We start from the raw sequence: 56,979 nt of genomic DNA, 5'->3' as shown, positions 1-56,979 counted from the left end.
CATTGGAACCACCTGATCCCATCCCGAACTCAGCAGTGAAACGATGCATCGCCGATGGTAGTGTGGGGTTTCCCCATGTGAGAGTAGGTCATCGTCAAGATTAAATTCCGAAACCCCTATCTGCGTAAGCAGGTAGGGGTTTTGTTTTGTCCGCAGGAAAGTTCCTACAGCATCATCGGACCGCTCACAGTCTCGCTCAGGTGTCATGTCGATGAGCATTTTTTCATCGACATGGGGGCAGCTTGGCAAGGGCACGAAGGTGATGCAGGGGTAACTCTCACCACGGGTCTTCACCCGGAAATGATTGCCTGTGCAGCGGCGCCGGCCTATGGATTTAAAGAATCCAGATCGCCCACCCGGAGCGCCCTTATGGAGCGTGCTACGAAGACTTGCTTATCTGATCGAGGAAATCTCATGCCAAACCAACCAGAGCAACCGGTTCTGCTGTTCTCCTACGGCACCTTGCAGGATCAGGCAGTCCAGCTGTCCACTTTCGGGTGCAAGTTGAAAGGGCTCCCTGACAACCTGCCAGGCTATAAGCAGAACCTGGTCGAGATAACCGATCCGGCGGTGCTGGCCGCTAGTGGGAAAACCCATCACCCCATCGTGCAGGAGAGTGGCGACCTGTCGGACGAGATCGCCGGCACTGTTTTCGAGATTACGGCCCAAGAGCTGGTCTTGGCCGACAAATACGAGGTGGCGGACTACAAACGCGTCAGTGTGACCCTCAAGTCCGGCATCAGCGCCTGGGTCTATGTGCGAGCGTGATTGCTGGTAAGGGCTGCAGCCACTGTGCGAGGGGAAACAGATTTGTCTCGATTTCGCTGTAGGCTTCGGGTGGGATGATGACCGGAAGACTTCCATCCTTCGTATCATCATCTGAAATCAAGGCTGCGACTGGCTACTCGCTCTCATGACCCCCGCCTCACCATTAGCCACGAGCCAACGAAACAGCTCGGCCACCGACACCGTATGGCTGCGCTCTATCCAGCGTACCAGCGCCGGGCCGTAGTGTTCGGCGTAACGGGTGAGCACCAATTGGCGACAGTCCGGTGACAGGCGCAGAGTGATTTCCCGACAGTGCAGATGCCGATTGGCCGAGTCGTCCCGTATCACTCGTTGCTGCAGAGTCAGGCTATTGTTTTCAGAACCCATCGGCCGGTTCTCCTTTGCATTTAGGAGTTGTGTTCTCTGGCGAGCCTTGTTTGCCATCGGTCACGTAAGCAGCACGATGCTCGGCCACCACATTACGCAACGCGCGGTAATAGTCCGGCAGTTTTTGCAGGCTGTCGGTCAGTGGTAAGGCTTCTGCCCGACCATCGACAATGCCACCGACAGTGCTGATAGTGGACAGCGTGTCCACGGTATCGCTATTGCTGCCGAACGGATCAACCACAAAGCCGAGCACGCGGCCGGCGGCGTCGCGACTGTTGGAGGTCCCGAGCAATGGCAGCTCGATGATCGGACCGTTGCCGATGCCCCACACGCCGAAGGTCTGACCGAAGTCCGCATCGTGTCGCGGGATACCGGCCATGCCGGAGACGTCAATCAAGCCCACCACCCCGACCGTGGTATTGAGCACGAAACGCCCCAGGGTATTGGCCGAGCGCATCGGATTACCTTGCAGCAGGTCATTGATAAAGACCTTCGGCTCGCCAAAGTTCGCCACAAAGTTATGCACACCGGTCTGGAAAAAGTCCGGCAAGTAGCGATAGCCGCGAGCAACCGGCGCCAGAGCGTAGTCGTCGACCGTCTGATTGAAAGCGAAGACTCCGCGATTGAACGGTTCCGCCGGGTCGTACACCGAATAGGCAATATCGGCGCAGGCTACGTCGGTGGTGGACGGCGGCTGGCTACTGCAACCCATCAGCCCTGCGGTCAACACGGCAATTGAGGTGTTGCGGGCCAGCCAGGGAGCACACTTGAAAGGCAACATGGACGCAAGTCTCAGGAGGAATTCGTCGTGATGCTGAGCCCCGGGCCTTGCGCAAAGATGTCTGGATTATTGCGGCGCTGACGTTTTATTGCAGCGTTGAAATATATGACGAGCAGCCTCGAATGGTTTTAGATGGCGGTTCCATTCGCCCCTTAAGTGACCTTCGGTGAACAGCCTTTTAATTGTGGACGACGACCTTGAAGTCCTCGATCTCCTGAGAAAATTCTTCATGCAGCACGGCTACAGCGTCGAGGTCGCCACAGACGGCGCGTCGCTGTGGGCGACCATTGAGCATCAGGCGCCGGACCTGATCATTCTGGACGTGATGTTGCCCGGCGACAGCGGGCTGATCCTGTGTCAGCAACTGCGGATTCGACATGCAATACCGGTGATCATGCTGACCGCCATGGGCGAACTCAGTGACCGGGTGGTCGGCCTGGAGCTGGGCGCCGATGATTATCTGACCAAACCCTTCGACGCCCGTGAACTGCTGGCTCGAGTGCGCGCTGTGCTGCGCCGCGTGGACGAACGCCGCCCGGTATCGCAGGAACGGCCACGGCCGCTGATCGACTTCGCCGACTGGCACCTGGACGTCACCCGCCGTGAACTGCGCTCGCCGGACAACGTGATGATTCCGCTGTCTGCCGGTGAGTTCGACTTGCTGCTGGTCTTCGTCGAGCACCCGCAACGCATTCTCACCCGCGAGCAGTTGTTGGACCTGGCGCGCGGGCATTGCCATGAGGCGTTCGATCGCAGCATCGACGTTCAGGTCAGTCGCCTGCGACGCAAACTGGAGCCCGACACGAAGCGACCGGCGATGATTCGCACCGTGCGCAATGGCGGTTACCTGTTCACCCCCAGTGTGACGCGGCGATGAGCTGGCTGAAGCGGATTCGCGTCCGAGACTGGCCGCAAGATACGGTTGCGCGCTGGATCGCGTTGACGATCATCCTGGCCATGCTCATTTCACTGGCGCTCAACGGGCTGTTTATCCAATTGGCCGGCGTATGGGCGCGCCCGCCGCTGACCGAAATCGGCCTGCTGGAAAAAACCGCCGCCATCGCTCGCATCATCGAGGCCGCCCCGGCGCCACTGCGCAACCCATTGGCACAAGCTGCCAACGAGAACGGCTTCACCGTCACATGGCACCCTGACCGGCACGATCTCAACCTGCCGACAGTGGACGATCCGAAGTCTGACATCGGCTCGACCATCCTGCAGCCGATGCTCAGAGCCCCTGACCGGCGCATCGAAGCCTATGAGCCGGCCGACTGGACGGAGCACAAGACGGACGCGCATTACGCGCTGCTGATCGAGCTGTCCGACTCATCGTGGCTGATGTTCTCCGCGTCCTCGCGCAGTTGGGGGCTCGACGAAGCGCCACGCTACCTGATCGTCATCCTGCTGGTACTGATCTCCACCGCACTGGTCGCGCTGATCGCCACCCGACGCCTCGCCACACCTTTGCAGCGCTTCGCCGAAGGCGCCCGCCGCTTCGGCGTGGACTTTCGCGCACCGCCGATCGAACCGCTCGGTCCCCACGAAATCCGCCAAGCGATCCTCGCGTTCAACGCCATGCAGGCGCAGCTGCAACACTTCATCCGCGATCGCACGCAAATGCTCGCCGCCATCTCGCACGACCTGCGCGCTCCCCTGACGCGGATGCGCTTGCGTGGCGAATTCATCGAAGACGCCGAGCAACAGCAGCGCTTGTTTCGTGACGTGGATGAAATGCAGGCGATGATCAACTCGGCGCTGGAGTTCTTTCGTGATGATGCGCGGCTTGAACCGGCGACCCAGTTTGACCTGGCGGAACTGCTGCAAACGTTGCTTGATGATTATCGGGATCAGGGAGTCGACATTACGTTCAACGGGCCGCTGCGGTGGGTGTATTTCGGGCGTCCGTTGGGGCTAAAACGGGTGATTACCAACTTGCTCGACAACGCTATCAAGTACGGCAGTGAGCCGGGAATTGAGCTGAACCCGAGCGCTGGTCAGGTGCGGATCAAAGTACTGGATCGTGGGTCGGGTATTCCAGATGCCTGCCTTGAGCAAGTGTTTGTGCCGTTCTTCCGGATGGAGGGCTCGAGGAACAAAAGCACGGGGGGTGTTGGTTTGGGGTTATCGGCGGCGCGGGCGATTGTGCTGGAGCACGGAGGCGAGCTGACACTGCGTAATCGGTCGATGGGCGGGTTGGAAGCGTTGGTGGTGCTGCCGGTGCATTCAGCTGCGTGAAGTAATGGAACGCCCCTTGGCCTGTCTTCACAGGACAAGGGGCAAATCCCAAGGGATCGTGTGAACCTAAGCCTCCCAGCCCGCCCCACTGACCGCAGCCTGCGCCAGTGGGTGCAAGTCTGCCCCCTGATGCGCCGTCTGCCAGGCCAGCAACTCCTTGCGCATGCCGGGCGTCCAGTACATCTGCAGGTGATTACGCACGCCGAGCACGGCCTGTTGCTGGTCCGGTTCGCTGGCGAAGTACTGGGCGATCTGGTTAGCCATTTTGATCAGGTTGTCAGTGCTCATCGGCGTACCTCGGCTTTTGTTCCGGCGGTGCGTGCCTGGCGGCGTTCGTCGAGCAGACGTTGTTGTTCATCGCTGAATGCCTGATAGCGTTTTTGCCACTCGGAAGGGTGGTAGACGCGGCTGACTTCCACAGCGGTGACCTTGTACTCCGGACAGTTGGTGGCCCAGTCGGAGTTGTCGGTGGTGATGACGTTGGCCCCCGATTCAGGGAAGTGGAAGGTGGTATACACCACGCCAGGGGCTACCCGTTCGGTGATCCGCGCACGTAGTACGGTCTGTCCGGCGCGGCTGCCGATGCCGACCCAGTCACCTTCGTTGATACCACGGCTCTCGGCGTCGGTCGGGTGGATTTCCAGGCGGTCTTCGTGGTGCCAGGCGACGTTGTCTGTCCGCCGAGTCTGGGCGCCGACGTTGTACTGGCTGAGGATGCGCCCGGTGGTCAGCAGAAGGGGATAACGACTGTTGACCTTTTCCTCGGTGGGCACGTAGCCGGTGAGCATGAAGCGGCCTTTGCCGCGCACGAACTCCTCGATGTGCATGGTCGGCGTGCCGTCCGGTGCCGCGGCGTTGCACGGCCATTGCAGGCTGCCGTGGCGATCCAGCTCTGTGTAGCTGACGTTGGTGAACGTCGGCGTCAGGCTGGCGATTTCATCCATGATTTCCGACGGATGCTGGTAGTTCATCGGATAGCCCAGGGCATTGGCCAGGGCCACCGTGCCTTCCCAGTCGGCCTTGCCGCCCAGAGGCTCCATGACCTTGCGTACCCGGGAGATGCGTCGCTCGGCATTGGTGAAGGTGCCGTCTTTTTCCAGGAACGAGGCGCCTGGCAGGAACACGTGGGCGAACTTTGCGGTTTCGTTGAGGAAAATGTCCTGCACCACCACGCATTCCATGGCCGACAGCGCCGCGGTGACGTGCTGGGTATTCGGATCGCTCTGGGCGATGTCTTCGCCCTGGCAATACAGGCCCTTGAAGCTACCGGCCAACGCAGACTCAAACATGTTGGGGATACGCAGGCCCGGGTCGGGTTGCAGGGTGACATTCCAGGCTTGTTCGAATTGCGCCCGAACCACTTCGTTGGAGACGTGCCGGTAGCCGGGCAGCTCGTGGGGGAAGGAGCCCATGTCGCAGGAGCCTTGAACGTTGTTCTGCCCACGCAGCGGGTTCACACCCACGCCTTCGCGACCGATGTTGCCGGTGGCCATGGCCAGGTTGGCGATGCCCATGACGGCGGTGCTGCCCTGGCTGTGCTCGGTGACGCCCAGGCCGTAGTAGATCGCCGCATTGCCGCCGGTGGCATACAGACGGGCGGCGGCGCGGATGTCGGCAGGGTCTACGCCGCAGATGGCGCCAAGGATTTCCGGCGAGTTTTCCGCGCGGCTGACAAACTCGCTCCAGCGGGCGAAATCGCTGCCCTCGCAACGGGCGTCGATAAACGCCTGGTTGAGCAAGCCTTCGGTGACGATGACGTGGGCCAGGGCGTTGAGCATGGCGACGTTGGTGCCCGGGCGCAGGGCCAGGTGCAGTTCGGCGCGGGCATGCACCGAGTCCACCAGATCAATGCGTCGTGGATCGATGACGATCAGCCGCGCACCTTCACGCAGGCGGCGTTTGAGCTGGGAGGCGAACACAGGGTGGGCATCGCTGGGGTTGGCGCCCATCACCAGGATCACATCGGCCTGCATCACCGAGTCGAAACTCTGGGTACCGGCGGACTCGCCCAGGGTTTGTTTCAAGCCATAGCCGGTGGGCGAGTGGCAGACCCGCGCACAGGTGTCGACGTTGTTGTTGCCGAAAGCGGCGCGCACCAGTTTTTGCACCAGATACGTTTCTTCGTTGGTGCAGCGGCTGGAGGTGATGCCACCAATGGAGTCGCGGCCGTATTTTTGCTGCAGCCGGCGGAATTCGCTGGCGGCGTAGGTCACCGCTTCATCCCAGCTGACTTCCTGCCAAGGATCGTTGATGTGCTTGCGGATCATCGGCTTGGTGATGCGATCCGGGTGGGTGGCGTAACCCCAGGCAAAGCGCCCTTTGACACAGGAATGGCCGTGGTTGGCCTGGCCGTTTTTGTCCGGAACCATGCGCACCAGTTGGTCGCCTTTCATCTCGGCGCGGAACGAGCAGCCCACGCCGCAATAGGCACAGGTGGTGATCACGCTACGTTCCGGTTGACCCAGTTCGACCACGCTTTTTTCCATCAGGGTCGCGGTGGGGCAGGCTTGCACACAGGCGCCGCAGGACACGCATTCGGAGTCGAGGAAGTTATCGCCACCGGCGGCCGCGACCCGGGATTCGAAACCGCGCCCGGTAATGGTCAGGGCAAAGGTGCCCTGGGTTTCTTCGCAGGCACGCACGCAGCGGTTGCAGACGATGCACTTGCTCGGGTCGTAGTCAAAGTAGGGGTTGGAGGTGTCCTTCACGTCGGCCAGATGGTTGTCACCTTCATAGCCGTAACGCACTTCCCGCAGACCGACCTGACCGGCCACGGTTTGCAGCTCGCAGTTGCCATTGGCCGAGCAGGTCAGGCAGTCCAGCGGGTGATCGGAGATGTACAGCTCCATGACGTTGCGGCGCAAGGTTGCGAGCTTCGGCGTCTGGGTGTGCACGCTCATGCCTTCGCTGACCGGCGTGGTGCAGGACGCGGGGTAGCCGCGCATGCCATCGATCTCCACCAGGCACATGCGGCAGGAGCCGAAGGCTTCCAGGCTGTCGGTGGCACACAGTTTGGGAATGGTGGTGCCCAGCAGCGCGGCGGCGCGCATTACCGAGGTACCTTCGGGCACGCTGATGCTGCGGCCGTCGATGTTCACGGTGACCTGCACCTGACTTTCGCGGGCTGGGGTTCCGAGGTCGATATCTGTATTCGGGTCGAAAAGAGTGATCATTGGTCGGCCTCCGAGGACTGCAGACCGAAGTCGGCGGGGAAGTACTTGAGGGCGCTGACCACCGGATAGGAGGTCATGCCGCCCAAGGCGCACAGCGAACCGTATTGCAGGGTGTCGCACAGGTCCTTGAGGATGATCACCTGCTCATCACGACTGTTCTGGTCCGGCGCGGCCAGCAGACGGTCGATCACCTCCACGCCCCGGGTCGAGCCGATGCGGCATGGGGTGCATTTGCCACAGGATTCCTCGGCGCAGAACTGCATCGCAAAGCGCGCCATGCGGGCCATGTCCAGGGTGTCGTCAGCCACCACTACACCGCCGTGACCGAGCATCGCGCCGATGGCGGCGAAGGCTTCGTAATCCAACGGCGTGTCGAATTGCGACGGTGGCACCCAAGCGCCGAGCGGGCCGCCAACCTGGACGGCCTTCAGCGGCCGACCACTGGCGGTACCACCGCCGTAGTCTTCCACCAGTTCGCGCAGGGTCAGACCAAAGGCCCGTTCCACCAGGCCGCCGTGACGAATATTGCCCGCCAGTTGGAAGGGCATGGTACCCAGGGAGCGGCCCATGCCGTAATCGCGATAGAACTGCGCGCCCTTGGCCAGAATCAGCGGCACCGAGGCCAGAGTCAGCACGTTGTGCACCAGCGTCGGCAGGCCGAACAAACCCTGCAAGGCGGGGATCGGTGGCTTGGCGCGGACGATCCCGCGCTTGCCTTCGAGTGAGTCCAGCAGCGCGGTTTCTTCACCGCAGATGTAAGCACCGGCACCGACTCGCACTTCCATATCGAAGGCCTGGCCGCTGCCGCCGACATTGGCGCCGAGGTAACCGGCATCTCGGGCGATGTTCAGCGCTGCACGCAGCGTGGCCACGGCATCCGGATATTCCGAGCGCACGTAGATGTAGCCGTAACTGGCCCCGACGGTGATACCGGCAATGGCCATGCCTTCGATCAGCAGGAAGGGGTCACCTTCCATCAACATGCGGTCGGCGAAAGTGCCGGAGTCGCCTTCGTCAGCGTTGCACACAATGTATTTCTGCGCAGCCTGGGTGCCGCGCACCGTGCGCCATTTGATCCCGGCCGGAAAGGCCGCGCCGCCACGGCCACGCAACCCCGAATCGAACACCGCGGTCGCGGTCTGCTCGCCGCCCAGGGCGATGGCTTGGGTCAAGCCCTCGAAGCCGCCGTGGGCCCGGTAATCCTCCAGGGACAGCGGCCGGGTAATGCCGGCGCGGGCGAACAGCAGGCGTTGTTGAGTCTTGAGATAAGGCAACTCTTCCACCAGACCCAAGGCCAGTGGATGAGCAGTCGCCTCGCTTTGCAGCGCATCGAGCACGGACGAGACATCGGCAGTGGTCAGCGGGCCAAAGCAGATACGGCCTTGCGGGCTATCCACTTCCAGCAGCGGTTCCAGCCAGTACAGGCCGCGAGAACTGGTGCGTTGCAGGTCCAGCGGCAGATTGCGTACCCGGGCCTGAGTGGCAAGGGCCACGGCCACCTCATCGGCGCCCACGGCGCGGGCGAGGGAATCACAGGGCAAATAGAGGCGCGGCATCATGCATCCTCCTGGCAAGCATCAAGCAGAGCATCCAGACGCTCGGGGCTGAGCCGCGCATGCAGCTGACCATCCAGCTCCAGCGCGGGCGAACAGGCGCAGGCACCGAGGCAATACACCGGACGCAAACTGATGCTGCCGTCGGCGCTACTGCCGTGATCGTCCAGCTGCAGACGTTCGCGCAACTGCGCGGCCAACTGCTCGGCACCGCGGCTCTGGCAGGACTCGGCCCGACACAGACGCAGGATATGACGGGCCGGCGGCGCGGTACGGAAGTCATGGTAAAAGCTGATCACCCCACGAACCTCGGCCTGACTCAGGTTGAGCGCGTGGGCAATCTCGGGGATGGCGGCATCGGGGATGTAACCGATGCCCTCCTGAATCTCATGAAGGATGGGCAACAGTGCGCCGGGGGAGCGTTTGTGGCGCTCCAGCAGGCTGTTGACCATAGGCAGGTGCAACATCTCATCAGGCATTCAGCATTCCTCACGATCACGGACAAACCAGGCGGTTGTCGGTTGTCCGAAAGTGTCGGCTGCGGCAGTCACACCACGTCACGGTATCGTGGCATTTTCAGGCCGTTGGCCAGGCACCCTGAGCGGGCATCTTGTTGGGCCCGGTGCGGTCTTTGCCGCACCTCTTCAGGGCATATCAGGCAGCTTGCCATGCTGCCTTTGATTCATCTGCACCAAAGCGACGTGTTCGATTCTGTCTACGACTACCTATTAAGTCTAGAAGAGTGCGGCGCGAGGCGTTCGCTCACTGAGTATTTTTCAGGTAATCCTTGAGCGCGATGAGCGGGGTGTCAAAACACTTACTTGGCGGGAGGGATCATCACCCACAACACCACTGTGGTCAGTGTCGCCAACGCACTGCACGCTCCGGCGATCAAATGACGGACGACGGGGTATTCAGACTGCTTGAGCCTGGCGATAACCAGAAGCCAAGTTCCGACAAAGGCCCCTAAAACCGCCATTGGTCATCTTTGATGAGATAGGCGATGGAGGCACGATATCAAACTGATAGCTCTGCTGAAGGGCATTGTTGTCCGGCGTTGGGTTTGGGCTCCACTCACTGAATATCTTTCAAGTAGTCCTTGAGTGCGATCAGCGGTGCATCAAGTTGCTCCAAGGTCTGAGCACCGCGCAAATCAGCCAACAATCTATGTAGTTCACGCCCTAGCGGCGTATTTACGCCGCCTATAGCGTCCAGCGCTAAACCCACACAATGCGCCACTCTAAACTGAATCCCCTCAACATCCCCCCGACGCACCAACAACCCAAACACCTCCCGCTCATAATCACTCATGATCGGATCATCCCGCAGAATCGGACTTTCACCTTCCGTCTCATAAGCCAGCTTGAAGGCGAAAAGGGCAACGGTTTCCAGTGGCAATTCCATTGTGTGAATCCTTGATTCGTTAGCCGAGCGGTTTCGGATTGTGGCGTTGAAAAGCGAGATCAAAAGATCGCAGCCTTCGGCAGCCCCTACGGGGGCGGCGGGGCGAGGTCACTTTTCTACAGACGAAAAAAAAGGCCTTGCAAAGCAAGACCTTTCTTAATTTTGGTGCCCCGAGGGGGACTCGAAAAATAGGTTAAGCATTTGATTAATATATATAAAAGCACATGTACACTTTTTAATATACGGAAAAGTGTAAATTTGAGTGATTTACATCAATGGAGTTTGGTGGATGGAAGATTCCAGATTTCGCCTTTCTGATTTCCGACGAGATGCATGTTGTGTGAGTCATTGTTGTTAACAAAGCAATCGGGTTCGACGGAGCCTGGCCTGTCGCTACAAGAAGCTTTCGACCTGCTGCGGACATCCATGCATAGGGACCTGCACATGCCCTGCTCTACATGCATTAATTCTTTCACCTATGAATCTATTAGCCAGAGTTTTTCAAGCGCTCAAGTAGTGACTAGGAATACCATGACTGGATATCAGCAAATGCCTAACGGCACGGGTCGCCGCCACATGGAGTAGAGCTCGTTCGTTAAGATCCAGTAAGCGATGCTCGACAGGATCATCAGTCGCCTGAACGGCCATAGCGAGCGGTACAACACCCTCGTTGATGCCCACCATAAATACGCACTTAAACTCCAGGCCTTTGATGCGATGCATGGTGGCAAGTCGCACCCCACCTTGGCTTCGATCATCGGCCTGCTGACGAGAAAGCCAGCGAGTTTCAATACCCTGCTCGCCTAGTACCTTCTCATAGGCCTTAAGCAGGTTGTTCGTACGAGCTACGACACAGATATCCTGCAGGCAAAACCCTTCCTCTAGAAGGATGCGGATTTCAGCTGCTAGCCACTCGCTTTCGGCTTGTAGCGAAGGTGCATGGTAGATCTGCGGCTTCTCACCATGCACCAAAGATCGGTAATCCGTTACCCCATCCAGACCACCGTCGAGGTCATCCACTTCTGTCCCTTCAAGTAGAGCAGTGGCAAATCGGCGGATTTCTTCTGTCGTTCGGTAGTTGATGCGAAGCTTCTTACCACGTCCACGGATGTTGATTCCACAGCGCCCCAGACTGGCTCGACGCTTATAAATCCGCTGATGTCCATCCCCAACAATAAAAAGGTCGTTCTCCTGCTCTTTGGCAAGACGGCGGATGAGGCTCATAGCTTCAGGTCCAAAGTCCTGGCCCTCATCCACGACTACACACCGATACTGACGAGCCTCTGCTCCGCGCTCGATCAGATCAATCGCATCGTGAATAGCGTCTTCGACTGTAGCCAATTTGCGCTGAGCAAGCTGAACACGCACTACTTCAAATACGGGCCAGATCTCCGCTCGCTGCTTGCGATTGAGCGCTACTCCGCGGCCAACCCTACTAGCCAATAAATAGGCCTGCCGCTCCATCAACCGCTGAGGTAAGACAACTCGCTCCCATTCTTCCCGGTAAAAGCTGATGGGTAGACCTAACGACGCCGGTACCAGCTGAGTTGCTGCATCCCAGCACCGATCATAGTTACCGTCCTTTCCCCCCGGATAAACGATGCTTGAAGGATAGCCATGGCGCTTCACAAACTGACTCACCCAAGAATCCAGATTCCGGACTTCAATTCGCTCTAACACATCTGGTGAACAGATTTTTTTCAGGTTTTCCTTGATATCCATGGCTAGATTACTGGTGAATGTGGTGAATAGCAGGCGCTCATCTTTTTCCAAGACCTTCTGCGCCAACCATCGGGCACGGTGCATGGCAACTACAGTCTTACCAGTACCAGCGCCGCCCAGCACCCGTACGGGTCCATTCCACTTACGCTCTACCAGGTTGCGTTGGGAGGGATGCAAAAATACCCGCCAACGCTCAAGCGGCGCTTCCAGCATCTGAATCAGTTCCAGTTCGTCTTCCAGGACGTAAAACCGGCGCTGCGAAGCCGGCCGTTCAAGGGCCGCGACGAAGTCTTCGGTATCGACAGCAGGAGTATCCTTAGCCACAGCATAGTCGTCGAGCACCTGCTGTATGTCCATGCCTGCTGCCAGCATGTAGAGCGCTTCAAATGCCTCAATCGGCAAGCGTTTATCGAGAGCTTCCAAAGCCTCTTCACTACGAAGCTGCTTGACCAGACCCAGGCTTTCCTTGGGTACGCCAAGGCTCAGCAGTACTTCATCATCCAACTGGAACAGCGGCGCTACCGGAGGCACATCAGCCAGCTTTGATATTGGTTCTGGTGTCGCAGCCAGAGGAGCATATTCAGTACGGACTTCAAACAGCTGCAAAACCCCGGTCTGCGGATGAATGTTGCAGCGATACCGTCGTGCCCAGTCATAGGCATCATCGTGCTTGTCTACCCACAGCAGCACATACACCTTGCCTCTGTCCGGCTTGAGCACAATTCCGCGGAAATCCTGATCGATACGTACCGAGCGGAAATTACCATCCCGAGCATCATTGATTCTTTCGTAATTGATACCTGTGGAAGTCGGGTTTTGCCGGAACTTGGAAACGAACTCCATCACCTTCTTCTGTTTGCTGCGAGGAATTGCGGCAAAGGACTCAAGAAACCCATCCCCCAACGCAACCTTGACCTGGCTGATTGTCATAACTTGTCCTTATGCCTTTCCCTGCGCGGCACACAATGCATCATATGCCCACCCTTTTTTTTCTAGCGACCACAAATATCGCCAACGCGATAAATCCTCCAACCAGGAACCAATATTTCCTTGATGGAAATACCGATCCTCTTTTCTGGCCAGGCCACTTCGAGTTCTGCAATCACTTCTCCACGTTCGTTCTGGACTTCATGTCCAACAATAGGTGGTCGAAAGCCTTGCTTGCGCATGAGTTCAAGGTCGCCGTGCACTGCCGGATCACTTAGGTCAGTCACCTCGCCCCAATCATCAACTCCAAGCTTCTCGGCTTGTCGACGAAGGCTCGTAATGATCTGCATCTCGCCGTGGCTGACAAAAATTCCGGAATGCAGTGGCTTACGGCGATGGCAGTCTTTACAGAGAACCTGCAAATTTTCAGGGGAATTGTCTGACTTTACGCCATTCACATGGTGTACATGGCACAAGCCGGGGTAGCTTGCTAAGCCGATCCCGCACTCAGAACAGGTGTAGTTCGCTGCCTTGCGCACGAGTTTGGATGTTTCCTTCCAGTCGCTTGAGTAGCCAAAGCTCATATCTTCGGCCCAGGCTTTCGGCATGTATAAAAAGCATGAACTGTAGCGACTGAAGAAGTCTTTCAGTGAGAACTCACCGAATGCCTTCTGACGAGGCTGGTAATCTGCAGATCCAAGATAATTCAGCTTCTGCAGACAATATTTGCAGACTTTTAACTCTACTTCGACCTTGCTCAGCCCCCCCCAGACCGTAGAGTCCTCAATCTGAAACCGCCCAGTCAGCTTGTTGGTAGCCACATAACGCTGGAAGCGATTCTTCTGCTTCATATCTTCTAGAGTATGGCAGTGCGCGATATGGAAACGGTTTCCGTGTTCGGGGTTAGCTTGGGTGGCAAGTAGCTTTCCCGTATGGTCCTTGATGTACAGCAGCACCTGTCTACCGTGGTAGGACAGCAGATTGAACTCAGTCTCGATGGTCTCGATATCAATCTCAATCCCTTCTCCGAGTTGATCATCGATCGGCTTAAAGTCGGTCGAGTGATTCACCAGAGAAAAATCCACAGGGGTTGGATTGAGCACTCGTGCTAGACGTTTCAGCTCAGAAAAGTTGATCAAGATCCGCATTGCTACTCCTGGATGATCTTCCTGATCTGCAATTCGGCATTGGTCACCACACGGAAGCTCACCCGACGGGAGCGCTCTCCATCCTCCAGACCTTCAGCATTGAGAACAGGGTGCGCAGAAGAAAAACCAACGGCGGCGAAAACAGACTTGATCCAGTCACGCTGCTCAGTGACTGCGGACATACTGTAGAGATACTGCAGCACTGCTCGTGTGCGGCCCTGGGATAACTCCATATTATTAAAATAAGCAGCTTCAGGGGACACCGCACCACTCCAGACGCGACTGGTGTGCCCCTCAATTCTGACTTCGGTAATGTTCTTGTTGAAGCCATTCAGCACCTCCAAATAGCGCGGAAAGAATTCATCAAGGATTGTCTTGAAGTTAGTCTTCAAGGTGATCTGCCCAGTATCAAACAGCACGTCAGGCGACTTGAAGCGAAATTCAAGGGTGGTCTTGTCGATTTCCGCATCCCACTTTGGTAATTCCTCAGCAAACTCTGTATTCAACGCCTCGTAGAGCGCCACCTGGCTGTTCTGATAGGCCACTGCGACTTCTTTGATCTTGTCGCGCTCAATCTGCACGTAGCGCATATACGCCACCGAGATCAACAAGAACACCATCATCAGCCCCGCCATCAGGTCTGACATGGATATCCAGTGTTCGCTGTCCTGTTTACGCGCCTTCTGGTGAGTGCCGAAGATTTCGTTCATGGTTAGTGGCCTTGAGTGCCATTCATGCGGATTACATCATCCATCCGCCCAACCATTTGTTCGTAATCCTTCACAAAACGACTGGTGATTTGCACAAGTGAGCTGCCCATATCGGTCATGGCCTTCTCGATTTCACGAGCTGTTGCCATTTCCAATTGTTCAAGCTGCTTATTGATTGTAGTGCCCGTTTTACCCACGGCATCCCGCATGTGCGCATCAAGGCCTGACATGCTCTGCTCAATTTGTTGACGAGCAGCCTGGAGCATGCTTTCCGAGCTCAGCTTGATCTCGTCTTGAATGCGCGAAGCTGTCTGCGCAACCAACAGCACAACAGAACTGTTGGATTTCTCGAACTCACTAGCGGTCCTGCGGAACTGTTCGTGAACCTGCTGCGAGTGTTCTTCCATGCTCTTTGCAGTTTGGCTGATGTCCTTCTGCATACCCTGCACAGAGCCCTGCATGTGGCCAAGCATGTCGCGGGAGGTATTGGAGACTTCCATCGCCGTGTCTTTGAGGGTTTCGGACAGCTGCTCAGAAGTGTTTTTAACCGTATGAGAAAGCTCAGCGAAAGCACTTTGAGTAGTGCTTACTGAATTACGGAAGTCCTCTGCACCGACTTCCAGGGCCACCCGCATTTCATTGGACCCGTTTAGCAATTTCTGCCCTACATCCTCAAGCTTCTCCTGCACAGAAAGCGACGAAGCTTCAAGCTGGCCGGAGACCCCCGTAACCGCATGGCTTAGCTGATCAACCCCAGCCTCCATCGCCACCTTCATCTGGCCGGCGCCCCGTAGCAGCTGATCGCCGATTTCCTCGACTTTCGCCTGGATGGTGGGCACAGCATTCACCGCGGCATCGCGCATCTGGATAAAGACATCCAAGTGCCGTTGAAGCTCTTGAATCTGATGCTGGTTGATCAGCAGTACATCGCGCAGCTCAGCCATCGCCAGCGGGATTTCCTTGCACTCCTCCCAAATACCCGCAACAGCCTGTCGTGTAGATACCAGCGAGTCGACACTCTGCTGGTACTGCTCGGACATCTGCTCAACCTGACTTTTGTATTCGATCTGCCAATCCACCAGCTTTTTGACCGAAGCATCCAGCGCCTTAAAGTTTTCGCCGAACTGCTCCATCAGATTGTTATTGAAGTCCTGGATCACCTGCTGGAGCGCCTCGATGATCAGGCTGGTGGCAGATCTCGACATCATCTCGGCAAAATTCGCCATTTCCTGCCATAGCTTGCGGCTGAACTCGGCATTGAAGGCTTTAGCATCACGGGAAAAATCACCAACATCTGCCCGCAGAAACCTTACCTGCCCAACCAAAGAGCCTTCTTCGCTACCGGAAAGCCCCTGAGAAAGCTGCTGTAAAAGTGCTGTTTGTTGCTCCAACGCCGCATGGATATCGCTCGGAGTTACATCATGTTTAACTCCATTCGTCTGGCGCCTGGGTGCAAACTTCCAAGCGTCCATCGCGTTAAAAATCATAGCCGCCAACATCCCCACGATACTGGTGATAAAGGCCGTTTTAAGCCCATCAAGCAGCTTAGGGATGCTCTGGTCGATGTTTTGCGTATCGAAATGTAGAAGTCCGATAACCACGCCGATAAAGGTGCCGAGTATGCCCAATGACGTCATCAACGTCGGGGCATACTCAAGAAACTGCGAGTGACGCCCCTTGGCCCCCTGTAAGAGGGAAATGACCAATACCCCGATGGTGACCCAAAGAAACATCTCCGTCACAGAACTACTGGATAACGTGGTCAACCACCGCTCAAACTCTTGCGTAACCATGGAATGCCCTAGCGTGGAATCATCGACTCGTTTTTCGTTGCGACCGGCCCATATTGCAGCACAAGCTACAACCCATTCTCTTAGCCCTTGGATGCCTTTTTCAGCTCAGTAAAACTCCTAAGCGCCTCAATCGAGGTGGAGTCAGAGAAGCGTAGCTGTAAAGTCTTAGTAAGCGAGCGGGCATTACAGAGTAACCGTCCGGGCAACACCCCTTCCTGACACCGTCGCTTAAGGCGATGGTTGTCCACCTAAATTGATCTGACCCCAAAAAGCTGAACGTTTACATGTCTATGCCAGAGTCGCTCTGAGCCACGGCATCAATGCCAATGTCGTGCGCAAATGGTTCCAGCCTCCGATCGACACCAGCGTACAAATGCCTGCCACCGATCACTGTGTGCTTTGACCGTGCCGTAGTGTCCGCCGCCGAACAGATCTTTCAATGCTTGCGGTCCGGCATAATTCAGTTGCCGGCCATAGCCAAAATTTCGCCCGTCTCGTCTACCGACCAATGCCATGATCAAACTCCTCTCGAAGCCAACTCTTAAAACCTTCCCCACGTCATCCCGCCAAGAATGTTGAGTGTTATCAGGGATCAAGGCCCCTGCGACCTGTGAGGGTTGTCCACTAACGCGGGACTGGCGGCTCCTTACGACCGGGAGCTTGGGCATCTCATGATCTGGCCTCCTGGGCACCGTTACCGGTGGGCGGGTGGAGGCTGTGCTGGCTGACGAAACCAACGCCGCGAGATCCTGAGTCGGGTGAAGGCAGTGAAGCGATGACCGGGGCATGCCTGACTGTCAGTCAGGTGCAGTCCATTCCGTGGGCTGCGGCACCATCATCTGCATCGCTGCTGCTGGTGACTTCGGTGTTTGTCACGCCGATTGTCACGAGGGGGAATGCCGCAAAGCCTTGTACGAGGTGGACTGCAGCAGCGGTAGGAGCGCCCGTCTCTTTCCGGGAGAAAGAGACGGGCGCAGGTTGGCGCAAGGAAATGGCCAAGCGGATAGGTTGCTGCAGGGCAGCTATGAAAGGGGGAAGTTGCCGCAGTGGGCACACTGGTAAAAGTAGGCATCCATCACATCGTTGTGACCGTGCGAGCCGCCGGACGCTTATCGCACTTGGGGAGAACCACCACCGTGTGGCGTAGCCTTAAAGGTTCTGGCTACCTGGGTTGCTGTCGACGACAGCGCTTTGCCCGATCTTTTCTACGCTCGCTGATAGACAGGGTCAAGGCTCGATTTTTTGAGAATTCTGCTGCTGCGAATGGCATAAGCTGTCTATGGAAATCCTTGGTTTCTAGAAGACGGTTACGCTGATTTTTAGATCTTTCAAGTGAGGCCCTTCCAAGCAGGGCGGCTTTGCAGCCCTGCTTGGAAGGGCCCGCGTGGAAGGCAAAGCTGTGGAGATTTCACTGACGTGTTAGCGCTGGAATGCGCCACGCTCATCTTCCAAGGCGCTGATGCCGTCACCGACCGCGTTGACCCCGAGAAGCTCCGAAGACTTACGCGACAGAAACTGATTAACCCGCGTATCAAACTGATCCCGCAGGCTCGCCGTAATTCCAACCCTGAGCGCATCGAGATAATCGGCATACCACTGCATCATGATCCGCCGTTGCGTAAGGTACAGCGCCTGGTTGTACTCCCCAGCAATGCCACCCTCGACATGAGCCAGTTGACTTTCAACATGATCCTTCAGCCATCCATGTTCGCGCAGCAGCGTGCTCGCGGTGTGGCGAACGCCATGGCTCACCATCCGCCCTTTATAGCCAATCTTGGCAAACACCAGATTGATTGTGTTCTCGCTGATGACGGGCCGTTTCTCTCCACTACCCGGAAACAGGTAGCGGCTGCGTCCAGTGCATTGGTGCAGCTTGATCAGCATCGCGATCAGTTGATGGGGCAGGGGACTGACATAGTCCCGGCGCATCTTCATGCGTTCAGCCGGTATGGTCCACGTCCCTTCTTCAAAATCGATTTCATCCCACGTCGCATACCGAACCATGCCGGGTCGGCTCGCCGTCAGTATTGCCATCCACGAAGCAATCCTCGACGGCAACCGGCTGGTGGTCTTGCTCAGTGCCTGAAGAAATTCCGGCAGCTCGCTTTCACGCAAATGCGGATAGTGCTCAGGGGACGGCGGCGCCAACGCGATGGCATGAAGTTCTGAAGCCGGATTGTGTTCGCACAACCCCCGCGCAATCCCCTGACTGAAAATCTGCTTGAGCCAAGTCCGAGCCTTGTCTGCCACATTGAACGCCCCGCGCTTTTCGATGCTGGCCTGCAACTTCGCGCAGTCGGCGCGAGTAATGTGCTCCAACTGCATCTCGCCGAGTGCCGGTAGCAGATCCTTGTCGAGGTAGTCGCGAATCTTCTTTAGCGTCGCATGGCTGCGGCCGGAGTCGGCCTTGAACTGATACCAGTACTCCGTAGCTCGCCTGAAGGTGTTGAGGCCAGCCTCCCGTTGCTGCTGCTTGTCATCCCGGCGTTTGGCTCCAGGATTGGTTCCTTCCTTGAGCAGCTTGCGGCATTCGGCAGCCCGTTCGCGAGCTTCCTGCAAGGAGGTGCTCGGGTAGACGCCCAATGACATGCGCGCCGGGCGACCATGATACGAATAGCGGAAATGCCAGTACTTGTGGCCGTTCGGCTGGACTAGAAGGGCAAGACCCGAACTATCACTCAGCGTGTATTGCTTGTCGGCAGGCTTGGACGCTTTGACTTGCAAGGCAGTGAGGGGCATGGCTGTACACCTCCGGTTCTCGAACTGGAATCTGTACAGAAAATGTACCAAAAAGAGGCTGGCTTGCAAGGGACGGGGATGGAACCCCAGAGACCAAAAAGCCCGCAGTTAGCGGGCTCTAGGGATGTTGCGTAGACGCTGGTAGTCGTCTATGTACTGCAAATGGTGCCCCGAGGGAGACTCGAACTCCCACTTCTTGCGAAAACGGATTTTGAATCCGCCGCGTCTACCAATTCCGCCATCAGGGCTCAATGGCGGCGAAGTATAGAGATGAGATTACCGTCGGTCAATCAGGTACATAGAGAATTTTCACTATTTCGGCTAGACTTCCGGCCCCTGCTAGACGAACCCCATCATGCGCGTTGCTGACTTTACTTTCGAACTCCCTGATTCGCTGATCGCTCGCCACCCTTTGGCCGAGCGTCGCAACAGTCGCCTGTTGACCCTTGATGGGGTCAGCGGCGCCCTGGCACACCGTCAATTCACTGATTTGCTTGAGCATTTGCGTCCGGGCGATTTGATGGTGTTCAACAATACCCGGGTGATTCCGGCGCGGCTGTTTGGCCAGAAGGCTTCCGGCGGCAAGCTGGAAATTCTGGTGGAGCGGGTGCTCGACAGTCATCGCGTGCTGGCGCATGTGCGTTCCAGCAAGTCGCCGAAACCGGGTTCGAAGATCCTGATCGACGGCGGTGGCGAAGCCGAGATGCTGGCGCGTCACGATGCGTTGTTCGAACTGGGGTTTGCCGAAGAGGTATTGCCGCTGCTCGACCGCGTCGGGCACATGCCGTTGCCTCCTTATATAGATCGCCCTGATGAAGGCTCGGACCGCGAGCGTTACCAGACGGTGTACGCCGAGCGCCTGGGCGCGGTGGCGGCGCCGACGGCGGGGCTGCATTTCGATCAGCCGCTGATGGAGGCGATTGCCGCCAAGGGCATCGAAACTGCGTTCGTGACCTTGCACGTCGGCGCGGGCACGTTCCAGCCGGTGCGGGTCGAGAAGATCGAAGATCACCACATGCACAGTGAGTGGCTGGAAGTCGGTCAGGACGTGGTCGATGCAGTCGAAGCGTGCCGCGCTCGCGGTGGTCGCGTGGTGGCCGTGGGGACTACCAGCGTGCGTTCTCTGGAAAGTGCCGCGCGCGATGGCGTGCTCAAGCCGTTCAGTGGCGATACCGACATCTTTATCTACCCAGGCCGGCCGTTTCATGTGGTCGATGCCCTGGTCACCAATTTCCATTTGCCCGAATCCACGTTGTTGATGCTGGTTTCGGCGTTCGCCGGTTATCCCGAGACCATGGCCGCCTATAAAGCCGCCGTCGACAACGAATACCGCTTTTTCAGCTACGGTGATGCGATGTTTATCACCCGTAATCCCGCACCACGTGGCCCAGAGGAAACAGAATGAGTCGCACCAGTCGCATGTCTTTTGAGCTCCTTGCCACAGACGGCAAGGCTCGTCGCGGTCGTTTGACCTTTCCGCGCGGTACCGTCGAGACCCCGGCCTTCATGCCGGTGGGCACATACGGCACGGTCAAGGGCATGTTGCCGCGGGATATCGTCGCCACGGGCGCGGAAATCATTCTGGGTAACACCTTCCACTTGTGGCTGCGTCCTGGCACCGAAGTGATCAAGAAGCACGGCGACCTGCACGATTTCATGCAGTGGAAAGGCCCGATTCTGACCGACTCCGGCGGTTTTCAGGTGTTCAGCCTGGGCGCGATGCGCAAGATCAAGGAGGAGGGCGTGACCTTCGCTTCTCCGGTCGACGGCGCCAAAGTGTTCATGGGGCCGGAAGAGTCGATGCAGGTCCAGCGCGATCTGGGCTCGGACATCGTGATGATTTTCGACGAATGCACCCCGTACCCGGCCGATGAAGACGTCGCTCGGGTATCGATGGAGCTGTCGTTGCGTTGGGCCAAGCGTTCGAAAGAAGCCCATGGCGACAACACGGCGGCGCTGTTCGGCATCGTGCAGGGTGGCATGCATCAGGATCTGCGCATGCGCTCCCTGGAAGGCCTCGACAAGATCGGCTTCGATGGCCTGGCCATCGGCGGTCTGTCGGTGGGCGAGCCCAAGCACGAGATGATCAAGGTGCTGGATTACTTGCCGGGCCAGATGCCGGCTGACAAACCTCGTTACCTTATGGGCGTTGGCAAACCGGAAGATCTGGTTGAGGGTGTGCGCCGCGGTGTGGACATGTTCGATTGCGTGATGCCAACCCGTAATGCCCGCAATGGGCATCTGTTCATTGATACAGGCGTGCTGAAGATCCGTAACGCGTTCCATCGCCATGATGATTCGCCGCTGGATCCAACCTGCGATTGCTATACCTGCCAGAACTTCTCCCGCGCTTATCTGCATCACCTGGACAAATGCGGTGAAATGTTGGGTAGCATGTTGAATACCATCCACAATTTGCGCCATTACCAGGTGCTTATGGCTGGTTTGCGCGAGGCTATTCAACAGGGTACATTGGCCGCCTTTGTCGATGCCTTCTACGCCAAACGCGGGTTACCTGTTCCGCCTTTGGACTGAGTTTTCTGACCCCAAGATTCAACATTTGCAACTGGAGTGCTAAATGAGCTTTTTTATCTCTAACGCCATGGCTGACGCCGCTGCACCTGCTGCTGGCCCAATGGGCGGCGGCTTTGAGTGGATTTTCCTGGTCGGTTTCCTGGTCATCTTCTACCTGATGATCTGGCGTCCACAGGCCAAGCGCGCCAAAGAGCAGAAAAACCTGCTGGGCAGCCTGCAAAAAGGTGACGAAGTGGTGACCACCGGTGGTATCGCCGGCAAGATCACCAAAGTGTCCGATGACTTCGTTGTTCTGGAAGTCTCCGACACCGTCGAAATGAAATTCCAGAAAGGCGCCATCGCCGCCACGCTGCCAAAAGGCACGCTCAAAGCGATCTAAGTTTCAACTTCTACTCAATCGACGGGGCGCGCAAGGCGCCCCGCGTCATAAGCGGGCGGCGTGATGCTGAACAAATACCCTCTGTGGAAATACATTCTGATCCTGGCGGTGCTGGCGATCGGTCTGATTTATTCCGCTCCCAATCTTTATCCTGATGACCCGGCCATTCAGGTCAGCGGTGCCAGCACGGCGTTGCAGGTCACTCAGGCAGATCTGGATCGTGTGAGCACCGCGCTCAAGGAATCCGGGATCAACGTCAAGGCGGCCACCCTGGCTGCGGGCGGCAAGGGCGGTCTGATCCGTCTGACCAAGGCTGAAGATCAGCTGCCAGCCAAAGACGTCGTGCGCAAGGCATTGGGTGATGACTACGTCGTTGCACTGAACCTGGCACAAACCACCCCGCAATGGCTGCGCAACCTTGGCGCGCACCCGATGAAGCTGGGTCTGGACTTGTCCGGTGGTGTGCACTTCCTGCTCGAAGTGGACATGGACAAAGCCCTCGACGCACGCCTGAAAGTCTACGAAGGCGACGTCAAGAGTCTGTTGCGCAAAGAGCGTCTGCGCTATCGCAGCCTGCCGCAAGTGGGCGGTGCCATTCAGCTGGGCTTCACTGATGAAGCCGCTCGCGAACAGGCCCGTGCACTGATTCGCAAGAACTTCAACGATTTCGACATTGTTCCGGCCGACCTCAATGGCCAACCGGTGCTGCGTCTGGCGATGACCCCGGCCAAGCTGGCGGAAATCCGCGAATACTCCATCAAGCAGAACTTGACCACGGTACGTAACCGCGTCAACGAGCTGGGTGTTGCCGAACCTATCGTTCAGCGCCAAGGCGCCAACCGCATCGTGGTTGAGCTGCCGGGCGTGCAAGACACCGCAGAAGCCAAGCGTATCCTCGGCAAGACAGCCAACCTTGAGTTCCGTCTGGCGGCTGAGCCTGGCGCTTCGAAAGCCACTTCCGAGTCGTTCGAGTTCCGTGAAGGCAATCGTCCTGCGGCGCTGATCGAGCGTGGCCTGATCATCACCGGTGATCAGGTGACTGACGCCAAGGCTGGCTTCGGCGAGCAAGGCACACCAGAAGTGAACATCCGTCTGGATGGCCACGGTGGCGAGCTGATGAGTCGTGCCACTCGCAACAACGTCGGTCGCAGCATGGCGGTGATCTTCATCGAACAACGTCCTGTTACCACTTACACCAAGCAAGTGGTCAATGGCGTCGAGAAAGACGTACCGGTTCAGACGTTTAAAGAAGAGAAGAAGATCATCAGCCTGGCGACTATCCAGTCGCCACTGGGTGCCCAGTTCCGCATCACTGGCCTGAACGGCCAGGGCGAATCGTCCGAGTTGGCGCTGCTGCTGCGTGCCGGTGGTCTGGCGGCACCGATGTACTTCGCTGAAGAACGTACCATCGGCCCAAGCCTGGGTGCCGACAACATCACCAAAGGTATCGATGCATCGCTGTGGGGCATGCTGTTCGTCTCGCTGTTCATCATGGCCATCTACCGCTTCTTCGGCCTCATCGCCACCGTCGCGCTGACGGTGAACATGGTAATGCTGCTGGCCCTGATGTCGCTGCTGGGTGCAACGCTGACCCTGCCGGGTATCGCTGGTATCGTATTGACCATGGGTATGGCGGTCGACGCCAACGTACTGATCTTCTCGCGGATACGTGAAGAGATCGCGGCTGGCATGACTGTGCAGCGGGCAATCAACGAAGGCTTCGGCCGGGCATTCACCGCGATTCTCGACGCCAACCTGACAACCTTGTTGGTCGGTGGGATTCTCTTTGCCATGGGCACCGGCCCGGTCAAAGGCTTCGCAGTGACCATGTCCCTCGGGATCTTTACCTCGATGTTCACGGCCATCATGGTGACCCGCGCGATGGTCAACCTGATCTTCGGCGGTCGTGACTTCAAGAAGTTGTGGATTTAAGGGGCTGCCATGTTACGTACAATCAACTTCATGGGCGTTCGCAACATTGCGTTCGGCGTCACATTGTTCCTTACGGTTCTGGCTCTGTTCAGTGTCGCCACCAAGGGCATGAACTGGGGGCTGGACTTCACCGGCGGTACGCTCATCGAGCTGACCTACGAGCGTCCGGCCGACGTCACCAAAGTGCGTGAGCAGTTGGTTACATCGGGTTATAACGAGGCGATCGTACAGAGCTTCGGTGCGACTACCGATTTGCTGGTGCGTATGCCAGGTGAAGACCCGCAGCTGGGTCACCAGGTGGCCGAGGCCTTGCAGAAGGTCGGTGGCGACAACCCTGCGGTGGTCAAGCGCGTCGAATTCGTCGGCCCTCAGGTCGGTGAAGAGCTGCGCGACCAGGGCGGCCTCGGCATGCTGATGGCGCTGGGCGGCATTTTGATCTACCTGGCTTTCCGCTTTCAGTGGAAGTTTGCGGTGGGTGCGATCGTATCCCTGATCCACGACGTGATCGTGACCATCGGTATCCTGTCGTTCTTCCAGATCACCTTCGACCTGACGGTACTGGCGGCGGTGCTGGCGATCATCGGTTACTCGCTCAACGATACCATCGTGGTATTCGACCGGGTTCGTGAGAACTTCCGGGTACTGCGCAAGGCCAGCCTGATCGAGAACATCAACATCTCGACCACGCAAACCCTGCTGCGGACCATGGCCACTTCGATCTCCACTTTGCTGGCGATCGCGGCCCTGTTGTTCTTCGGTGGCGACAACCTGTTCGGCTTCTCCATTGCCCTGTTCATCGGTGTTCTGGCGGGTACTTACTCGTCGATCTACATCGCGAACGTGGTGCTGATCTGGCTGAACCTGAGCAGCGAGGACCTGATTCCTGCTGCGGCGGTCGAGACGGAAGTCGACGACCGACCATAACGGTAATCGTTTTTCCCGCTACGGCCGAGAAGGCGCGAGTATTGAACTCGCGCCTTTTTTTATGCTCCAAGGCTGGGAGAAGCGCGGGTTTGTCCCGCCTGTGATGGCCAGGAGGTTCATGTGAACAAGTCGTTGCTGGTTGGTGCGGTATTGGGTGCCGTCGGTGTCACTGCCGGGGGTGCTATTGCCACCTACAAGCTGGTTAAAAGCGGCCCTGAGTATGCGCAAGTGCTGGCCGTTGAACCGGTCAAGACACAAATTAAGACTCCACGTGAAGTGTGCAAGGACGTTACGGTTACCCGGCAAGCGCCGGTAAAAGATCAACACCAGATCGCCGGTACGGTGGTCGGCGCGCTGGCAGGTGGCCTGTTGGGCAACCAGGTCGGCGGCGGTACAGGCAAGAAAATCGCCACAGTGGCCGGTGCGGTCGGCGGCGGTTATGCGGGCAACAAGGTGCAGGAAGGCATGCAGGAGCGTGATACCTACACCACCACTCAAACCCGCTGTAACACCGTGAATGACATCAGTGACAAGGTTGTAGGCTACGACGTTCGTTATTCGCTGGATGGCAAAGAAGGCAAAGTGCGGATGGATCGCGATCCGGGCAACCAGATTCCGGTCGACAAGGAAGGCAAGTTGATCCTGGGGCAAAACGAACCGGCTCAACAATAAGCTGAGCGCCTCAAGCAAAAAGAAGCATCCCGAGAGGGATGCTTTTTTTGTGCCTGAATTTTATGTTCACCGCCAACGTGCTATGAAAGACTCTTCATTTTTCGCGGCCTTACGCCTGCCTGTCTGAGACTCCATGCCTGCCATCGATCATCCCCTGATAGACCAGTTCCTCGACGCCCTGTGGCTGGAAAAAGGCCTTTCCGATAACACCCGCGATGCCTATCGCAGTGACCTGGCCTTGTTCAACGGCTGGTTGCAGGAGAAAGGCCTGGAGCTGATCAACGCCGGTCGTGAGTTGATTCTTGATCACTTGGCCTGGCGTCTGGAGCAAAACTACAAGCCCCGTTCTACGGCGCGGTTTCTTTCCGGTGTGCGTGGCTTCTATCGCTATTTGCTGCGGGAAAAGCTGATCGCTGTCGATCCGACCTTGCGCGTCGATATGCCGCAACTGGGTAGGCCGTTGCCTAAATCTTTGTCGGAAGCCGATGTGGAAGCACTTCTGGCCGCGCCAGACCTGAGCGAAGCTATCGGTCAGCGTGATCGCGCCATGCTTGAGGTGCTTTATGCCTGTGGTTTGCGGGTCACGGAGCTGATCAGCTTGACGCTGGAGCAGGTCAACCTGCGCCAAGGCGTGCTGCGGGTGATGGGCAAGGGCAGCAAGGAGCGGCTGGTGCCGATGGGCGAGGAGGCGATCGTCTGGGTCGAACGCTACATGCGCGATGCCCGTGGCGAGCTGCTGGGCGGGCGTCCCAGCGATGTGCTGTTTCCCAGCCTGCGCGGCGAGCAGATGACCCGCCAGACTTTCTGGCATCGCATCAAGCACCAGGCCAAGGTCGCCGGTATCGGCAAGTCGCTGTCGCCTCATACCCTGCGCCATGCCTTTGCCACGCACTTGCTCAACCACGGTGCCGATCTTCGAGTGGTGCAAATGCTGCTCGGCCACAGCGATCTCTCGACCACTCAGATCTATACTCACGTCGCCCGCGCACGTTTGCAGGACTTGCACGCCAAGCATCACCCGCGCGGCTGAATATTGTGCGATCGCTCTGTGTAGGAGCGGGCTTGCCCGCGAAGACGGCGGTACATGTCGCCTGGTATACCGCTTTTCGCGAGCAAGCTCGCTCCTACAGGGTTCCGTGTCTCATTGATGTCTCGCGTCACCCCGCATTCGGCCACGCCGGCCTTATGTGGTAGGCTTTGCCGGTTTGCACGATGGGCGTTTATGACCCGGTGTTTCGGCACGGGCGTTCTGATCGTCCCATTTGTCCGCCTTCAGGAGTTCTCATGCGTCTGACCCAGATTTTCGCCGCCGCAGCCATTGCGTTGGTCAGCACCTTTGCCGTCGCCGATGACGCGGCCGACAAAGCCATTCGTAAAAGCCTGGAAAACCTCCAGCTTGACGTGCCGGTCGAAACCATCACCGCCAGCCCGTTGCCAGGTCTGTACGAAGTCAAACTCAAGGGCAGCCGCGTGTTGTACGCCAGTGCCGACGGCCAATATGTCGTTCAGGGCTATCTGTTTCAGCTCAAGGACGGCAAACCGGTCAACCTGACGGAGAAAACCGAGCGCCTGGGCATTTCGAAACTGATTAACGGCATTCCAGTGGCTGAAACCGTGGTCTACCCGGCCATTGGCGAAACCAAGTCGCACATCACGGTCTTCACCGACACCACCTGCCCGTACTGCCACAAGCTGCACGCCGAAGTGCCGGCGCTGAATAAACTGGGTATCGAAGTGCGTTATGTTGCGTTCCCGCGCCAGGGCCTGGGCTCGGCGGGTGACGAGCAATTGCAAGCCGTGTGGTGCTCGAAAGACAAGAAAGCCGCCATGGACAAAATGGTCGATGGCAAGGAAATCAAGGCCGCCAAGTGCGAGAACCCGGTGTCCAAACAGTTCGCCCTCGGCCAGTCCATTGGTGTGAACGGTACACCGGCCATCGTTTTGGCCGATGGACAGGTCATTCCGGGCTACCAGCCTGCGCCACAAGTCGCCAAACTGGCATTGAGCGCGAAATAGTTTCGCATCGTCATGGTCAGCCTTTGACGATCATGGTTCGGCGGCAATATTGTCGGGCCATTAATAGAGAACCGCGAACATGCGGTTGTTTTCACGGCCGGCCTTGAGTCGGCCGTTTCATGGGGAGTTCACAGTGAAACCGGTCAAAGTAGGCATCTGTGGGTTAGGGACCGTCGGTGGCGGTACCTTCAACGTACTTCAGCGCAACGCCGAGGAAATTGCTCGTCGTGCCGGGCGTGGAATCGAAGTGGCACAAATTGCCATGCGCACGCCAAAGCCTCAGTTCCAGACGACCGGTATTGCGATTACCAACGATGTGTTCGAAGTGGCCACGAACCCTGAGATCGACATCGTTATAGAGCTGATGGGCGGCTACACCGTTGCCCGCGAGCTGGTACTCAAGGCCATCGAGAATGGCAAGCATGTGGTCACCGCGAACAAGGCACTGATCGCCGTTCACGGTAATGAAATTTTCGCCAAGGCTCGCGAGAAGGGCGTGATCGTTGCGTTCGAAGCGGCCGTGGCCGGTGGCATCCCGGTGATCAAGGCGATCCGTGAAGGTTTGTCTGCCAACCGCATCAACTGGGTGGCCGGGATCATCAATGGCACCGGCAACTTCATTCTCACCGAAATGCGTGAGAAGGGTCGCACCTTCGAAGACGTACTCGCCGAGGCACAAGCTCTGGGTTACGCCGAAGCGGATCCGACCTTCGATGTCGAAGGCATCGACGCAGCCCACAAGCTGACGATCCTGGCGTCCATCGCGTTCGGCATTCCGCTGCAATTCGATAAGGCTTACACCGAAGGCATCACCAAGCTGACCACCGCTGACGTGAACTACGCCGAAGCGCTGGGCTATCGCATCAAGCACCTGGGCGTGGCGCGCATCACCGCGGCCGGTATCGAGCTGCGTGTGCACCCGACGCTGATCCCGGCCGATCGCTTGATTGCCAACGTCAATGGCGTGATGAACGCGGTGATGGTCAATGGCGACGCTGCCGGTTCGACCCTGTTCTACGGCGCTGGTGCCGGCATGGAACCGACCGCTTCGTCGGTGATCGCGGATCTGGTGGACGTGGTGCGTGCCATGACCTCCGACCCGGAGAACCGCGTGCCGCACCTGGCCTTCCAGCCGGATTCGCTGTCGGCCCATCCGATCCTGCCGATCGAAGCCTGCGAAAGTGCTTATTACCTGCGTATACAGGCCAAGGACCATCCGGGCGTGTTGGCTCAGGTGGCGAGCATCCTGTCGGAGCGCGGCATCAACATCGAATCGATCATGCAGAAAGAAGTCGAGGAACACGACGGCCTGGTGCCGATGATCCTGCTGACCCACCGCGTGCTGGAGCAGCGCATCAACGACGCGATCACCGCCCTGGAGGCCTTGGAAGGCGTGGTGGGCCCGGTCGTAAGGATCCGCGTCGAGCACCTGAACTAAGCCGTTATCGTTCACCGGGCTCGCACGCGGGCCCGGCATTGCGAACACTGTCTATTGGAGCCAGTCATGCGTTATATCAGTACCCGCGGCCAGGCACCGGCCCTGAATTTCGAAGATGTCCTGCTGGCCGGTCTCGCCACCGACGGCGGTCTGTACGTCCCGGAAAACCTGCCTCGTTTCACCCAGGAAGAGATCGCTTCGTGGGCCGGCCTGCCGTATCACGAGCTGGCCTTCCGGGTGATGCGCCCATTCGTCACCGGCAGTATTCCGGATGCCGATTTCAAAAAGATTCTTGAAGAAACGTACGGCGTGTTTTCCCACAACGCCGTGGCACCACTGCGTCAGCTGAATGGCAACGAATGGGTGTTGGAGCTGTTCCACGGCCCGACCCTGGCGTTCAAAGACTTCGCCCTGCAACTGCTGGGTCGTCTGCTCGACTACGTGCTGGAAAAGCGCGGCGAGCGCGTGGTGATTGTTGGCGCCACCTCCGGCGACACCGGTTCGGCGGCGATCGAAGGTTGCAAGCACTGCGAAAACGTCGACATCTTCATTTTGCACCCGCACAACCGTGTGTCCGAAGTGCAGCGTCGCCAGATGACCACCATCTTCGGCGAGAACATCCATAACATCGCCATCGAAGGCAACTTCGATGACTGCCAGGAAATGGTCAAGGCGAGCTTCGCCGACCAGAGCTTCCTCAAAGGCACGCGCCTGGTGGCGGTGAACTCGATCAACTGGGCGCGGATCATGGCCCAGATCGTTTACTACTTCCACGCAGCCCTGCAGTTGGGCGGCCCGGCGCGTTCGGTGTCGTTCTCGGTACCGACCGGCAACTTCGGCGATATCTTCGCCGGTTACCTGGCGCGCAATATGGGCCTGCCGATCAACCAGTTGATCGTTGCCACCAACCGCAACGACATCCTGCACCGCTTCATGAGCGGCAATCAGTACGTCAAGGAAACTCTGCACGCCACGCTGTCGCCTTCCATGGACATCATGGTCTCGTCGAACTTCGAACGCCTGCTGTTCGACCTGCACGGTCGTAACGGCGCAGCGATTGCCGGTTTGATGGACACCTTCAAGCAGGGCGGCGGTTTCAGCGTCGAACAGGAACGCTGGACCGAAGCACGCAAGCTGTTCGATTCGCTGGCCGTGGACGACGCGCAAACCTGCGAGACCATTGCCGAAGTCTTTGAGCAAACTGGCGAGCTGCTGGACCCGCACACTGCCATCGGCGTGAAGGCTGCGCGTGAATGCCGTCGCAGCCTGGATATCCCGATGGTGATCCTCGGCACGGCCCATCCGGTCAAATTCCCGGACGCAGTGGAAAAAGCCGGTGTAGGAAAAGCACTCGAACTGCCTGCACATCTTTCTGATTTGTTTGAGCGAGATGAACGTTGCACCGTATTGCCGAACGACCTGAAAGCCGTGCAGGCCTTTGTCAGTCAGCATGGCAACCGCGGCAAGCCGCTGTAACCGGCAAAAGCTGTCACATTTTGAAGCCCGTCTCCTGACGGGCTTTCTCATTTCTGCATGCCACACTTGTCGGGTTTCGTAAAAGAAGAGCCGCCCATGAAGGACGGGCGAGACGATCACCAAGGAAGTGGCAATGCTGTTTTTTAGAGGGTTTAAACCAGCCGTGTGCTGGATGTTTTTGCTGGGCGCCCTGGGCTTTGGGCAATGGGTGAAGGCCGCACAATTGACGACACACGAATCCCGCGAGTCAGCCACCATCGCACGCATTGAGCTGGACGCTCAGGAGCGGCAATGGATTGCTGAACATCCAATGGTTATCGTCGCGTCGGCGCAGTACCCGCTGTACCTGTTCAAGGATGAGCACGGTCACTGGAGCGGTTTGAACAACGATGTGCTCAACCGCATCAGCGCCATGACCGGGTTGCGGTTCGTCCATGAAGAGTCGTTTTCCACCGACCAACTGCTGGAACGACTGGAACGTGGCGCGGCGGACTTGAGCACGACGCTGGCAATGAATGACGAGCGCAAGGTGTTTCTGGATTTCAGTCATGCGTTCGGCGGGGCAGGCTGGGTGCTCGTGGGACTGGCCGGCACGCCTGCGTTACAGTCCCTGGAACAACTTTCGAAAAGAGTCCTGGTATTGCCGGCCCGGCACGCCCTGGAGGGGGCGATTCGGCGTGACTACCCGGCGATCGAGCTGCGCTCGGTCAAAACCCAGGTTGAGGCCCGGGCACTGGTGGAAAGTGGCGAGGCCTACGCCACCATTGAAAACGAAATCGGAGCGCAGTTCTATCCCTCGGGCCGGCTCAAGGTGGGACATGCTGTGGAAGGCAAATGGGAGGCTGATCACTTGGCGGTTCGTAAAGGGCAGCCGCAGTTATTGAGCATCCTCAACAAGGCGCTCGAAGCATTTCCGCCCGCCGAATTACGCGCCATGCGGCTGAAATGGCTGAACGGAATTGCGTCGGTACACGCGCCCTCGGCCTGGCAGCGGATAACCCAGTGGGGTTGCTGGAGCCTGTTCATCGTTAGCCTGTTCGGCTTGCTCTCATTGCTTTGGAACCGTCGCCTTGCTGCATTGATCGAACAACGTCGGGACGCCGAGAAAGACCTCAATGATCAGCTCGCCTTCCAGCACGCATTGATAGACGCCATGCCCGATCCGATGTTCGTGCGTGATCTGGAAGGGCGTTTGATCATGTGCAACAAAAGTTATGAGGAGCGCTTGTCGACCCGTTTCGACCAGGTTCAGGGGCGACAACTGATCGAACTCGATGTCTTGCCCAAAGAGACCGCCGAGCAGCTGCACGCCGAGTTCATGACTCAGCTAGGTACTCGCAAGACCCGCTTCAGCGAACGTCAGTTGATGTTCAAGGACGGCGTCAGGGACATCTACCAGTGGACGGTGCCGTTTTACAGTGCGGACGGTCAATTGCGAGGACTGCTGGGCGGATGGAGCGATATCGGCAAGCGTACACGCCAGGTGTGAATTGCAATGCGATCTGTAGCAAAGAGCGCGTCGTGGCTGAAACTGCGTGAATCAGCTGTTTTTTTGCTGTCATCTTTACCGTGCATGCTCTATCTACCAGAGGCGCCGGTGCGCCTGCCGTTGGAATCCAGAACTTTCTTCTCGGGCCTGGGATCATTTACTGTGGACACGCCCCAGGCACTTTGTTTTCGGACTATTGAGTGGTGATCGAGATGGAAAGTATCAGTCTATTGCTCGGTGAGGCTCTGAGCCCGTATCAGGTCACGTTGACCCCATCGGGTGCCCATGGCGAATGCCTGGTGACACTGAAGAGTGCGAGCGGCGCTATCGTGGTCGAACGGCTGTTCAATCAGGCCCAGTTAACCGATAAACGTTTGTTGACGGATGTTGTCGACGGGCTGCACCGCGACGTCCTGATCGCGGAAGGACGTCTGGAGCCCTGTGTCATTGCGGCGTTGCGCAATGCCGCTCAGGACAAGATCCTGGCCAGCCGAAATTGAACTGTTTTTTGTGGGAACCTTCCTGCGCCAAGGTCAGTCAGACCATGTAACAGCAGGATCAAGCATTGTGCTCCGGTGCTTGTAGCTTGTTGTCACTGGCCGTTTTGTAGGCCACGTTTAACCCCGAGTTGTCTCCCCACTTCTCGGGGTTTCTTTTTGCCTGCGATTTGTCATTGCTGATGAAAGCAGGCGCTTCAGCTTAAATAGCTCCGTCTTCACGCAGCCGTGCGATCTGTGTCAGGTCGTAGCCAAGATCGTGGAGTACCTGCGCATTGTGTTCACCCAACTGCGGCCCGACCCATTCGGAGCTGCCGGGCGTCTCAGAGAGTTTTGGCACGATGCCAGGCATTCTGAAATCCTTGCCGTCGGGCAGCTTGGCTTGCAGGAACATTTCCCGGGCGAGGTATTGCGGATCGCTGAACATATCTTCGGCGCTGAAGATCCGGCTGGCAGGAACGTCGGCCTGGTTCAGTTGCGCGATCACCGTGTCCAGCGGCAGTGAGTTGACCCAGCGATCGATCACCCCGTAAATCTCGTCGCGACGGCTGTCGCGTCCGTCGTTGCTGGCCAGCACGGGGTCGTTAGCCAGGTCTTCACGACCGATGATCAGCATGAAACGCTTGAAGATCGCATCGCCGTTGGCGCCGATCTGCACGTGTTTGCCGTCGGCGCTGGTGTGAATGGAGGAGGGCGTGATGCCCGGCATGATGTTGCCGGTGCGTTCGCGGATGAAGCCGAACACGTCGAACTCCGGGACCATGCTTTCCATCATGGCGAAGATCGCTTCATACAGCGCCACGTCCACCACTTGTCCCAAACCGCCGTTGACCTCGCGATGACGCAAGGCCATCAGCGCGCCGATCACGCCCCAGAGCGCGGCAATCGAATCTCCAATAGAAATCCCGGTGCGCACCGGCGGCCGGTCCTCGAACCCGGTGATGTAGCGCAAGCCGCCCATGGATTCACCGACCGCACCGAAACCTGGCTGATCTTTCATTGGCCCGGTCTGGCCAAAGCCCGAGAGCCGCACCATCACCAGTTTCGGGTTCAGTGCATGCAAGACTTCCCAGCCCAGACCGAGTTTTTCCAGCACGCCGGGGCGAAAATTCTCGATCAGGATGTCTGCTTCGCTGAGCAGCTGTTTCAGAATCGCCAGGCCGTCCGGGTGTTTCAGGTTCAGGGTCAAAGACTTTTTGTTGCGCGCCTGAACGAACCACCACAGCGAGGTGCCTTCATACAACTTGCGCCATTTGCGCAACGGATCACCGCCGTCCGGGGACTCGATCTTGATCACTTCGGCGCCGAACTCGCCGCAAATGCGCGAGGCAAACGGCCCGGCAATCAACGTACCCAATTCGATGACTTTCAGACCCGAGAGCGGCTTATTGGAGAACGGCATACTGAATCCTGTAGGACAAAGGCTGAGCGAATACAGCGTTTTAACATAGGCCGGCCTCAGTCGCCCAAAGTTGATCGCCTTCAATTCGTTGATTGCCTGTTGCATCGGTTAGACTTGCCGCCTTTCCTCGTATCAAGAAGCCCGTTCATGGCCCAGCCGTCCACAACCTACAAGTTTGAACTGAACCTCACCGACCTCGACCGCAGCGTCTACGAGAGCGTGAAGCAGACCATCGCCCGTCACCCTTCGGAAACCGAAGAGCGCATGACCGTGCGGCTGTTGGCCTACGCCTTCTGGTACAACGAGCAGTTGTCCTTCGGTCGCGGTCTGTCAGACGTGGATGAGCCAGCGCTGTGGGAAAAGAGCCTGGATGACCGTGTCCTGCACTGGATCGAAGTCGGCCAGCCAGACGCCGATCGCCTGACCTGGTGCTCGCGCCGCACCGAGCGCACCAGCCTGCTGGCTTACGGCAGCCTGCGTGTCTGGGAAGGCAAAGTGATCCCGGCGATCAAAACCCTGAAAAACGTCAACATCGCCGCTGTGCCCCAGGAAGTGCTGGAAACCCTGGCCAAGGACATGCCGCGCGTTATCAAGTGGGACGTGATGATCAGCGAAGGAACGATTTTCGTCACCGACGACCGTGGTCAGCACGAAGTCCAGTTGCAATGGCTGGCCGGCGAACGCGGCTGATTATTCGCCGCTGAACCGCGTTACCCGGTTTTATCCTACGTATTCAAGAGAAGCACCTGTCACCCCATGCGCATCGAACCTCGCCTGTTGCCCGATACCCTGCCATTCCTCGGTGATATTCCACCGCTGCTGACCCGCCTTTACGCAGCTCGGGGCGTGCAATCCGAGGTTGAACTGGACAAGAGCCTGGCGCGGCTGATTCCGTATCAGCAGCTCAAAGGCATCGATGCGGCGGTGGATTTGCTGGTGACGGCCCTGGAACAACGTCAGCGGATTCTGATCGTCGGCGACTTCGACGCCGATGGTGCGACGGCCAGTACCGTGGGCATGCTGGGGTTGCGCCTGTTGGGCGCGGCGCATGTCGACTATCTGGTGCCGAACCGGTTCGAGTACGGCTACGGCCTGACGCCGGAGATCGTCGAAGTGGCGCTGACCCGCCAGCCGCAACTGCTGATCACCGTGGACAACGGCATCTCCAGCGTCGAAGGCGTGGCCGCGGCGAAAAAAGCCGGGCTCAAGGTGCTGGTCACCGATCACCACTTGCCTGGCGATGAGCTGCCGTTGGCCGATGCCATCGTCAATCCAAACCAGCCGGGTTGCGAGTTTCCGAGCAAAGCCCTGGCCGGCGTCGGGGTGATCTTCTATGTGCTGATGGCCCTGCGCGCGCGCTTGCGCAGCCTGGGTTGGTACGAAAGCAAGCCGCAGCCGAACATTGGCGAATTGCTCGACCTGGTGGCACTGGGCAGCGTCGCTGACGTGGTGCCGCTGGATGCCAACAACCGGATTCTGGTGCATCAGGGGCTCGAGCGGATTCGCGCCGGGCGTGCGCGGCCGGGGATCAAGGCGATCCTTGAAGTGGCCAAGCGTGATCATTCGCGCATCACCTCCACTGACCTGGGCTTCATCCTCGGCCCACGCCTGAACGCGGCGGGGCGTCTGGATGACATGAGCCTGGGCATCGAATGCCTGCTCACCGAAGACACGGGCGCTGCCCGTGAAATGGCCGCTCAGCTGGATGGCATGAATCAGGACCGCAAATCCATCGAGCAGGGCATGCAGCGTGAGGCGCTGGCCCAGCTCAAGGATTTGCCGGTGGAATCGATGCCGTTCGGCCTGTGCCTGTTCGATCCCGAGTGGCACCAGGGTGTCATCGGAATCCTCGCCTCGCGTATGAAAGAGCGCTATTTTCGTCCGACCATTGCCTTTGCCGATGCCGGCGATGGCCTGCTCAAGGGCTCGGGGCGTTCGGTTCAGGGTTTTCACATTCGCGATGCCTTGAGCGTGGTCGCGGCGCAGCATCCGAATCTGATCAGCAAATACGGTGGCCACGCCATGGCGGCCGGCCTGACGTTGCCGGAAGCGAATTTTCCGTTGTTTGCCGAGGCCTTTGACGCTGAAGTGCGTAGGCAATTGCGTGAAGAAGACCTGACCGGGCGCCTGCTGTCGGACGGCACGTTGGCGGTCGAAGAGTTTCACCTTGAACTGGCTCGCGCCCTGCGCCACGCCGGGCCATGGGGGCAGCACTTTCCAGAGCCGCTGTTTCATGGGGTGTTCCAGTTGGTTGAGCAGCGCGTCGTGGGTGAGCGGCATCTCAAAGTAGTGCTGAGAAGTGAATGCGGTTCAGTGAAGCTGGACGGTATTGCCTTCGGTATCGACCGTGATATCTGGCCGAATCCGACCATCAAGTGGGTCGAATTGGCCTACAAACTCGACCTCAACGAGTTTCGTGGGAACGAGACGGTCCAGTTGATGATTGCCCACATCGAACCGCGTTGAATCCTTCGCGGGCAAGCCTCGCTCCTACAGATCGCATCTACCTGTAGGAGCGAGGCTTGCCCGCGAAAGCAATTTTCCCCGCACCAAATCCCTCGGATTCCTTCCTGATCCCACGATGTCGACTAGGCTCTAAGCACTGCTTGATTATCCTTGTGACGTCTTGTCGAATTTTTTGCCCGCGGGGGCGGGTGTTGCACCTTTTTCCTGTCACTCGTCGACTATTCAAACAGAACCCTGGAGCCTGCCCACTGATTCGAGAGGTGCCCCATGAGTCTGCTGCTTGAACCCTATACCCTTCGTCAATTGACCCTGCTTAACCGCATCGCGGTATCACCGATGTGCCAGTACTCCAGCGTCGATGGGCTGGCCAATGACTGGCATCTAGTCCACCTCGGCAGCCGCGCTATCGGCGGTGCGGGCTTGGTATTCACCGAAGCCACGGCGGTCACCGCCGACGGGCGTATCACTGCCCAGGACCTCGGACTGTGGAATGATGAACAGATCGAACCTTTGCAACGTATCACCCGCTTTATCGCTGCGCAGGGCGCCGTTGCCGGCATTCAGTTGGCCCACGCCGGGCGCAAGGCCAGCACGCATCGGCCATGGCTCGGCAAGCATGGCAGCGTCAAACCGGAAGACGGCGGCTGGATCCCGGTCGGCCCTTCGCCCATCGCTTTCGACCCTCAGCACACAGCACCGAAACAGCTCGATGAGGGCGAGATCGCCGACGTCATTCAGGCCTTCGTCGATTCGGCCAGACGGGCGCTGACCGCCGGGTTCAAAGTGGTCGAAGTGCATGCCGCCCACGGTTACCTGTTGCACCAGTTTCTTTCACCCCTGAGCAATCAGCGGCGCGATCTGTATGGTGGTTCGTTCGAAAATCGAATTCGGCTGGTGCTGCAAGTCACCGAAGCGGTGCGTGCGGTGTGGCCTGAAGAATTACCGGTGTTTGTGCGGGTGTCGGCCACCGATTGGGTGGAAGACGGCTGGAACCCCGATGAAACTGTGGAGCTGGCACGACGGCTCAAAGACTTGGGCGTGGACCTGATTGACGTCTCGTCGGGCGGCACGGCGGTAAACGCCGAGATTCCTACAGGCCCCGGTTATCAGACTCGTTTCGCCGAGCGCGTACGCAAGGAGTCAGGCATTGCCACCGGCACCGTTGGAATGATCACCGAACCTGCCCAGGCCGAGCACATCCTGCGTACTTGTCAGGCCGACATCATCTTCCTCGCCCGGGAGTTGTTGCGTGATCCGTACTGGCCGCTGCATGCCGATGATGATCTGGGCGGGAACAAGGCTATCTGGCCGGCGCAATATCATCGGGCTACCCATCGTGACCAGCCGATTCATGAATCGGATTTGCGTGATTGAATGCCTCTGTAAAACCAAAAAAGCCCGGTCGTGTTGACCGGGGCTTTTTGCGTTTTTGTGCTGAGATGTTTGTTGTCTGTCAGGCCGTCTTCGCGGGCAAGCCTCGCTCCTACGGGGTTTGTGTCGCTCGCGTGATTGGGGCGCGATACACATCCCGTAGGAGCGAGGCTTGCCCGCGAAGGGGCCCGCCCAAACAACCACCTACCCTCAGGTGTACTTACGCTTCTCCGGCGCCGGCGGGAAATACTGGTACAACCAGGTTTCACTCAACGTCCGGTCATTGGTGCGAATGAACAACCGCAGCTCCACCGGTGCCACGCTGTCATTGGTCGGGTACCAATCGAAAGTAATGCGGTAGCCCTTGATGTCATCGAGCACCAACACATTGAAGTCCTTCACTTCGCCGTTCGAGCAGGTCACCACCGGCTCGATCCCCGCACCTTCGGGCAAGCGGTCCAGACCGCCGCCGGTGAAGTCCACGGCAAAGCGTCGCGCCCAGACTGGCGGGTAATGCTCGCCCGGCGCCCAGCCTTCAATGAAGCCGCCCATGCCCGAACGGGTCGCGTTGACCCGCGCTAGCGGCGTGCTCACCGGTGGCAGAGCGCTCCAATAGAGCTTGTAGCCGTAGTTGAGGGAGTCGCCGGCCGCGACCGGTTTTTTCGGCGTCCAGAACGCGACGATGTTATCCAGGGTTTCGCCGGTTGTAGGAATTTCCAGCAAATCGATAGAGCCTTCGCCCCACGCGGTAGTAGGTTCTACCCACAGACTCGGGCGCTTGCTGTACCAGTCGACGGTGTCCTGATAATTGGCGAACTCGTGATCGGTCTGCACCAGACCAAAGCCTTTCGGATCTGTATCGGCAAAGGCATTGAATTGCAGGGTGGCCGGGTTATTCAGCGGGCGGCAGATCCACTCGCCATTGCCGCGCCACATTGCCAGGCGATCGGAGTCGTGAATTTGCGGATGAATGGTGTCGCACATGCGCCGCTCATGGGTGCCACAGCTGAACATGCTGGTCATCGGCGCAATGCCGAGTTGCTCGATGGCGGTGCGGGCATTGACGTGGGCGTCGACTTCCATCACCACACGCTCGGCCTGGCAATCGATGTCAAAACGGTAGGCGCCAGTGGCGCTCGGCGAATCGAGCAAGGCATAAACCACAAAGCGAGTGCTGTCTTTGTCCGGTGTCTCGAACCAGAACTTGGTGAAATCCGGGAATTCTTCACGCTTTTTGGCGTACGTATCGATCGCCAGGCCGCGGGCCGACAAACCGTACTGGCCGGTGGCATCTACCGCGCGGAAATAGCTGGCGCCGAGGAACGACAGCACGTCGTGCTGATCCAGCTCCGGGGCCTTGAACAGCTTGAACCCGGAGAAACCCAGATCGCCCTTGAGCTGTTTAGTGTCGACGGTGGTTTTTTCGTAGTTGAACAGCGACGGGCGGAAATGCACCTCGCGCGCCAGTCGAGTCTTGGGATCGACGCTGTACATGCGCACCGGTTGCTTGAAACCCATGCCGACGTGGAAAAACTGCACGTCCAGCTGACCTTTCAAGTCCTTCCACAGCGAGTGATTACCGTCATAGCGGATCGCGTTGAAGTTCTGCGGCGTCATGGTCGCCAGCGTCGGCGGCAGCACCTGCTTGGTGTCCTGATAAGGCTTGCCGGCGAGCTGTTTGGCTTGGCTCTTCAGTGCTTCGAAGTCGAACGCCACAGCGTCGCCATCAGCCGTGCTGCTGCCAGCCCAGGCGCGTGCCGCTAATAGGCCGGTGGTTGAGAGACCAGTGTAAGCCGCGATGGCCATGGAGGCTTTGAGCAAATTCCTGCGGTGCATAAGTACAACCTGTCGTGAACAATCCCGCGCCGTTCCTGGCACGTGCTGGATCGGAAATAACGGTTCGGACATGCCTTGGCCAAACGCAACGGACTAGGGGGCGTTCTCAGTTCGCGCCGGGGAAACTAATTGAGAACGCCCCCTAACAGATGCCAAATAGCTTAAACCGTTCGGTTGCAGAGCAAAAATGATTGATGGCACAGCGACAGCGCGGCAATGAAACAAGACATTTCAGGTAACGTTTCTCACAGCACTTTCTGATTTATAGGGCATATCTGCTTTTTTCGACTAATTACTCTAAAAACAGCTTTTCAGCGCCGATTTAATTTCTATTCTATGGGCATGACCGGTTTCGGCCCTTCAGGCCGGTGGGTTCAGCGGGCGTAAGGTGTTCGCTGAAAGTGATAGGGCGATGCGGTTTTGAAGTTTTCTCTGACGTATAGAAGGACATCGTCCATGTCGAAAGTACAAGGCATCACTGAAATATTAGGAATCTTTCCCTGCCTGGCCACCGGGCGGAGAAGGCGTCGGCTCAGTTCGGAGGAGTTGAAGTTGGTGGAGCGCTATCGCGAGTTATCGGAGAACGACCGGATTGCGATGCGGTATCTGGTGGATGCGATGCGCAGTGTTTCGCGGTTTTGAGGAGGTTTGATATTTGGTCGTGGCGATTGTGTCGCGGCTGAACATCATCATTACCAGTCCTGCGACCGCTCTGTACGCTGGTGCAGAACACGCAGCATTTGTATCTGGCCATGTATAAAACGATAGGGCGCGATGAATGGATATCGGCCAAGTACCAGTTCGCGCACATCCGGTGCCACGGAAGGCCTGCCTGAGCCGGGGAATTGTTCCAGCTGATGGAAGGACTGCAGGATACTCGAAATGACCTCGAAGGCAGCGTCAACGCCAAGGAGGTCTTGGTAACACTCATGAATGGCGTCGAGGTCACTTTCAGCTTTTTGAGTCAGTACTATGCTCGGCACGTTTTGCCCACTTAGCCTTCACGGCGTCCAGATCGGAGAGTTTTCCAGCATCGGCATCTGCTATGCCGTCGCTTATGGCTCGCAGATGCCATGACTCGGCTTCTACATATCGAACCAACGCACGCTTGAGATGGTATTGACGGTCGCGGTCGGTGGCTGCTGCCAGTTGATCCAACTGCTGGGCCAGGAGTTCTTCAACACGAAAGGACAAAACGGGCGAGGCCATGGTGGCTCTCCTGAAAGAATGTATACATTGTAAACGACGTAAACACCCTGGGTCGTATCAATAATTTCGTCAACCGATGTGGCGTGCATGGGTTTGAGGACACCTTAGCGGGCAAGCCACGCTCCCACAGGTTCAGCGCAGTTCCTATAGGCGCGAGCGATGCGGCGTCCCGACTTACCCACGAAGCTTTCAATGCTTGAACATCACATGCCGCACAACGGTGTAGTCCTCCAGTCCATACATGGACATGTCTTTGCCATAACCGGACAGTTTCTGACCGCCGTGAGGCATTTCGCTGACCAGCATAAAGTGGGTGTTCACCCATGTGCAGCCGTACTGCAGGCGTGCAGACAGCCGATGCGCACGGCCGACGTCCGCGGTCCAGACTGATGACGCCAAACCGTAGTCTGAATCGTTGGCCCAGGCCAGTGCTTGCGCTTCATCGGTGAACTGGGTGACCGACACTACCGGGCCGAACACTTCGCGGCGCACGATCTCGTCGTCTTGTTGCGCGTCGGCCAGCACCGTTGGCTCAAAGAAGTAGCCATTGCCTTCCACCGCTTTGCCGCCAGTGATCAAACGAATATGCGGTTGCGCCATGGCACGCTCGACCAACCCGGTCACGCGGTCGCGATGTTGTGCGCTGATTAGCGGGCCGAGCTCCGTCGATGGATCGTCCTGCAGGCCGTACTTGATACTGCTGACGGCCGCACCGAGCTTCTCGACGAACTGGTCGTAGATGCCTGCTTGCGCGTAAATGCGGCAGGCGGCGGTGCAATCCTGACCAGCGTTGTAGAAACCGAAGGTGCGAATGCCTTCTACGGCGGCGTCGATGTCGGCATCGTCGAAGATGATCACCGGCGCCTTGCCGCCCAGTTCCATGTGCAGGCGTTTGACGTTTCCGGCGGTGCTGGAAATGATGTTCGAGCCGGTGGCGATGGAGCCGGTCAGCGACACCATGCGCACTTTCGGATGATTGACCAGAGCGGTACCGACCGCAGAACCACGGCCGTACACCAGGTTAAGTACGCCGGCCGGGAAGATGTCCGACGCCAGTTCTGCCAGGCGCAGGGCGGTCAGCGGGGTTTGTTCCGACGGTTTGAGCACCACGGTATTACCGGCGGCCAGGGCCGGGGCGATTTTCCAGGCGACCATCATCAGTGGGTAGTTCCACGGCGCGATGGAGGCAATCACGCCCACCGGGTCGCGGCGGATCATTGAGGTGTGGCCGGGCAAGTATTCACCTCCCAGCGCGCCGCTCATGCAACGGCTGGCGCCGGCGAAGAAACGGAACACGTCGGCAATCGCCGGAATCTCGTCGTTAAGCGCGGCGCTGTAGGGTTTGCCGCAGTTGTCCGACTCCAGTTTTGCCAGCTCTTCGCCATGGGCTTCGATGATGTCGGCGAGTTTGAGCAGCAGCAGCGAGCGCTCTTTCGGCGTAGTTTGCGACCAGTCTTGGAAGGCGTTGTCGGCGGCCCGCACGGCGGCGTCGATCTGGGCTTCGCTGGCTTCGTTGATGTCTACCAGCACACGGCCGAGAGCCGGGTTGAACACGGCTTGGGCGGGGCCTTCGCCGTTGACGAGTTGGCCGTTGATCAAGAGTTTGGTTTGCATGGCTATGTCCTCATCGAAGCGATTGTTTTTCTGTTGGAACCGAATCCCTGTAGGAGCGAGGCTTGCCCGCGAAGCTTTTGACGTTCTTGAGGACGCCTTCGCGGGCAAGCCTCGCTCCTACAGGATCCGGTTCTTACATTGGGAAATGAGTTGTCCGTTATTTCCCGCCACTGTCTGCAACGCTTTCCCCTCCACGGGTCAGGTAATAGGCGCCAAGGATCGGCAACATGGTCACCATCATTACCAGCATCGCGACGACGTTGGTCACCGGCACGTCCCGTGGGCGGCTGAGCTGGTTGAGCAGCCACAACGGCAAGGTGCGTTCATGACCGGCGGTGAAGGTGGTGACGATGATTTCGTCGAACGACAGGGCAAACGCCAGCATGCCCCCGGCCAGCAACGCCGAGCCGAGGTTCGGCAGGACGATGTAGCGGAAGGTCTGCCAGCCGTCGGCACCGAGGTCCATCGACGCTTCGATCAAACTGTAGGAAGTGCGGCGTAAACGGGCGATGACGTTGTTGTAGACGATCACCACACAGAAGGTCGCGTGGCCGACGATGATGGTGAACATCCCCGGTTCGATTCCCAGCGTTTTGAAAGTCGCCAGCAGCGCGATCCCGGTGATGATCCCAGGCAGGGCAATCGGCAGGATCAGCATCAGCGAGATACCCTGTTTGCCGAAGAAATCCCGTCGGTACAACGCCGCCGACGCGAGGGTGCCGAGGACCAGCGCAATCAATGTAGCGACGGCCGCGATTTGCAACGACAGCTTTATCGCTTCCAGCACGTCGGGTCGGGAGAACGCCACGCCGATCCACTTCAGGGTGAAGCCCTTGGGCGGAAAGCTGAACGCCGCGTCTTCGGTGTTGAAGGCGTAGAGGAAGATGATCAGGATCGGGAAGTGCAAGAACACCAATCCGCCCCAGGCGGCGATGCGCAGGCCCAGGGATGCCCGATCTTGAGATGAAGAGTCAGAGCGCATCGAAAGCCCCCAGACGTTTAACGATGGACAGGTAAATGGCGATCAGCACGATCGGCACCAGCGTGAAGGCCGCCGCCATCGGCATGTTGCCGATCGCTCCTTGCTGGGCGTAAACCATGCTGCCGATGAAGTAACCCGGCGGGCCCATCAGTTGCGGCACGATGAAGTCGCCCAGGGTCAGCGAAAACGTGAAGATCGAACCGGCTGCGATGCCCGGAATCGACAGCGGCAGAATCACTTGCATGAAGGTCTGACGCGGTTTGGCACCAAGATCCGCCGAGGCTTGCAGCAACGACGGCGGCAAGCGTTCGAGCGAGGCCTGGATCGGCAGGATCATGAACGGCAGCCAGATGTAGACGAACACCATGAACCGCCCCAGATGCGAGGTCGACAAAGTGCTGCCGCCGACGCCGGGAATCCCGAGCACGAACTGCAACACCGGCTCCAGCCCCAGGTGCTGAACGAACCACTGCGCGACGCCGCCCTTGGCCAGCAGCAAGGTCCAGGCATAGGCCTTGACGATGTAACTGGCCCACATTGGCATCATCACCGCGATGTAGAAAAACGCCTTGGTCTTGCCGCTGGTGTAGCGCGCCATGTAGTAGGCAATCGGGAACGCCACGATTGCACTGGCGATGGATACGACGATGGCCATGCTCAGGGTGCGCAGGATGATGTCAAAGTTCGACGGCTGGAACAGCGCAGCGAAGTTCGCCAGGGTCAGGTCGGGCGTGACCGCCATGGTGAAGTCATCGAAGGTGTAGAAGCCTTGCCACAACAACGTCAACAGCGAGCCGAGGTAGATCGCACCGAACCAGAGCAACGGCGGCACCAGCAGCAGCGACAGATACAGGTTCGGCCGGCGGTACAGCAGGTTGGAGAACCGGCGCAACGGCGAGCCGCTGGCCGGGGTTTGAGAGGGGGCCACGCTGTTCATCTCATACCCCGCCCACAACATTGTCGTACAGCGGGATCATCGCTTCGCGCGCCCAACGAGCGCTGATACGTTGCCCGGTTTGATGTTGCGCGCTGACGTCCAGCCACTGGACGTTGGCCTGGCTGATGTTCAGGGTCTGGCCGTTTTCCAGTTTCAGTTCATAGCGGGTGGCACTGCCCTGGTACTGGATGTCATGCAGCAGGCCGCTGACTTCTATTTCATGGCTGGCCAGCGGGCCTTCGGCGAAACGCACGTGTTCCGGGCGAATCGAAAACGGCTGTGGATTGCCGCTCAACTGCCGGGCCAGATCGCCGCGAATCACGTTGGACGTGCCGACAAATTCGGCGACGAACGTAGTCGCCGGTTTCATGTACAGGTTGCGCGGCGTGTCGACCTGTTCGATGCGGCCCTTGTTGAACACCGCCACGCGATCGGACATCGACAGCGCTTCGGTCTGATCGTGGGTGACGAAGATGAAGGTGATGCCGAGCTGGCGTTGCAGCTTCTTCAGCTCGCCTTGCATTTGCTCGCGCAGCTTCAGGTCGAGGGCGCCCAAGGGCTCGTCGAGCAACAACACGCGAGGGCGATTGACCAATGCGCGGGCCAGGGCCACACGCTGGCGCTGACCGCCGGAGAGTTGAACCGGTTTGCGCTCGCCGTAGCCACCGAGGGCGACCATGTCGAGGGCTTCTTCGGCGCGTTTATGGCGTTCAGCCTTGCCGACGCCTTTGACTTTCAAACCGTAGGCAACGTTGTCGAGTACGTTCATGTGCGGGAACAGCGCGTAATCCTGGAATACGGTGTTCACGTCGCGCTGATACGGCGGCAGCCCGGCGGCTTCGGCGCCATGAATACGGATGGAGCCAGTGCTCGGTTGTTCAAAACCGGCGATCAGGCGCAGGCAGGTGGTTTTGCCCGAGCCGGAAGGGCCCAGCAGGGAAAAGAACTCGCCGTCCTGGATATCGATAGAAACCCGGTCAACGGCCTTCACCTCGCCGAACTGACGGGAAACGTTGGTGAACTGGACTGCAAGCGTCATGGTGCGGAGCTCCCGATAGGCAGGGCCGTCACAGTGGCCTTGCCTGAACTTCTGAAGTTTTCATTGATGATCGTTCCCACGCTCCGCGTGGGAATGCAGCCCGTGACGCTCTGCGTCAGCTCTGCACGAATGGACGCGGAGGGTCCGTTGATGCATTCCCACGCGGAGCGTGGGAACGATCAGCCTCAAGAGGGCTTAACGACCGCCCATAATCGCAATGTAATCCTGGGTCCAGCGGCTATAAGGCACAAACTTGCCGCCCTCAGCCTGCGGGGTTTTCCAGAAGGCGATCTTGTCGAACTGGTCGAAACCGTTGGTCTTGCAACCTTCGGCGCCCAATAATTCGCTTTCCTTACATGCCGCAGGGACCGCCGGCAGCGAGCCGAACCAGGCGGACACATCGCCCTGGACCTTTGGCGTGAGCGACCAGTTCATCCACTTGTAAGCGCAGTTCGGGTGTTTGGCTTCGGCGTGCAACATGGTGGTGTCGGCCCATCCGGTGGCGCCTTCTTTCGGGATGGTCGAGGCGACTGGCTGTTTCTCGTTCATCAGGCCGTTGACCTGATAGGGCCAGGAGCTGGACGCCACTACGCCTTCGTTCTTGAAGTCACTCATTTGCACGGTGGTATCGTGCCAGTAGCGATGGATCAACTTTTGCTGGGCGCGCAGCAAGTCGAGAGCGGCCTTGTATTGTTTTTCGTCGAGCAAGTACGGATCCGTGATACCCAGTTCCGGCTTGGCGGTTTTCAGGTACAGCGCCGCGTCCGCGATATAGATCGGGCCGTCATACGCTTGTATGCGGCCCTTGTTGGATTTGCCGTCGGACAGCTTCTGCTCTTCGAACAGTACGCCCCAACTGGTCGGCGGTTGCGTGAACACCTTGGTGTTGTACATCAGCACATTCGGACCCCACTGATAGGGAGTGCCGTAGGTCTGTTTGTCGACCACATACCACGGTGCATCCTTCAGGCGCGGGTCGAGATTCTTCCAATTGGGGATCAGTGCGGTGTTGATCGGTTGCACACGTTTGCCGGCGATCAGGCGCAGGGAGGCGTCGCCGGACGCCGTCACCAAGTCGTAACCGCCCTTGGTCATCAGGCTGACCATTTCGTCGGACGTGCCGGCCGTCTTGACGTTGACCTTGCAGCCGGTTTCCTTCTCGAAACTGGTCACCCAGTCGTAGGCTTTGTCGGTTTCGCCCCGCTCGATATAGCCAGGCCAGGCGACGATATCCAGCTGACCTTCGCCGGCACCGACGGCTTTCAGCGGTTCGGCGGCCTGCAAGCTGGCGCTGGCCAGCAGTGCTGTGGTGATTGCACTGAGCAGTGCGGTCTTGTGCACAAGCATGGGTAAACCCTCTTCTTTAAATTATGGTCGGGGCAGTGCTGAACGGGGTGATGCGCCGTGTGCGGCTTGTTATTTAGCTTAGTGCGCTTTGTGAGAGGCGTTCCCACCCGTTTGCCGCAAAGTGAGCAACATCTGGAAGCACTCTCGCGAAGAGGCGTCGGGCACTTTCGATCTAGGCTGATGGCCTTAAAGATCCGGTTAACCCGAATTCGTGGAGACAGCAAAATGAATACCCGTGGATTGCTCGATCAATTACTCAGATCCGGTCAGGATCTGTTGCAGAACAAGGCCGGCGGTGTCCAGAAAAAAGGCTTCAGCGGTGTTTCGGGCGGCCTCGGCAGCCTGATGTCGGGGGCGGGCGGCGGTGCATTGGCGGCTGGCGCGATGGGTTTGCTGCTCGGTAACAAGAAGGCGCGCAAAGTCGGCGGCAAGGTCGCGATTTATGGCGGCCTTGCGGCATTGGGCGTGATTGCCTACAAAGCGTACGGCAACTGGCAGGCCCAACAGGGCACCGCCCCCCAAACCGAACCGCAAACCCTCGACCGTCTACCGCCCGCGCAAGTCGAGCAGCACAGCCAGGCGATTCTCAAGGCGTTGGTGGCCGCGGCCAAGGCTGACGGTCATGTCGATGAGCGTGAGCGCCAATTGATCGAAGGCGAGTTCAGCAAACTCGACAACGATCAGGAACTGCAACACTGGCTGCACGCCGAACTCAACAAACCGCTGGACCCGACAGACGTCGCCCGCGCCGCCAGCACGCCGGAAATGGCGGCTGAAATGTACATCGCCAGTGTGATGCTGGTGGATGAGGAGAACTTCATGGAGAAGTCCTACCTCGACGAATTGGCGCGGCAGTTGAAGCTGGAGCCGGGGTTGAAGGCAGAGCTGGAGAAGCAGGTGCGGCAGGTTTCGGTGTAGGTCTTTAGGCCGCCTTCGTGGGCAAGCCTTAATGCTGTAGGAGCGGGCTTGCCCCAATGCCAGTCAGTTAAGCGTGATACTGAACCTGTGGCGAGGGAGCTTGCTCTGGGGATAAGGGGGGCCGCTTCGCGGCCCAGCGGGAGCAAGCTCCCTCGCCACAGGTTACTCATCGCTTGTTCTATCTCTTAACTGACTGCATTAGGGCAAGCCCGCTTCTATAGGCCCTCGGCTATACTCCCCCGCAATTTGAACCGCACCGAGGACTGACTGTGAAGAACTGGACGTTGCGCCAACGCATTTTGGCGAGCTTTGCGGTAATTATCGCGATCATGCTGTTGATGGTCGTGGTGTCCTTTTCCCGGCTGATGAAGATCGACGCCGGCGCAGACAGGGTCCGCACCGATGCGGTGCCCGGGGTGTATTTCAGTTCGATGATGCGCGGTGCCTGGGTCGACAGTTACAACCTGACCCAGCAGATTGTCGGCCTTTCCGGGCGTCGCGAAATAACACCCGCCGATCACGCTATGTACAAGAGCTTCGAAGAGCGCTTGAACGAACAGATGGCCAGCTACCGCAAGACCATTTTCACACCGGAAGATCAGGCCACATTCGACAAATTCGAAGCGTACCATCAGCTCTTCAATCAAGAACTGACGAACGTCATCGACCTCTATCAGCGCAAAGAGTACGAACCAGCGCGTCTTGCCCTGGAGCAAAAGCTCACCCCGGCTTGGGTTAATGGGCGCAAGCAGTTGAACAGCCTCATCGAGCATAATCACAATCTGGCTGAAGAATCCACGCTGGCCATTGGTGACGCAGTGACAACCGCCAAAATCAGCATGGGCCTCTCTTTGCTGGTGGCGATCATCGTCGCCGGCCTCTGCGGTCTGCTGCTGATGCGCGCGATCATGGCGCCGATGAATCGCATCGTGGATATTCTCGAAGTCATGCGCACGGGCGATCTCAGCAGTCGCCTGGATCTTGATCGCAAGGACGAGTTCGGCGCGGTGGAAACCGGCTTCAACGACATGATGACCGAGCTCACCTCGCTGGTATCCCAGGCGCAGCGCTCCTCGGTGCAGGTCACCACGTCGGTTACGGAAATCGCCGCGACGTCCAAGCAGCAGCAGGCCACCGCCACCGAAACCGCGGCCACCACCACCGAGATCGGCGCGACATCGCGTGAAATTGCCGCCACCTCGCGGGATCTGGTGCGCACCATGACCGAAGTCTCCACCGCCGCCGATCAGGCGTCGGTGCTGGCCGGTTCCGGTCAGCAAGGCCTGGCGCGCATGGAAGACACCATGCACTCGGTGATGGGCGCGGCGGATCTGGTGAACGCCAAACTGGCGATCCTCAACGAGAAGGCCGGCAACATCAATCAGGTGGTGGTGACCATTGTCAAAGTCGCCGACCAGACCAACCTGTTGTCCCTGAACGCCGCGATCGAAGCCGAGAAGGCCGGTGAGTATGGTCGCGGGTTTGCCGTGGTCGCCACCGAAGTGCGGCGTCTGGCGGACCAGACCGCTGTGGCCACCTACGACATCGAGCAGATGGTGCGTGAAATCCAGTCGGCGGTGTCGGCCGGGGTCATGGGCATGGACAAGTTTTCCGAAGAAGTGCGTCGTGGCATGTCCGAGGTGCAGTCGGTGGGCGAGCAGCTGTCGCAGATCATCCATCAGGTTCAGGCGCTGGCACCACGGGTGTTGATGGTCAACGAAGGCATGCAGGCCCAGGCCACCGGCGCCGAGCAGATCAACCACGCACTGGTGCAGTTGGGCGATGCCAGCAGCCAGACCGTCGAGTCCCTGCGTCAGGCCAGTTTCGCTATCGATGAACTGAGCCAGGTGGCCGTAGGGCTGCGTGGCGGCGTCTCGCGATTTAAAGTCTGATGAGCGAACTTGCGGCCAAACGCGGCACGGTGATGCCGGCGAAACAGTCGTTGTTTCTGGTATTCCGCATCGGCAACGAGCGTTTCGCCTTGCAGGCCATCGAGGTGGCCGAAGTGCTGCCGCAGCTGCCGTTGAAACCCATTCCCCAGGCGCCGGACTGGGTGGCCGGGGTGTTCGCCTGGCGCGGCGCGGTGGTGCCGGTGATCGACCTCAGTGCCCTGACGTTCGGCCAACCGGCCCAGGCCCGCACCAGCACGCGGCTGGTGCTGGTGCATTATCGGCCGGACGAGGCGACGCCTGCGCAATTGCTCGGGCTGATTCTGGAGCAGGCCACCGATACGTTGCGCTGCAACCCGGCGGACTTTCAGCCTTATGGCCTGGACAATCGCCAGGCGCCGTACCTCGGGCCGGTGCGCGAAGATGCCCAGGGTTTACTGCAATGGGTGCGGGTTGCCGATTTGCTGGACGAACAGGTCCGCGCCTTGTTGTTTCCCTCGCCGCCGTTGGACCTGGCGCAGTTTGAGGAGCAGGGATGAGCAACGATCAAAGGTTTTTCGATTTCCTCAAAGAACGTATAGGCCTCGATGTGGGCTCGGTCGGCCCGGCGATCATCGAACGCGCGGTGCGCCAGCGCTGCACGGCGGCGCGGGCGCTGACGGCCGATGAGTACTGGCACACCTTGCTGGGCTCGCGCGACGAACAACAGGCGCTGATCGAAGCGGTGATCGTCCCCGAGACCTGGTTTTTTCGTTACCCGGAATCCTTCGCCACGCTGGCGAAACTGGCGGCCAAGCGGCTGGCGGCGATCAATAACATGCGCGCCCTGCGGATTCTCAGCCTGCCGTGCTCCACCGGCGAAGAACCGTACTCCATCGCCATGGCATTGCTCGATGCCGGGCTGGCGCCCCACCAGTTCAAGGTCGACGCCATGGATGTCAGCCCGCTGTCGGTGGAAAAGGCCAGGCTCGCGCTGTATGGCAAGAATTCGTTTCGTGGTCAGGACATCGACTTTCGCGAGCGACATTTCACGGCTGAAAACGACAACTATCGCCTCAGCGGGCGTGTGCTTGAGCAGGTGCGCTTGCAGGTCGGCAATCTGCTGGATCCGGCGTTGCTGGCCAGTGAGCCACCTTATGACTTCGTGTTCTGCCGCAATTTGCTGATCTATTTCGATCAGCCGACCCAGCAGCAAGTGTTCGAAGTGCTCAAGCGCCTGACCCACGTCGACGGCGTGCTGTTTATCGGCCCGGCGGAGGGCAGTCTGCTGGGGCGTTTCGGCATGCGCTCGATTGGTATCGCGCATTCGTTTGCCTTCAGTCGTCAAAGTGCGCCCGAGCCACTCGCGACCTTCGTGCCGACGCCATTGCCGCTGCCGGTGCAACAACCGGTGCGCGGCGTAATACCGCCGCCGGTGCGCAGTCGGCCTTTTGCGACGGTCGTCCCGATGCCTCAGGCGGCCAAAGCCACGCCTTCGCAGGCCACCCCTTCAGAGGCTGCCGCGCTACTGGTGAACATCGCCGCGCTGGCCAACGAAGGCAAAAGCGCCGAGGCCCGCGTCGCGTGTGAAAGTTTTTTGCGCCGTCACGAGCCGGTGGCCCAGGTGTTCTATTGGCTGGGGCTGCTCAGCGATGTCGCTGGCAGCGCGCTCGAGGCCCAGGGCTTTTATCGCAAGGCGTTGTACCTCGAACCGCAACACCCCGACGCATTGATGCACTTGGCCGCCTTGCTCCAGTCTCAGGGCGACACGGCCGGTGCCAGACGATTGCAGGCCCGCGCCGCCCGCAGCGAGCGCGCCGCTGACAGTGAGCGTAAACGATGAACGCCGCCGACACCTTGAGCGTCACCCATGAAGATGCCCGGGCCATCGATGACTGCTGGAACCGCATCGGTATCCACGGCGACAAGTCCTGCCCATTGCTGATCGAGCACATTCATTGCCGCAACTGTGCGGTGTATTCGGCTGCCGCCACACGCTTGCTCGACCGCTATGCGTTGCAGCAGGACGACCGCGAGCAAGTTTCCACAGTGGCCGGGAGCGATGTGAAAACCCGCTCGCTGCTGATGTTTCGCCTCGGCGAAGAATGGCTGGGCCTGGCCACTCGCAGCCTGGTCGAAGTGGCGCCGCTGCAGGCGATTCACTCCTTGCCGCATCAGCGCTCCCGGGCGTTGCTCGGCGTGGCGAATGTGCGCGGTGCCTTGGTGGCGTGCCTGTCGCTGGTGGAGCTGCTGGGGCTCGACGGCACCAGTGGCGTAGCGTCCGGCGCGCGGGTGATGCCGCGGATGCTGATCATCGCTGCCCATGGCGGGCCGGTGGTGGTGCCGGTGGACGAGGTGGACGGGATTCACGCCATCGACGAGCGCATTCTCGATGCGGCGTCCCGGTCCGGCACCCAGGCCAGCGCCAAATACACCCGTGGCGTCTTGCAATTCAGAGGTCGCAGCCTGCGTTGGCTGGATGAAGAACAGCTGCTGTCCGCCGTGACCCGGAGCCTCACATGACCCCCGAGCAAATGCGTGACGCCTCTTTGCTGGAGCTGTTCAGCCTCGAAGCCGAGGCCCAGACCCTGGTGCTGAGCGCCGGTCTGCTGGCGCTTGAGCGCGATCCAACACAGGCCGATTACCTTGAGTCGTGCATGCGCGCGGCCCATTCGCTCAAGGGCGCGGCACGGATTGTCGGTGTCGATGCCGGGGTCAGCGTCGCCCATGTGATGGAAGATTACCTGGTCAGCGCCCAGGAAGGGCGCCTGTACCTGCGGCCCGAACACATTGATGCACTGTTGCAAGGCACCGATCTGCTGATGCGGATTGCGACGCCGAGCAATGCTCCAGCGCCTGCGGATATCGACGCTTACGTCGTCTTGATGGGACGGTTGCTTGATCACATGGCGGCCACTGCTCCCATGACGCCGCCGATGGCAGAACTTCAGCTGGAACCGCCGACGCCCAAGGTTGAGCCGCCCATGCCGACCGCCACCGAAGCCCCCCCGGCCGCGGCCGCCGAGCCAGCGCCCATGGCTAAACGCACCACCGAAAGTGGCGAACGTGTATTGCGCGTCACGGCCGAGCGCTTGAACAGCCTGCTCGACCTGTCGAGCAAGTCCTTGGTGGAAACCCAGCGGCTCAAGCCGCATCTGGCGACTATGCAGCGCCTTAAACGCATGCAGAGCAACGGCCTGCGGGCGCTGGAAAGTCTCAACGTTCATCTTAAGAACCATGCCTTGAGTCTCGAAGCTCAGGAAGCCTTAGGCGATGCCCGCCGATTGCTGGCCGAGTCCCAGCAATTGCTGGTGGAAAAAAACGCCGAACTGGATGAATTCGCCTGGCACGCCAGCCAGCGGGCGCAGGTGTTGTATGACACGGCGCTGGCCTGTCGCATGCGCCCATTCGCCGATGTGCTGAGCGGGCAAGTGCGCATGGTCCGCGATCTCGGTCGCAGCCTTGGCAAACAGGTGCGGTTGGAGATCGAGGGCGATAAGACTCAAGTCGACCGCGACGTACTGGAAAAACTCGAAGCGCCGCTGACGCACCTGCTGCGTAATGCGGTGGATCACGGCATCGAAACCCGGGAACAACGACTATTGGCCGGTAAACCGGAGGAAGGCCTGATCCGTTTGCGCGCGTCCCATCAAGCCGGTCTGCTGGTGTTGGAGCTCAGCGATGATGGCAATGGCGTCGACCTGGAAAAGCTCCGTCGCAACATCGTCGAGCGGCAGTTATCCCCAGCCGAGACCGCCGCCCAGTTGAGCGAAGAAGAGCTGCTGACGTTCCTGTTTCTGCCGGGATTCAGCCTGCGCGACGCGGTTACCGAAGTTTCCGGACGCGGCGTCGGGCTGGATGCGGTTCAGCACATGGTCCGTCAGTTGCGCGGCGCCGTGGTGCTGGAGCAGACAGCGGGTGAGGGAAGTCGCTTTCATCTGCAAGTGCCGCTGACGCTGTCGGTGGTGCGCAGTCTGGTGGTGGAAGTCGGTGACGAGGCGTATGCCTTCCCGCTGGCGCACATCGAGCGCATGTGCGACCTGGAGCCGGAGGATATTGTGCAGGTCGAAGGCCGGCAGCACTTCTGGCATGAAGGTCGGCATGTCGGGCTGGTCGCCGCCACTCAGCTGTTAAATCGCCCGGCGAGCCAGAACAGCGCGCAGACCCTGAAAGTCGTGGTCATCCGCGAGCGAGATGTCATTTACGGGGTGGCAGTCGAGCGGTTTATCGGCGAACGGACGTTGGTGGTGCTGCCGCTGGACGAGCGCCTGGGCAAGGTGCAGGACATTTCCGCCGGGGCCTTGCTCGATGACGGCTCGGTGGTGCTGATCGTCGACGTCGAAGACATGCTGCGTTCGGTGGACAAACTGCTCAATACCGGGCGTCTGGAGCGCATTGCCCGACACGCCAATCTGGCCGTCGAAGCGGCGCGTAAACGGATTCTGGTGGTGGACGACTCGCTGACCGTTCGTGAGTTGCAGCGCAAATTGCTGCTCAATCGCGGCTATGACGTCGCCGTGGCGGTGGACGGTATGGATGGCTGGAACGCCCTGCGTTCGGAGGATTTCGATCTGCTGATCACCGACATCGACATGCCGCGCATGGATGGCATCGAGCTGGTGTCTTTATTGCGTCGCGATAATCGCCTGCAATCCCTGCCGGTGATGGTGGTGTCCTACAAGGATCGCGAAGAAGACCGCCGCCGTGGCCTGGACGCCGGAGCCGACTATTATCTAGCCAAAGCGAGTTTTCATGATGACGCTTTGCTGGATGCAGTGGTTGAGCTCATTGGAGGCGCGCGGGCATGAAAATCGCTATCGTCAATGACATGCCCATAGCGGTAGAGGCTTTGCGCCGCGCCTTGGCGTTCGAACCGGCGCACGAGGTGGTCTGGGTCGCCGGCAATGGGGCCGAGGCGGTGCAACGTTGCACCGAATACACCCCGGATCTGATCCTGATGGATTTGATCATGCCGTTGATGGACGGTGTGGAAGCGACCCGGCGAATCATGGCCGAGACCCCGTGCGCGATAGTCATTGTCACTGTCGACCGCGAGCAGAACGTGCACCGGGTGTTCGAAGCCATGGGCTACGGCGCGCTGGATGTGGTTGATACCCCGGCTATCGGGGGTGGCAATCCTCAGGAAGCCGCCGCACCGCTGCTGCGCAAGATCATGAACATTGGCTGGCTGATCGGCGACAAGAGCAATCGGGTGCGATCGGCGCCGAGCTCGCACCGCCACTCGTCCTCGCGCCAGCATTTGGTGGCCATCGGTTCATCCGCTGGCGGGCCGGCGGCGCTGGAAGTGCTGCTCAAGGGCCTGCCACGAGACTTTTCGGCGGCCATCGTGCTGGTCCAGCATGTGGATCAGGTGTTCGCCGCCGGCATGGCCGAATGGCTGGCCAGCGCCAGTGGCCTGAATGTGCGTCTGGCCCAGGAAGGTGAACCGCCACGAAGCGGCACGGTCCTGCTGGCCGGGACCAACCATCATATTCGCTTGCTGAAAAACGGCACGCTGGCCTACACCGCCGAACCGGTCAACGAGATCTATCGGCCTTCGATCGATGTGTTTTTCGAGAGTGTGGCCAGTTACTGGAGCGGTGACGCCGTGGGCGTTCTGCTGACCGGTATGGGGCGCGATGGCGCGCAGGGGCTTAAACTCATGCGCCAGCAGGGCTACCTGACCATCGCTCAGGACCAACAAAGTAGTGCGGTGTATGGCATGCCGAAGGCGGCCGCGGCCATTAACGCGGCAGTGGAAGTTCGCCCACTGGATAAGATAGCGCCACGATTGCTGGAGATCTTCTCAAAATGACTATTATTAGCAGCAATCGTGGCCAAGGCAGTACTCAGGTGACCGCACATGAATGATTTACAGCTCGACGACTTCAAAACCGACGAAAACGCCGCCATGGTGTTGTTGGTGGACGATCAGGCGATGATCGGCGAGGCAGTGCGGCGTGGTTTGTCGAACGAAGAAAACATCGACTTCCATTTCTGTGCCGACCCGCACCAGGCCATCGCCCAGGCGATCCGCATCAAGCCGACGGTAATCCTTCAGGATCTGGTCATGCCCGGCCTCGACGGCCTGAGCCTGGTGCGCGAATACCGTAACCATCCGGCGACCAAGGACATTCCGATCATTGTCCTGTCGACCAAGGAAGATCCGCTGATCAAGAGCGCGGCGTTTGCCGCCGGCGCCAATGATTACCTGGTCAAACTGCCGGACAACATCGAGCTGGTGGCGCGCATCCGCTATCACTCGCGCTCCTATATGACCCTGCTGCAGCGTGACGCGGCGTATCGCGCGCTGCGGGTCAGCCAGCAGCAGTTGCTCGATACCAACCTGGTGCTGCAACGCTTGATGAACTCCGACGGCCTGACCGGGCTGTCGAACCGCCGGCATTTCGACGAATACCTGGAGCTGGAGTGGCGGCGTTCGCTGCGGGACCAGACCCAACTGTCGTTGCTGATGATCGACGTCGATTACTTCAAGTCCTACAACGACAGCTTTGGCCACCTCGAAGGCGATGAGGCGCTGCGCAAAGTCGCTACGGCAATTCGCGACGCCAGTTCCAGACCTTCGGACTTGCCGGCCCGCTACGGCGGTGAGGAATTCGTCCTGGTCCTGCCCAACACCTCGCCGGGCGGTGCACGGTTGGTGGCGGAAAAACTGCGCCTGACCGTGGCTGCGTTGAAGATTCCGCACATTTCCCCGACCGAAGGTTCGAGCCTGACCATCAGCATCGGCCTGTCGACCATGACCCCGCAACCGGGCAGCGATTGCCGGCAATTGATCTCGGCGGCGGACAAGGGGCTGTACCTGGCAAAGAACAATGGGCGCAATCAGGTGGGGATTGAATGAACCATAAGGTTCATTCGCCGCTAAAGCCGCCAGACGGGCTGCCTTGACAGCCTGATTACGTTATACTCGCCGGCTTTCAAAAGTTCGCCAACGAGTGCTGCCCGCCATGGAAATCAACCCGATCCTTAACAGTATCAAGGACCTGTCCGAGCGCTCCGAAACTATTCGGGGGTATCTTTGACTACGATCAAAAGCATGAGCGTCTGACTGAAGTCAATCGCGAGCTTGAAGATCCGTCTGTCTGGAACAACCCATCGTACGCTCAGGAACTGGGCCGCGAGCGGTCACTGCTGGCTCAGATCGTCGAAACCCTCGACGAAATGCACAGCGGCCTGGCCGATGCCAAAGACTTGCTGCTGATGTCCGCCGAAGAAGAAGACCAGGCCGCCGTCGATGATGTCGCCGCCGAAGTCGAGCGCCTGCGCGA

49 protein-coding genes, 1 tRNA gene, 1 rRNA gene and 2 pseudogenes (1 of these 53 only partly in view) are annotated in these 56,979 nt (G+C 58.9%); 30 read left to right on the top strand and 23 right to left on the bottom strand.

The genetic code is table 11. From position 1 onward, the window contains the following. From rrf to CKW20_RS18610, 3 genes and pseudogenes are all read left to right on the top strand, one after another. Positions 1-100 (top strand): 5S ribosomal RNA (gene rrf, locus CKW20_RS18615); the annotation flags it as partial. Positions 101-219: 119 nt separating this feature from the next. Further along, positions 220-321: pseudogene (locus CKW20_RS30195) on the top strand ((Fe-S)-binding protein); the annotation flags it as partial. 93 nt (positions 322-414) lie between these two features. After that, complete coding sequence (locus CKW20_RS18610) at positions 415-768, top strand: gamma-glutamylcyclotransferase family protein (protein ID WP_095054235.1); 354 nt, start codon at positions 415-417, stop codon at positions 766-768. Positions 769-885: 117 nt separating this feature from the next. On the opposite strand, the gene CKW20_RS18605 is transcribed toward CKW20_RS18610, so the two are convergent. After that, positions 886-1,155, bottom strand: coding sequence for a hypothetical protein (locus CKW20_RS18605; RefSeq protein ID WP_095054234.1), 270 nt, complete (start codon positions 1,153-1,155; stop codon positions 886-888). Beyond that, positions 1,145-1,936, bottom strand: coding sequence for a VacJ family lipoprotein (locus CKW20_RS18600; RefSeq protein ID WP_095054233.1), 792 nt, complete (start codon positions 1,934-1,936; stop codon positions 1,145-1,147). Before CKW20_RS18600 ends, CKW20_RS18605 begins: the two co-directional genes overlap by 11 nt. Before the next feature lie 166 nt (positions 1,937-2,102). Here CKW20_RS18600 and CKW20_RS18595 point away from each other — a divergent pair, with 166 nt between their 5' ends. After that, positions 2,103-2,813 (top strand): response regulator, encoded by a 711-nt coding sequence (locus tag CKW20_RS18595; RefSeq protein ID WP_095054232.1) that lies wholly within the window; start codon positions 2,103-2,105, stop codon positions 2,811-2,813. Then, the gene (locus CKW20_RS18590) at positions 2,810-4,171 is read left to right on the top strand and encodes an ATP-binding protein (RefSeq protein WP_095054231.1); all 1,362 of its coding nucleotides are present in this window, start codon (positions 2,810-2,812) and stop codon (positions 4,169-4,171) included. Before CKW20_RS18595 ends, CKW20_RS18590 begins: the two co-directional genes overlap by 4 nt. Before the next feature lie 66 nt (positions 4,172-4,237). Here CKW20_RS18590 and CKW20_RS18585 read toward each other — a convergent pair whose 3' ends face one another. From CKW20_RS18585 to CKW20_RS18525, 12 genes and pseudogenes are all read right to left on the bottom strand, one after another. Next, a complete protein-coding gene (locus CKW20_RS18585) occupies positions 4,238-4,459 on the bottom strand; it encodes a formate dehydrogenase subunit delta (RefSeq protein WP_095054230.1) in 222 nt (73 codons plus the stop codon). Further along, positions 4,456-7,344 carry a formate dehydrogenase subunit alpha gene (gene fdhF, locus CKW20_RS18580; protein WP_095054229.1) on the bottom strand — a complete coding sequence of 963 codons (2,889 nt, stop codon included), beginning with the start codon at positions 7,342-7,344 and terminating at the stop codon, positions 4,456-4,458. The genes CKW20_RS18585 and fdhF overlap by 4 nt, the downstream gene beginning before the upstream one ends. Then, positions 7,341-8,903, bottom strand: coding sequence for an NADH-quinone oxidoreductase subunit NuoF (locus CKW20_RS18575; protein ID WP_176466921.1), 1,563 nt, complete (start codon positions 8,901-8,903; stop codon positions 7,341-7,343). Before CKW20_RS18575 ends, fdhF begins: the two co-directional genes overlap by 4 nt. Further along, on the bottom strand, positions 8,900-9,376 hold the full coding sequence (locus tag CKW20_RS18570; RefSeq protein ID WP_095054227.1) for a formate dehydrogenase subunit gamma: 477 nt from the start codon (positions 9,374-9,376) through the stop codon (positions 8,900-8,902). Before CKW20_RS18570 ends, CKW20_RS18575 begins: the two co-directional genes overlap by 4 nt. Before the next feature lie 595 nt (positions 9,377-9,971). Then, complete coding sequence (locus CKW20_RS18565; protein ID WP_095054226.1) at positions 9,972-10,301, bottom strand: hypothetical protein; 330 nt, start codon at positions 10,299-10,301, stop codon at positions 9,972-9,974. Positions 10,302-10,802: 501 nt separating this feature from the next. After that, positions 10,803-12,953 carry a 3'-5' exonuclease gene (locus CKW20_RS18560; protein WP_095054225.1) on the bottom strand — a complete coding sequence of 717 codons (2,151 nt, stop codon included), beginning with the start codon at positions 12,951-12,953 and terminating at the stop codon, positions 10,803-10,805. A 62-nt stretch (positions 12,954-13,015) separates the two neighbouring features. Then, on the bottom strand, positions 13,016-14,098 hold the full coding sequence (locus CKW20_RS18555) for an HNH endonuclease (RefSeq protein ID WP_095054224.1): 1,083 nt from the start codon (positions 14,096-14,098) through the stop codon (positions 13,016-13,018). 2 nt (positions 14,099-14,100) lie between these two features. After that, complete coding sequence (locus CKW20_RS18550) at positions 14,101-14,808, bottom strand: OmpA family protein (RefSeq protein ID WP_176466920.1); 708 nt, start codon at positions 14,806-14,808, stop codon at positions 14,101-14,103. A 2-nt stretch (positions 14,809-14,810) separates the two neighbouring features. After that, on the bottom strand, positions 14,811-16,574 hold the full coding sequence (locus CKW20_RS18545) for a MotA/TolQ/ExbB proton channel family protein (RefSeq protein ID WP_176466919.1): 1,764 nt from the start codon (positions 16,572-16,574) through the stop codon (positions 14,811-14,813). A 371-nt stretch (positions 16,575-16,945) separates the two neighbouring features. Further along, positions 16,946-17,116, bottom strand: a pseudogene (locus CKW20_RS30190) (integrase); the annotation flags it as partial. A 904-nt stretch (positions 17,117-18,020) separates the two neighbouring features. Further along, positions 18,021-19,340, bottom strand: coding sequence for an integrase arm-type DNA-binding domain-containing protein (locus tag CKW20_RS18530; RefSeq protein WP_095054222.1), 1,320 nt, complete (start codon positions 19,338-19,340; stop codon positions 18,021-18,023). A 163-nt stretch (positions 19,341-19,503) separates the two neighbouring features. Then, positions 19,504-19,588 (bottom strand) — tRNA-Leu (locus CKW20_RS18525). 107 nt (positions 19,589-19,695) lie between these two features. Here CKW20_RS18525 and queA point away from each other — a divergent pair. From queA to CKW20_RS18465, 12 genes are all read left to right on the top strand, one after another. Next, entirely contained in the window at positions 19,696-20,745 is a 1,050-nt protein-coding gene (queA, locus tag CKW20_RS18520; RefSeq protein ID WP_095054221.1) for a tRNA preQ1(34) S-adenosylmethionine ribosyltransferase-isomerase QueA, read from the top strand. Positions 20,746-20,759: 14 nt separating this feature from the next. After that, entirely contained in the window at positions 20,760-21,875 is a 1,116-nt protein-coding gene (gene tgt, locus CKW20_RS18515) for a tRNA guanosine(34) transglycosylase Tgt (RefSeq protein WP_176466924.1), read from the top strand. A gap of 43 nt (positions 21,876-21,918) precedes the next feature. Further along, a complete protein-coding gene (gene yajC, locus CKW20_RS18510) occupies positions 21,919-22,254 on the top strand; it encodes a preprotein translocase subunit YajC (RefSeq protein WP_008014002.1) in 336 nt (111 codons plus the stop codon). A 63-nt stretch (positions 22,255-22,317) separates the two neighbouring features. Continuing rightward, positions 22,318-24,186: a protein translocase subunit SecD gene (gene secD, locus CKW20_RS18505; protein WP_095054219.1), complete on the top strand. Its 1,869-nt coding sequence runs from the start codon at positions 22,318-22,320 to the stop codon at positions 24,184-24,186. Between the two features lie 9 nt (positions 24,187-24,195). Then, a complete protein-coding gene (secF, locus tag CKW20_RS18500) occupies positions 24,196-25,110 on the top strand; it encodes a protein translocase subunit SecF (protein ID WP_095054218.1) in 915 nt (304 codons plus the stop codon). A 120-nt stretch (positions 25,111-25,230) separates the two neighbouring features. Continuing rightward, entirely contained in the window at positions 25,231-25,782 is a 552-nt protein-coding gene (locus CKW20_RS18495; protein ID WP_095054217.1) for a glycine zipper 2TM domain-containing protein, read from the top strand. A gap of 133 nt (positions 25,783-25,915) precedes the next feature. After that, positions 25,916-26,812: a site-specific tyrosine recombinase XerD gene (xerD, locus tag CKW20_RS18490; protein ID WP_019651849.1), complete on the top strand. Its 897-nt coding sequence runs from the start codon at positions 25,916-25,918 to the stop codon at positions 26,810-26,812. 254 nt (positions 26,813-27,066) lie between these two features. After that, positions 27,067-27,798: a bifunctional protein-disulfide isomerase/oxidoreductase DsbC gene (gene dsbC, locus CKW20_RS18485; RefSeq protein ID WP_095054216.1), complete on the top strand. Its 732-nt coding sequence runs from the start codon at positions 27,067-27,069 to the stop codon at positions 27,796-27,798. 133 nt (positions 27,799-27,931) lie between these two features. Further along, on the top strand, positions 27,932-29,236 hold the full coding sequence (locus CKW20_RS18480) for a homoserine dehydrogenase (protein ID WP_095054238.1): 1,305 nt from the start codon (positions 27,932-27,934) through the stop codon (positions 29,234-29,236). Between the two features lie 66 nt (positions 29,237-29,302). Beyond that, a complete protein-coding gene (gene thrC / locus CKW20_RS18475) occupies positions 29,303-30,712 on the top strand; it encodes a threonine synthase (protein WP_007897604.1) in 1,410 nt (469 codons plus the stop codon). A gap of 133 nt (positions 30,713-30,845) precedes the next feature. Then, positions 30,846-32,201 (top strand): transporter substrate-binding domain-containing protein, encoded by a 1,356-nt coding sequence (locus CKW20_RS18470; RefSeq protein ID WP_095054215.1) that lies wholly within the window; start codon positions 30,846-30,848, stop codon positions 32,199-32,201. 212 nt (positions 32,202-32,413) lie between these two features. Beyond that, entirely contained in the window at positions 32,414-32,701 is a 288-nt protein-coding gene (locus tag CKW20_RS18465) for a DUF3509 domain-containing protein (RefSeq protein ID WP_095054214.1), read from the top strand. Between the two features lie 199 nt (positions 32,702-32,900). Here CKW20_RS18465 and CKW20_RS18460 read toward each other — a convergent pair whose 3' ends face one another. Next, positions 32,901-34,100, bottom strand: coding sequence for a CaiB/BaiF CoA-transferase family protein (locus tag CKW20_RS18460; RefSeq protein ID WP_095054213.1), 1,200 nt, complete (start codon positions 34,098-34,100; stop codon positions 32,901-32,903). 147 nt (positions 34,101-34,247) lie between these two features. Here CKW20_RS18460 and CKW20_RS18455 point away from each other — a divergent pair, with 147 nt between their 5' ends. From CKW20_RS18455 to CKW20_RS18445, 3 genes are all read left to right on the top strand, one after another. Continuing rightward, positions 34,248-34,790, top strand: a complete 543-nt coding sequence (locus CKW20_RS18455) for a YaeQ family protein (protein WP_095054212.1) — start codon at positions 34,248-34,250, stop codon at positions 34,788-34,790. A gap of 66 nt (positions 34,791-34,856) precedes the next feature. Continuing rightward, positions 34,857-36,566, top strand: a complete 1,710-nt coding sequence (recJ, locus tag CKW20_RS18450; protein WP_095054211.1) for a single-stranded-DNA-specific exonuclease RecJ — start codon at positions 34,857-34,859, stop codon at positions 36,564-36,566. A gap of 267 nt (positions 36,567-36,833) precedes the next feature. Then, positions 36,834-37,940: an NADH:flavin oxidoreductase/NADH oxidase gene (locus tag CKW20_RS18445; RefSeq protein WP_095054210.1), complete on the top strand. Its 1,107-nt coding sequence runs from the start codon at positions 36,834-36,836 to the stop codon at positions 37,938-37,940. Between the two features lie 207 nt (positions 37,941-38,147). On the opposite strand, the gene CKW20_RS18440 is transcribed toward CKW20_RS18445, so the two are convergent. Then, positions 38,148-39,773 (bottom strand): glucan biosynthesis protein D, encoded by a 1,626-nt coding sequence (locus CKW20_RS18440; protein WP_095054209.1) that lies wholly within the window; start codon positions 39,771-39,773, stop codon positions 38,148-38,150. A 456-nt stretch (positions 39,774-40,229) separates the two neighbouring features. Between CKW20_RS18440 and CKW20_RS18435 the strand changes: the two genes are divergently transcribed. After that, positions 40,230-40,415: a hypothetical protein gene (locus CKW20_RS18435; RefSeq protein ID WP_095054208.1), complete on the top strand. Its 186-nt coding sequence runs from the start codon at positions 40,230-40,232 to the stop codon at positions 40,413-40,415. 50 nt (positions 40,416-40,465) lie between these two features. Here CKW20_RS18435 and CKW20_RS18430 read toward each other — a convergent pair whose 3' ends face one another. From CKW20_RS18430 to ydcS, 7 genes are all read right to left on the bottom strand, one after another. Continuing rightward, entirely contained in the window at positions 40,466-40,756 is a 291-nt protein-coding gene (locus CKW20_RS18430; protein WP_095054207.1) for a type II toxin-antitoxin system RelE/ParE family toxin, read from the bottom strand. Beyond that, positions 40,725-40,982, bottom strand: coding sequence for a CopG family ribbon-helix-helix protein (locus CKW20_RS18425; RefSeq protein WP_095054206.1), 258 nt, complete (start codon positions 40,980-40,982; stop codon positions 40,725-40,727). Before CKW20_RS18425 ends, CKW20_RS18430 begins: the two co-directional genes overlap by 32 nt. Before the next feature lie 189 nt (positions 40,983-41,171). Further along, positions 41,172-42,596, bottom strand: coding sequence for a gamma-aminobutyraldehyde dehydrogenase (locus tag CKW20_RS18420; RefSeq protein WP_095054205.1), 1,425 nt, complete (start codon positions 42,594-42,596; stop codon positions 41,172-41,174). 157 nt (positions 42,597-42,753) lie between these two features. Continuing rightward, the gene (locus CKW20_RS18415) at positions 42,754-43,578 is read right to left on the bottom strand and encodes an ABC transporter permease (RefSeq protein WP_095054204.1); all 825 of its coding nucleotides are present in this window, start codon (positions 43,576-43,578) and stop codon (positions 42,754-42,756) included. Beyond that, entirely contained in the window at positions 43,568-44,515 is a 948-nt protein-coding gene (locus CKW20_RS18410; protein ID WP_095054203.1) for an ABC transporter permease, read from the bottom strand. The genes CKW20_RS18415 and CKW20_RS18410 overlap by 11 nt, the downstream gene beginning before the upstream one ends. Before the next feature lies 1 nt (position 44,516). Continuing rightward, the gene (locus CKW20_RS18405) at positions 44,517-45,554 is read right to left on the bottom strand and encodes an ABC transporter ATP-binding protein (protein ID WP_095054202.1); all 1,038 of its coding nucleotides are present in this window, start codon (positions 45,552-45,554) and stop codon (positions 44,517-44,519) included. Positions 45,555-45,749: 195 nt separating this feature from the next. Continuing rightward, the gene (gene ydcS, locus CKW20_RS18400; protein ID WP_095054201.1) at positions 45,750-46,901 is read right to left on the bottom strand and encodes a putative ABC transporter substrate-binding protein YdcS; all 1,152 of its coding nucleotides are present in this window, start codon (positions 46,899-46,901) and stop codon (positions 45,750-45,752) included. A 225-nt stretch (positions 46,902-47,126) separates the two neighbouring features. On the opposite strand from ydcS, the gene CKW20_RS18395 reads away from it, so the two are divergent. The 9 genes from CKW20_RS18395 to prfB all read left to right on the top strand — a co-directional run. Continuing rightward, a complete protein-coding gene (locus CKW20_RS18395) occupies positions 47,127-47,819 on the top strand; it encodes a tellurite resistance TerB family protein (RefSeq protein WP_095054200.1) in 693 nt (230 codons plus the stop codon). Positions 47,820-48,088: 269 nt separating this feature from the next. Further along, complete coding sequence (locus CKW20_RS18390) at positions 48,089-49,711, top strand: methyl-accepting chemotaxis protein (protein WP_095054199.1); 1,623 nt, start codon at positions 48,089-48,091, stop codon at positions 49,709-49,711. Beyond that, positions 49,711-50,247 carry a chemotaxis protein CheW gene (locus CKW20_RS18385; protein WP_095054198.1) on the top strand — a complete coding sequence of 179 codons (537 nt, stop codon included), beginning with the start codon at positions 49,711-49,713 and terminating at the stop codon, positions 50,245-50,247. The genes CKW20_RS18390 and CKW20_RS18385 overlap by 1 nt, the downstream gene beginning before the upstream one ends. Next, positions 50,244-51,530, top strand: coding sequence for a protein-glutamate O-methyltransferase CheR (locus tag CKW20_RS18380; RefSeq protein WP_095054197.1), 1,287 nt, complete (start codon positions 50,244-50,246; stop codon positions 51,528-51,530). The genes CKW20_RS18385 and CKW20_RS18380 overlap by 4 nt, the downstream gene beginning before the upstream one ends. Continuing rightward, entirely contained in the window at positions 51,527-52,210 is a 684-nt protein-coding gene (locus CKW20_RS18375; RefSeq protein ID WP_095054196.1) for a chemotaxis protein CheW, read from the top strand. The genes CKW20_RS18380 and CKW20_RS18375 overlap by 4 nt, the downstream gene beginning before the upstream one ends. Further along, a complete protein-coding gene (locus CKW20_RS18370; protein WP_095054195.1) occupies positions 52,207-54,495 on the top strand; it encodes a hybrid sensor histidine kinase/response regulator in 2,289 nt (762 codons plus the stop codon). Before CKW20_RS18375 ends, CKW20_RS18370 begins: the two co-directional genes overlap by 4 nt. Continuing rightward, entirely contained in the window at positions 54,492-55,502 is a 1,011-nt protein-coding gene (locus tag CKW20_RS18365; protein ID WP_095054194.1) for a chemotaxis response regulator protein-glutamate methylesterase, read from the top strand. The genes CKW20_RS18370 and CKW20_RS18365 overlap by 4 nt, the downstream gene beginning before the upstream one ends. Positions 55,503-55,550: 48 nt before the next feature. Next, on the top strand, positions 55,551-56,552 hold the full coding sequence (locus CKW20_RS18360) for a PleD family two-component system response regulator (protein ID WP_095054193.1): 1,002 nt from the start codon (positions 55,551-55,553) through the stop codon (positions 56,550-56,552). Positions 56,553-56,658: 106 nt separating this feature from the next. After that, positions 56,659-56,979 (top strand): peptide chain release factor 2 gene (gene prfB, locus CKW20_RS18355; protein WP_141228962.1). Its coding sequence is split into 2 segments (ribosomal slippage): positions 56,659-56,730 and positions 56,732-56,979, totalling 1,095 coding nucleotides (it continues 775 nt past the right edge of the window); the frame shifts between segments, so codons are not numbered across the junction.

It is taken from the genome of Pseudomonas sp. Irchel s3b2 (assembly GCF_900187445.1).
Lineage (GTDB): Bacteria > Pseudomonadota > Gammaproteobacteria > Pseudomonadales > Pseudomonadaceae > Aquipseudomonas.
This window is presented reverse-complemented; position numbering and strand designations above follow the sequence as displayed.

Excerpts from the sequence above, each read along its gene's own strand:
- secD (WP_095054219.1), top strand. The coding sequence starts at position 22,318 with ATGCTGAACAAATACCCTCTGTGGAAATACATTCTGATCCTGGCGGTG.
- CKW20_RS18465 (WP_095054214.1), top strand. The coding sequence starts at position 32,414 with ATGGAAAGTATCAGTCTATTGCTCGGTGAGGCTCTGAGCCCGTATCAG.
- CKW20_RS18600 (WP_095054233.1), bottom strand. The coding sequence starts at position 1,936 with ATGTTGCCTTTCAAGTGTGCTCCCTGGCTGGCCCGCAACACCTCAATT.
- secF (WP_095054218.1), top strand. The coding sequence starts at position 24,196 with ATGTTACGTACAATCAACTTCATGGGCGTTCGCAACATTGCGTTCGGC.
- CKW20_RS18420 (WP_095054205.1), bottom strand. The coding sequence starts at position 42,596 with ATGCAAACCAAACTCTTGATCAACGGCCAACTCGTCAACGGCGAAGGC.
- CKW20_RS18555 (WP_095054224.1), bottom strand. The coding sequence starts at position 14,098 with ATGCGGATCTTGATCAACTTTTCTGAGCTGAAACGTCTAGCACGAGTG.
- tgt (WP_176466924.1), top strand. The coding sequence starts at position 20,760 with ATGTCTTTTGAGCTCCTTGCCACAGACGGCAAGGCTCGTCGCGGTCGT.
- fdhF (WP_095054229.1), bottom strand. The coding sequence starts at position 7,344 with ATGATCACTCTTTTCGACCCGAATACAGATATCGACCTCGGAACCCCA.
- CKW20_RS18470 (WP_095054215.1), top strand. The coding sequence starts at position 30,846 with ATGCTGTTTTTTAGAGGGTTTAAACCAGCCGTGTGCTGGATGTTTTTG.
- CKW20_RS18360 (WP_095054193.1), top strand. The coding sequence starts at position 55,551 with ATGAATGATTTACAGCTCGACGACTTCAAAACCGACGAAAACGCCGCC.
- CKW20_RS18585 (WP_095054230.1), bottom strand. The coding sequence starts at position 4,459 with ATGAGCACTGACAACCTGATCAAAATGGCTAACCAGATCGCCCAGTAC.
- CKW20_RS18425 (WP_095054206.1), bottom strand. The coding sequence starts at position 40,982 with ATGGCCTCGCCCGTTTTGTCCTTTCGTGTTGAAGAACTCCTGGCCCAG.
- yajC (WP_008014002.1), top strand. The coding sequence starts at position 21,919 with ATGAGCTTTTTTATCTCTAACGCCATGGCTGACGCCGCTGCACCTGCT.
- CKW20_RS18605 (WP_095054234.1), bottom strand. The coding sequence starts at position 1,155 with ATGGGTTCTGAAAACAATAGCCTGACTCTGCAGCAACGAGTGATACGG.
- CKW20_RS18575 (WP_176466921.1), bottom strand. The coding sequence starts at position 8,903 with ATGATGCCGCGCCTCTATTTGCCCTGTGATTCCCTCGCCCGCGCCGTG.
- CKW20_RS18445 (WP_095054210.1), top strand. The coding sequence starts at position 36,834 with ATGAGTCTGCTGCTTGAACCCTATACCCTTCGTCAATTGACCCTGCTT.
- CKW20_RS18405 (WP_095054202.1), bottom strand. The coding sequence starts at position 45,554 with ATGACGCTTGCAGTCCAGTTCACCAACGTTTCCCGTCAGTTCGGCGAG.
- CKW20_RS18455 (WP_095054212.1), top strand. The coding sequence starts at position 34,248 with ATGGCCCAGCCGTCCACAACCTACAAGTTTGAACTGAACCTCACCGAC.
- CKW20_RS18550 (WP_176466920.1), bottom strand. The coding sequence starts at position 14,808 with ATGAACGAAATCTTCGGCACTCACCAGAAGGCGCGTAAACAGGACAGC.
- CKW20_RS18365 (WP_095054194.1), top strand. The coding sequence starts at position 54,492 with ATGAAAATCGCTATCGTCAATGACATGCCCATAGCGGTAGAGGCTTTG.
- CKW20_RS18440 (WP_095054209.1), bottom strand. The coding sequence starts at position 39,773 with ATGCACCGCAGGAATTTGCTCAAAGCCTCCATGGCCATCGCGGCTTAC.
- CKW20_RS18410 (WP_095054203.1), bottom strand. The coding sequence starts at position 44,515 with ATGAACAGCGTGGCCCCCTCTCAAACCCCGGCCAGCGGCTCGCCGTTG.
- CKW20_RS18460 (WP_095054213.1), bottom strand. The coding sequence starts at position 34,100 with ATGCCGTTCTCCAATAAGCCGCTCTCGGGTCTGAAAGTCATCGAATTG.
- CKW20_RS18395 (WP_095054200.1), top strand. The coding sequence starts at position 47,127 with ATGAATACCCGTGGATTGCTCGATCAATTACTCAGATCCGGTCAGGAT.
- CKW20_RS18565 (WP_095054226.1), bottom strand. The coding sequence starts at position 10,301 with ATGGAATTGCCACTGGAAACCGTTGCCCTTTTCGCCTTCAAGCTGGCT.
- CKW20_RS18530 (WP_095054222.1), bottom strand. The coding sequence starts at position 19,340 with ATGCCCCTCACTGCCTTGCAAGTCAAAGCGTCCAAGCCTGCCGACAAG.
- CKW20_RS18570 (WP_095054227.1), bottom strand. The coding sequence starts at position 9,376 with ATGCCTGATGAGATGTTGCACCTGCCTATGGTCAACAGCCTGCTGGAG.
- ydcS (WP_095054201.1), bottom strand. The coding sequence starts at position 46,901 with ATGCTTGTGCACAAGACCGCACTGCTCAGTGCAATCACCACAGCACTG.
- CKW20_RS18370 (WP_095054195.1), top strand. The coding sequence starts at position 52,207 with ATGACCCCCGAGCAAATGCGTGACGCCTCTTTGCTGGAGCTGTTCAGC.
- CKW20_RS18610 (WP_095054235.1), top strand. The coding sequence starts at position 415 with ATGCCAAACCAACCAGAGCAACCGGTTCTGCTGTTCTCCTACGGCACC.
- queA (WP_095054221.1), top strand. The coding sequence starts at position 19,696 with ATGCGCGTTGCTGACTTTACTTTCGAACTCCCTGATTCGCTGATCGCT.
- CKW20_RS18415 (WP_095054204.1), bottom strand. The coding sequence starts at position 43,578 with ATGCGCTCTGACTCTTCATCTCAAGATCGGGCATCCCTGGGCCTGCGC.
- CKW20_RS18435 (WP_095054208.1), top strand. The coding sequence starts at position 40,230 with ATGTCGAAAGTACAAGGCATCACTGAAATATTAGGAATCTTTCCCTGC.
- recJ (WP_095054211.1), top strand. The coding sequence starts at position 34,857 with ATGCGCATCGAACCTCGCCTGTTGCCCGATACCCTGCCATTCCTCGGT.
- CKW20_RS18375 (WP_095054196.1), top strand. The coding sequence starts at position 51,527 with ATGAACGCCGCCGACACCTTGAGCGTCACCCATGAAGATGCCCGGGCC.
- CKW20_RS18560 (WP_095054225.1), bottom strand. The coding sequence starts at position 12,953 with ATGACAATCAGCCAGGTCAAGGTTGCGTTGGGGGATGGGTTTCTTGAG.
- CKW20_RS18385 (WP_095054198.1), top strand. The coding sequence starts at position 49,711 with ATGAGCGAACTTGCGGCCAAACGCGGCACGGTGATGCCGGCGAAACAG.
- thrC (WP_007897604.1), top strand. The coding sequence starts at position 29,303 with ATGCGTTATATCAGTACCCGCGGCCAGGCACCGGCCCTGAATTTCGAA.
- dsbC (WP_095054216.1), top strand. The coding sequence starts at position 27,067 with ATGCGTCTGACCCAGATTTTCGCCGCCGCAGCCATTGCGTTGGTCAGC.
- CKW20_RS18590 (WP_095054231.1), top strand. The coding sequence starts at position 2,810 with ATGAGCTGGCTGAAGCGGATTCGCGTCCGAGACTGGCCGCAAGATACG.
- CKW20_RS18380 (WP_095054197.1), top strand. The coding sequence starts at position 50,244 with ATGAGCAACGATCAAAGGTTTTTCGATTTCCTCAAAGAACGTATAGGC.
- xerD (WP_019651849.1), top strand. The coding sequence starts at position 25,916 with ATGCCTGCCATCGATCATCCCCTGATAGACCAGTTCCTCGACGCCCTG.